This is a genomic window from Streptomyces sp. NPDC048664, assembly GCF_040650555.1.
In the GTDB taxonomy this organism is placed as follows: domain Bacteria; phylum Actinomycetota; class Actinomycetes; order Streptomycetales; family Streptomycetaceae; genus Streptomyces.
The window spans coordinates 1-57,671 of sequence record NZ_JBEZHK010000001.1 but is presented as its reverse complement, the minus strand read 5'-3'; the positions used below and the strand labels follow the sequence as shown (position 1 = coordinate 57,671).

Sequence of the window (57,671 nt, the reverse complement as noted above, 5' to 3'; positions counted from 1 at the left end):
GACCTGTCGACCGAGGGCCGTCGGGTCCTGCGGGCCGTGGTGTCCCGGCGGGCACGAGGGCGCGCGTAGGGCCGCCTCCGGCCCGCGCCGCGGAAGCGGCCCTCCCCGCAGGACCAGGTGGGGGAGCGGTGGGTGTGTCATGCCTCGGGCAGCGCTCGCTGATGGTGTGCCGGGTTAGTGTCGGCGCGGACGGCGGCGGTGTGCTTTCCGGTGGTTTGTCCTCTCCGGTGGTCGCTCGCTGGTGCCCTGTTCGAGGGGTGGGTGCCCGCGGTGTTGGAGGAGATCGCTGTGTCAGGAACGGCTGTCGACGGTTCGTCACAAGAGCGGTGTGCGGCACGACGCCGCAAGCGTGGTGGCTCGTGGTGGATCCCGGTGCGGGTGTGGATCACCGCGGTGGCGGTGATCCTGACCGGTCTGGTCCTCCCCCTCACGGCGGCGCCGCTCGCCGCCGCCGCGCCGGGAACCTTCACCTACGTCGTCAACAGCGGTCTGAACAGTGTGTCGGTCATCAACACGGCCACGAACACGGTCACCACCACCATCCCCGTCGGCACCGGCCCCGACAGCGTGGCGATCACGCCGGACAGCACCAAGGCGTACGTCACCAACGCCACGTCGAACAACGTGTCGGTGATCAACACCAGTACGAACACCGTCACCACCACGATCCCCGTGGGCTCCAGCCCCAGAGGCGTGGCGGTGAACCCGGCCGGGACCTTCGCCTATGTCACCAACAGCGCGTCGAACAGCGTGTCGGTGATCAACACCAGTACGAACGCCGTCACGACGACGATCTCGCTCAGCCCCAACACCGGCGCCAGCAGTGTGGCGGTGAACCAGGCCGGAACCGTCGCCTATGTCACCAACACGACCTCGAACAACGTGTCGGTGATCAACACCAGCACGAACACCGTCACCACCACCATCGCCGTCGGCCCCAGCCCCAAGGGCGTGGCGACGAGCCCCACTCCCGGCGCCACCTTCGCCTATGTCACCAACAGCGCTGCGGGCAGCGTGTCGGTGATCAACACCAGCACGAACACCGTCGCCACGACGATCTCCCTGAGCCCCAACACCGGCGCCAACGGTGTGGCGATGAACCCGGCCGGAACCGTCGCCTATGTCACCAACACCACGTCGAACAACGTGTCGGTGATCAACACCAGCACGAACACCGTCACCACCACCATCTCCCTGAGCCCCAACACCGGCGCCAAGGGCATCGCGGTCAGTCCGGCCGGGACCTTCGCCTACGTCGCCAACACGACCTCGAACAACGTGTCGGTGATCAACGTCGCCACGAACTCCGTCAGCACGACCGTCTCCCTCGCGGCCGGTTCCGCTCCCAGCGGCGTCGCCGGCACGGCCTTGCCGACGCCGTGGCCGTGCACCGGGGAGATCCTGCTCAGCGCGGGTAACGGGGGGCAGACACAGCTCTCCACGGGGGTCGCGGGAGCGGGCTCGATCACGTTCACCACGGTGGGCGGCCTCCAGCAGGTCTACAACGCCATGAGTGTGGACCCGAGCAGCGCGGCGAGCCACATCACGTACGCGGTCCAGTCCTCGGCGACGGTGGCGCCCAACCTGGTCGTGGTGAACCCCGACGGGGCGCTGACCAGCCTCGGCGTGATCTCGGGCATGCCCACCGGCACCCTCTACAGTGTGGGGGCGTACGACGGAAGCGGGAACTTCTGGGTCACCGTCACCAACGGCTTCCCCAGCGGCACCAGCAATCCCCCCGCCATGTACAAGGTCAACACGGCCACCTCGCCCGCCACGGCCACCGCGAAGACCCTCACCGGGATCACCTCGGGGCAGCTGAACATGGGGGACGCCACCTTCTCCAACGGATTCCTCTGGGGTGCCCAGTCCATCGGGGGCTCTCCCAACCAGTTCTACATGGTGCGGATCGATCCGGTCTCGGGGGCGGTGACCCGCTTCCCCAGCACGGTGCTGCCGGCCACGGTGGGCACCTCGACGGTCGCCTTCTACGGGGGCGCCTTCACCTACGGCAACGGTGACCTCGGCTTCAAGGAGAACACCACCGGCACCTTCTACCGCGTCCAGATGACCAACCCCTCCTCGGCCAGCCCCACGTTCACCCTGCTGTCCACGCAGTCGGGGACCGCGGCGAGCAGCAACGACATGACCTCGTGCTTCGGGGCCTCGAGCGTCGACCTCGGCATCACGAAGACCGGGCCGGCGGTGGTGACTCCGGGCGGGGCGATCACCTACACCCTGACCGTGAAGAACAACGGGCCGGACAACTCCTCCGGTTACACCGTCACCGACACCATCCCCACCGGTCTGAACGGCGCCGCGACGACCACCCCGGGGTGTGCGGTCACCAGCGGCATGCTGTCGTGCACCTCGGGCCCCCTGGCCAACGGCGCCAGCAACACGATCACTCTGACCGGCACCGCCGCGGCCAGCGGCGTCACGTCGATCACGAACACCGCCAAGGTCTTCGGGAACGACCCGGACCCCAACCCGGCGAACGACACGTCCACCACCTTCACGGCCGTGGCCCAGTCCGGGACGGCGGTCGCCACCTGCCCCGCGGGAACCGTGGTCACGGGCGGCGGTTTCGCCCTCCAGGGACCCGCACCCGACAACTTCAGCACGAAGCCGGTCGGGAATTCCTGGCAGACGAGCCTGACGAACACCTCGGTCGTGCCCATCTCGGCGAACTCCAACGCGGTTTGCGCGCCTTCTCCGTAGAAGTGGCACCGCGCCGCCGCTCGGATGATTTCCGTTGACACGCACCGATGGTGATCACGCGTGTGCTTTCTCTTGATGGAAGGTGATATCGAGGTCTTTCTCGCGTCACCATCACCCGAAGGAATCTCCGGTGAAACCACACTCAATGCGTAGGTCTCGTTTGAAGGCTGCCTCGATGGTGTCGGTCAGCACCATGGCGGTATTCCTCAACATCCTGCCCGCGGCTTCGGCCTTCGCCGGGGTGGTCGACGGGGTCGCCTCAACCGCCTCTTACAGCCGTGGGGGTGGAGACGACTGCCGCCACCACAAAGGCGGGAGGGACCATTGCAAGGGTCCCAAGGGGCCGCAGGGAGCGACCGGACCCACCGGCCCGACCGGCCCGACAGGACCGCAAGGTTCCACGGGGCCCCGAGGCTCCCAGGGAACCCAGGGCAATGACGGCGCGCAGGGAACCCAAGGCTCCCAGGGAACGCAGGGCATCACTGGAGCGCAGGGCACGCCGGGTCTGACGGGTGCGCAGGGGACACCGGGTCTTACGGGTGCACAGGGTTCCCAGGGCACTCCGGGGCTTACCGGTGCGCAGGGTTCCCAGGGGACTCAAGGGAATGACGGTTCACAGGGCGCCCAAGGTGTTCAGGGCGGCAACGGTGCTCAGGGCACGCAGGGGACGCAAGGCACCGCCGGCTCCCAGGGCGCTCAGGGCGATGCCGGTGCGCAGGGCTCTCAGGGTTTCCAGGGAATCGCTGGTTCCCAGGGAACCCAGGGCGATGCGGGCACGCAGGGCGCCCAGGGATTCCAGGGCGTCGCCGGTTCGCAGGGAACTCAGGGGAACGACGGCGCGCAAGGGACCCAAGGCACCCAGGGCTTCCAGGGAACCCAAGGCACCCAGGGCGCTGCCGGAGCGCAAGGGACTCAGGGGACTCAAGGCTCCCAGGGCACTGCCGGCGCGCAGGGGACCCAGGGTTCTCAGGGAACTCAGGGTGGCAACGGTGCGCAGGGGTCCCAGGGCGCGCAAGGTGGCAGCGGCGCTCAGGGCTCGCAGGGCTCGCAGGGCTCCCAGGGCGATGTTGGTGTGCAGGGAACCCAGGGCTCCCAGGGCACTGCCGGCGCGCAGGGGGCCCAGGGTTCTCAGGGAACTCAGGGTGGCAACGGCGCGCAGGGCTCCCAGGGGACCGCCGGCGAGCAGGGTTCCCAGGGCGCTCAGGGCGACGCGGGTGCGCAGGGCGCCCAAGGGTTCCAGGGCGTCGCCGGCGAGCAGGGCAACCAGGGGCCCCAGGGCACGGCCGGCACGCAGGGTACTCAGGGAACCCAGGGTTTCCAGGGCATTCAGGGCCCGGCCGGCACCCAGGGTTCCCAGGGAGCGCAGGGCGCTGGTGGCGCCCAGGGAACCCAAGGAACCCAGGGCACGGCCGGTACTCAGGGAACCCAAGGGTTCCAGGGCAACGTCGGCCAGCAAGGAGCGCAGGGCCCTCAGGGTGGCGTGGCCGGCACGGTCGTCGTGACAGGAACCACCGTGGTGGTGCCCGGCACGCCCAGTTCGACATGACGCCGCGGGCATGAAGGCAGGGCCTCCACTCGGAATTCAGGAGGCCCTGTTTCCGCTTTTCCGCCGACAAGAAGGGCACACTCGCCCCGGGATAGCCTAATTTCTCGTGTCCCGACCTGTGGCGCGGAAGAAGGGTGAATGGAATTGCTTAGTGTGAGAAGCGTTCTGTGACCCTCCGGTCTTCTGGGCCCCGCAGACATCGCGCTTCTGTCTCAGAGGGTCCTCAATGGTTCTGCGTGGGAAGAGGTCGTCATGCTGGGCATGGGTGCTGGTGGTGCGCAGAGAGGGTCGGGAGAATACGGGGAAAGGGGGCGCCAGGGTTCGCGTTGGGCGCGAGTTCGGGCGCTGTTCTCCACAGGCGTGGTGATGGCGGCGTCGGTGGCGATCCTCCCGCTCACGACAGCGCAACCCGTAGCGGCCGCCCCCTACCCGGCGGGCAACTACATCTTCTCCGCGAACTCCGGAAGCAACAGCCTGACCATCACCGACGCGGCGACGAAGACCTCCACGACCGTCTCCGTCGGAACGTCGCCCCAGGCCGTGGCGGTGAACTCCAGTGGGACCAAGGCATATGTCACCAACAGCACCACGGTGTCGGCCGTCGACCTGACGCAGAACCCACCCGTGGTCACCTCCATCGCCGGCTTCTCCAGCCCCGTCGGTCTCGCTTTCACGCCGGACGGCAGCGGCGTCTACGTGGCCAACAGCGGCGCGAACAACGTGGTGCTGATCAACACGTCGAACGACAGCACGACCACCGTCTCCGGCGCGTTCAACACCCCCGTCGGTGTGGCGATCGCGCCGGACGGAAGCAAGGTCTACGTCACCAACAGCGGTTCGACAGGCACGAACGCGAACTCGGTGGCGGTGATCCCCGTGACCGCCGGCGTACCCGGAACCCCCACGTTCCCGGCGGCCCTGGCCTCGACCCCGTCGGCCTACGCCGCGGTGATGAGCCCGTCCGGTGCCCGTCTGTACGTCACCAGCAACACCAGCCCGGGCGCGGTGACCGTGGTCAACACGACCACCGACACCAAGGTCGGTTCGGCGATCACCGTCGGCAACAACGCCCAGGGCGCGGCGATCAACCCCGCCGGCACCCGCCTCTACGCCACCAGCAACCTCCCCTCGGGGACCGTCTCGGTGATCGACACGAGCGTCGCCTCTCCCGTCCTCCTCACCACCATCAGCACCGGCATCGGCGCCAACCCCGTGGGAGTGGCGGTGAACCAGTCCGGTACGCGCGTCTACGTCGGCAACTCCGGGTCCAGCACCCTGTCGGTGATCGACCCGTCGAACAACACCGTCACCAGCACCATCACCACGGGCGGCACCGCGCCGCTCGGTGTCACCGTCGCATCCGTGCAGGTGGTGGCGTCCGTCTCCTGTCCGAACTCCGGGAGCAAGGTGCTGGGCGGCGGGTTCGACATCACCGGTCCCGCGCCCACCAACCTCGTCAGCAAGGCCGTCACCTCCAGCCCGAACTCCTGGCAGGTCAGTTTCAACAACAACTCCGGGCAGACCAACACGGTGACGCCGTACGTCGTGTGCACCGCCTAGAGCCGGTCCGGCAGGGCGGCGCCCGGCGGCCCCTCATGGGTAAACCCGGTCCGTGCAAGGATCCTGTGGCCGTCATGTGGCGCCGTGCGACGGTCCTGCGCCGGTGTGGGAAACCCCACCCGAACGCCGTGACACCCGGCGCCCGGCGAACGCTTTTCGGGGTGTGAACGCAACTGAGGTGATCAGGCCCCACGCCGCGACCAAGCCCGCGCGCTGGGCCGCCGACGTCGTCACGGCCATGCGCGAGGGCGCCCGGCTGCGGCTCGACTACTCGGCGCAGAGCCTGTGGCGGGTGGACCGGACGATCGAGGAGATACGGAGTCAGGGCGCGCCCTTCGCCGCCGTGGAGAGAGTGCTGCGCGGATTCGGGGCGTACGCGGGCGAGGTCGTGGTCAAGCTGACCGGCGGCGAGTGGTGGGCGACCGGCGGCGACCACTGGGTGCGCACGCCGGACGGCCGGCTGTGGGACCCCGTCGACGAGGCCCGCCGCTGCTACTGGGGCGACGGTTCGCTGCGGCTGCTGTGCCGGGACGCGACGCCCGCCGGGTCTCGCCGCGGGACATGACCCTCGCACGCATCCGCCGGTACGCGGTCCGTGTGCGGGTCAGTGACGTTTCCTCGCGCTCGGGCGCTGATGCCCCTGGGGGGCGTGCGCACGAACGCGGTGCCGTACGTCCGTGGACGCGGGACCGATCGCCACGAACGAGGACAGCGTTGGGCCAGGGAGGGGAGCCCCGCCGCGCGGGGGCGCACCACGACGAACTGGGCAGGGCCGTCGCACGCGCGCAGCAGGGCGACGAGGGCGCCTTCGCGGTGGTCTACCGGATCGTGCAGCCGGGGCTGCTCGGATATCTGCGCGGCCTCGTCGGCGACGAGGCGGAGGACGTGGCGTCCGACGCCTGGTTGGAGATAGCCCGCGACCTGCCCCGCTTCCGGGGCGACGGCGCCGGCTTCCGCGGCTGGACCGCGACCATCGCCCGGCACCGGGCGCTGGACCATCTGCGCCGCCGCCGGGTCCGCCCGCGAGCCGTCGCGCTCGACGCCGACGTCCTCGATCTGCCCGGCGGCCACGACACGCACGACCAGGCCCTGGAGTCCCTCTCCACCGCGTACGCCCTGTCGCTGGTCGCCCGGCTGCCCCGCGATCAGGCGGAGGCGGTGCTGCTGCGGGTGGTCGTCGGCCTGGACGCGCCCGCGGCGGCCCGGGTGCTCGGCAAGCGCCCCGGCGCGGTCCGCACCGCGGCCCACCGGGGACTGAAGCGGCTGGCACGCGAGTTCGGCGGCCCGACAGCCGGCGTCCGGGACGTGTCGGACGGCGGGGCCGGGACGCCGGGGGAGTCGCGATGAGCACGAGCGCCGTGGGACCGGGGACGGGCAGGGGCATGAGGGGACGGCAGGACGGTGGGGGGAGCGGAGGCGGCGCGGCCGTACGCACCCGCCCCGAGGCGGTGACGGCGCACGCGCTTGTCGCCGCCGTGCGGCCCCGGTTCCTCGACCCGGACGCGCAGGAGCGTGCCCTCGCAGCCTTCCGGCAGGCCCGTACGGCCTCTTCGGCGCGCGTGTTCCGTCCGACGCGCACGCACCGCGCGGAGCGCGACGACTGGAGTCCGCGCGCGGGGCGCGGGACGAGGCGTATGTCACCCTCCTCGCTCGCGGGGCTCCTGGGCGGCGCGGCCCTCGTGGCGTCCGCGCTGAGGGGCGCGGCGAGGCGGCGGCGGGGCGGACGTCGCCCGGTGCGGCACTGAGGAGACCGAGAAGAGAGGAAGAAAGCGACGGCCGGGGCCACCACCCCCCACAGGAGAGGCCCCGACCGTCGCGCGTCACGGGTCGCGCGGCGGCCCGTACTCTCTACAGCGCCGCGGATGCGTTTTCTGTCACACCTCGCCGTGTCACGAGTTGGTTGCGCGTTGTACGAACGTGGACGGAGACTGGTTTCACGCCGTAACGTGCCTTTCGCGCCGACCGGCGGACGATCAGTAAAACGGGTGATACAACCGCCGCAGACCATGAGTGGACTCAGACCGCACCAACGATGAGTAATCACGAGAGCGAGAGCCGGCGACGCGCGAGCGGCGCGGGTTCGGGCGCACAGAGGGGCAGTTCGGGGTGCTGGCGGACGACGCGGAGCTGACGGCCGCGGTGCTAGCGGCGCAGGACGGGGACGAGGCCGCGTTCCGGACCGTGTATCGAGCCGTGCATCCGAGGCTGCTGGGATATGTGCGGACCCTGGTCGGCGACCCCGACGCGGAGGACGTCGCCTCCGAGGCGTGGCTCCAGATCGCACGTGACCTCGACCGGTTCAGCGGCGACGCCGACCGCTTCCGCGGCTGGGCGGCCAGGATCGCCCGCAACCGCGCGCTCGACCTGATCCGGATGCGCGGACGGCGCCCGGTGATCGGCGGCGACGAGACGGAACTGACCGGTCGGGCGGCCGAGTCGGACACGGCGGGCGAGGCGATGGAGTCGCTGGCCACCGGACACACCCTCTCCCTCATCGCGCAGCTGCCGCAGGACCAGGCGGAGGCCGTCGTGCTGCGGGTGGTCATGGGCCTCGACGCCAAGTCCGCCGCCGAGACGCTCGGCAAGCGCCCCGGAGCCGTGCGCACCGCGGCGCACCGGGGCCTGCGGCGCCTCGCGGAGCTGCTCGGCTCGGGCCCCGAGGCGGATCCGGAATCGGTGGGCGCTCTCGGTGCCATGCCGCCCCAGAGGGACGCCCATCTCCGCACGGTGTCGTCCGCCGGTGTGACGCATATGCGTGCGCGGACGCAGAAGGACATGTGATGGCCGACGAGCAGCACAGATGGCTGGATGGTGACGCGGCGGAGCAGATGCTGCGTGGGGAGCCGCTGGACTTCGTCGACGACGGCACCCGCGCCCGCGCCGCCCGGCTCGCCGAGACGCTTGCCGCGCTCGCGGCCGAGCCCCCGCGGGCCGGCGCCGAACTCCCGGGCGAGGCCGCCGCGCTGGCCGCGTTCCGCGCGGCGCGCGACGCCCGCGCCGTCCGTGCCGTTCGCACCGGCGAGTCCCTGGCGGGTGCCGCGTCCGTGCGCACCGGCGCGCACGCGGTGGGTGCCGCGCACGCCGCCCGCGGCACTCGGACCGTCGACACGGTGGCCGTGATCGGCCCGGACGCCCCCGGTGGCGCCGCGGGCCCGACCGCGGACGCCGGGCTGGTCCGCCTCGGACGTCCCGCGCCCGGGCGGCGAGGCTCCCGCCTCGGCCGCCCCCTGCGCCTCGGCCTCGCCGCGGCGCTGGCCGCCGGGATGATCAGCGGGGTCGCCGTCGCGGCCGGAAGCGGAGTGCTCCCGGCGCCGTTCAGCGACGACCCGGAACCCGCGGCCTCCGTGTCGGCGGACGAGACCGCGCGGCAGCCGGTGAACTCCCCGCCCCCGGGCACGGCCGACGCCGACGAACCCCCGACGACGCCGCGGGCACCGGACGGCACGAGCGGCGCGCCCACCCGCGAGGACTCCTCCCACGACGAGGCGAGCGGCGGTTCCACCGCCCCCGACCGGCCCGGTGCGGACAGCACGCCCGACCCCACGGCCGGCACCCAGGAGTGGTGGACGGCCGTGCGGTCCGCCTGCCGTGACATGGCGGGGGGCAAGGACATGGGCTCGCGGCGGATGCGCGGACTCGAGGACGCGGCCGGCGGCAGCGGACGGGTGAAGACGTTCTGCAAGTTCGCCCTCGGCGACCACCGGGGCGGCGGGTCCGGCCCGGGCCGTGGCCAGGGCGGCGACGGCAGCGGCGGGGACCACCACGGCGGCGGCACGTCGGACCCCGGCGGCGGCGGTGGTGGTGACGACGACGGCCACATATGGCCCGGCAGCAAGGGCGTCGGCCTGATGCCCAGCACGTCCCACTCCCTGGGCCCGGCCTCGTCGGTCCTGCCCCTGTCCCCGGGCGGGACGAAGACCCCGGTCCTGTCGTTCGGCTCGCCGGCCCCGTCCGTCGCCGGCCTCTGAGGCAGACCCAGCCCACCCTGTCTGACCTGCGATTTTCTAGATTCTCAGAAAAATCTCGCGGAACGGGTGACACTTTCGCGGACCGCGGCGCAGTAATGAGTGAGCCGACTGGTCATCGGCTGTCGCACGGAGCCGGGGTTCCCCCCGTACCCACGGCTCGGTGCACCTGGCGCGGGCGGGACACGTTCCCCCGGTCCCGCCCGCGCCCCCCGAACCGCCCTCACCAGGAGACGACGACCTTGTCGCCGGTCCGCACCTCGGAGAAGAGCGCGGAGATCGCCGCCTCGTCCCGTACGTTCACGCATCCGTGCGAACCCCCGGCGTATCCGCGCGCCGCGAAGTCGTACGAGTAGTGCACCGCCTCGCCCCCGCTGAAGAACATCGCGTACGGCATGGGCGAGTGGTAGAGCGTGGACACGTGGTGGCGCGACTTGAAGGACACGTGGAAGACGCCCTCGCGGGTGGGCGTGTACTGGGAGCCGAAGCGGACCGCCATGGTCGACACCGTCCGTCCGTCGACCATCCAGCGCAGGGTGCGGCTCGTCTTGTCGATGCACAGCACCCGGCCCGTCATGCAGCGCGGGTCCGGGGCCGCCGCCGGCTGACCGCCCATCAGATACAGCTCCCAGGTGCCGGGCTCGCGCGTCATCCGCAGCAGCCGCTGCCAGGTGACCGGGTCCACCCGGCCCGTTGGCGGCAGGCCGCGCCTGCCCTGGAAACCCTTGACGGCGTTCTCGGTGAGATCGTCGTACGAGCCGGTCGGGCCGTCGAAGAGCCAGTCGGCCTGGCGCAGCCGGGCCTGGAGCTCGCGCACCCCCGGCCCCGCGTCGCCGCGCCGCCACAGGACGCCGGAGGAGGGCCGGGGCGCGGCGCTCGCCGTGCCGGTGGCGGGCGAGGAGCGCGGGATCTCGATGTGCACCGGTGAACGGTGCCCGCCGCCCTTCGCGTCCCCGGGCCCCGCCGTGCAGCCGCAGAGGGCGGCGAGCGCGCAGACCCCGGCGGCCACCACCGACGCCCCCGCCCTGCCTCTGCCGCGCATGCCCACCCCCGTCGTCTCACCCGGTGCGGTGTCCCGCCGTGTCACTGAGATGCTCCCCACGCGTGACCGCCCGCGAACCACGGGGCATGGTGATGGTGGTGAGTCAGGAGCCTAAGGGCTGTCCCGTGATCCCCGGTGGATCAGCGCGCGGCGTCGGATGCGGTGCATCGCAAGGCGGAGGGCCGTCCGCATACTGGGTGTATGCGGGTGATCCGACAACGCGGCGAGGTGCCGTAGCTGTCGTCGCGCGCCCGCCGGGGATCACGGGACAGCCCTGAGGACACCGGATGCCGGTGTCGAGGGAAGGCGGAGGCGTACGTCATGGCGCGTGAGTCGGAGTCCGGACTGCCCGTCGAGCCGGTGTACGGGCCGGACGCCCTGCGGGGCTGGGACCATGACGACAAGGTGGGCGAGCCGGGCGCGTACCCGTTCACGCGCGGCGTCCACCCGACGATGTACACCGGACGGCCCTGGACCATGCGCCAGTACGCCGGCTTCGGGACGGCACAGGAGTCGAACGCGCGCTACAAGCGGCTGATCGCCCACGGCACGACGGGGCTGTCGGTCGCGTTCGACCTTCCCACCCAGATGGGCCACGACTCGGACGCGCCGATCGCGCACGGCGAGGTCGGCAAGGTGGGCGTCGCGATCGACTCCGTCGAGGACATGCGGATCCTGTTCGACGGCATCCCGCTGGAGCAGGTGTCGACGTCGATGACGATCAACGCGCCCGCCGCCCTGCTGCTCCTGCTCTACCAGCTGGTGGCCGAGGAACAGGGCGTCGCGGCCGACCGGCTCACGGGCACGATCCAGAACGACGTGCTGAAGGAGTACATCGCGCGCGGGACGTACATCTTCCCCCCGAAGCCCTCGCTGCGCCTGATCGCGGACATCTTCCGGTACGGCGGGGCCGAGATCCCGAGGTGGAACACCATCTCGATCTCCGGCTACCACATGGCCGAGGCGGGGGCGTCTCCCGTGCAGGAGATCGCGTTCACGCTGGCGGACGGCATCGAGTACGTGCGCACGGCCGTCGCGGCGGGCATGGACGTGGACGACTTCGCGCCCCGCCTGTCCTTCTTCTTCGTGGCCCGGACGACGATCCTGGAGGAGGTCGCCAAGTTCCGCGCGGCCCGGCGGATCTGGGCGCGCGTGATGCGGGACGAGTTCGGGGCCCGGAACCCGAAGTCGCTGATGCTGCGCTTCCACACCCAGACGGCGGGCGTCCAGCTGACGGCGCAGCAGCCCGAGGTGAACCTGGTCAGGGTGGCCGTCCAGGGCCTGGCCGCGGTGCTCGGCGGCACCCAGTCGCTGCACACGAACTCCTTCGACGAGGCCATCGCGCTGCCCACGGACAAGAGCGCCCGCCTGGCGCTGCGCACCCAGCAGGTCCTCGCCCACGAGACGGACGTCACGGCGACCGTCGACCCCTTCGCGGGCTCGTACGCGATGGAGCGGATGACGGACGACGTGGAGGCGGCGGCACGGGACCTGATGCGGCGGATCGAGGATCTCGGCGGCGCGGTGGCGGCGATCGAGCAGGGCTTCCAGAAGAGCGAGATCGAGCGCAACGCCTACCGCATCGCGCAGGAGACCGACGCCGGCACGCGGGTCGTCGTGGGCGTCAACCGCTTCCGGCTGGACGAGGAGGAGCCGTACGAGCCGCTGCGCGTCGACCCCGCGATCGAGGCCCGGCAGGCGGAGCGCCTGGCGAGGCTGCGCGCCGGGCGCGACCGGGCCGCGGTGGACGGGGCCCTGGCGAGGCTGCGTGAGGCGGCCGAGGGCACGGACAACGTCCTGTACCCCATGAAGGAGGCGCTCAGGGCCCGCGCGACGGTGGGCGAGGTGTGCGGCGCGCTGAGGGAGGTCTGGGGGTCGTACGTGCCCTCGGACACCTTCTGACGGCGGGCGCGCCCGGGGGGCCCGGCCGTCCGACCCCCGGAACACCGAGCCGGGCTGTCGGACCCCCGTGCGACACTCCTGTGCATGTTCGGTGTCATCGACCTCCCCACCTACCTGGCAGGCCTCGTCCTGATCATCCTCCTGCCGGGACCCAACTCGCTGTACGTCCTGTCCGTGGCGGCCCGCCGCGGAGTGCGGACCGGATACTCCGCCGCGGCGGGCGTGTGGTGCGGGGACACCGTGCTGATGACGCTGTCCGCGGCCGGGGTCGCCTCGCTGCTGAAGGCGAACGCCGTGCTGTTCGGGATCGTCAAGTACGCGGGCGCCGGATACCTGACCTGGCTCGCGATAGGGATGCTCCGGGCCGCCTGGGCGATGTGGAAGGCGCGGCGGGAGCGGACCGAGGAGACGGTGACCGCGGACACCGCGGCGGCGGCCGCCGAGGAGCGGCCCTTCCGCCGCGCCCTGGTGGTCAGCCTGGTCAACCCCAAGGCGATCCTGTTCTTCGTCGCCTTCTTCGTGCAGTTCGTGGACCCCGGGTACGCCTACCCGGCCCTGTCCTTCGTCGTGCTGGGCGCCTTCGCGCAGCTGGCCAGCTTCCTGTATCTGAGCGCCCTGATATTCAGCGGCACGCGCCTCGCGGAGGCCTTCCGCCGCCGCAAGCGGCTCTCGGCGGGGGCGACCTCGGCGGCGGGCGCGCTCTTCCTGGGCTTCGCGGTGAAGCTGTCCCTGGCGACCGCCGCCTGAGCGACCCTCACGGGGCGGCCCCGAAGGCGGCGGTCACCGGGGCGCTCGGGCGTGCCGCGTCAGCGGGCCGGGGCGTGCCGGTGCGCGCGGGCGTTGCGCACCGCCCGGGTGACCAGGGGCGGCAGCAGGTCGACGGCGAGACGGCGGGCGCGGCTGCGGCGACGGCGCGGCGCGGCCGGGGCGGCCGCCTCGACGGGTGTGGCGGGTGTGGCGGGTGCGGCGGGTGCGGGAGCCTTCGGCTCGACGGTCTCGGGGGCCGCCGCGTGGCGGGAGAGTGGGAACTCGGGGGCCCGCATGCCCTTGGACTTGACGCGTATCAGGCGCTGCCCCGCCGCCTCCTGGACGCTCAGATGGCAGTCGTCGCGCCCCCGGACCATCGCCAGCAGCTTGTCCTGGACGTCGGTGGGATCGTCCCAGGTCGCGTAGAGCTTCTGGGTGCTGAGGCAGATCGGGCGCAGCCCCTTGTTGAGCACCGCTTCCCAGGCGGCGACGGAGACCCCCGGCGTGTGCTCCGAGCGGAAGTCGTCCAGGACGACGACACCGCCGGGCACCAGCACGTCACGGGCGGCCGTGATGTCGTCGCGTACATGCTCGTACAGATGGGAGCCGTCGATGTGGACGAACCGGCAGGAGTCCGTGGCGACCTCGTCCGGCACCAGGGAGCTGGGCCCTTGGAGCACCCGGGGAAGCGCGGCGTGGAAGGAGAGGTAGTTCGCCTCGAACGCCCGCCGGGTCAGTGAGCCGTAGGACTTGGCCGACTCCGCGTGGTTCGCCGTGTCCGGCGCGTCGCCCTCGAAGAGGTCGCACACGGTGAACCTCTCGCCGTCCCCGAGGTGGCGGCCGGTGAATATCGCGCTCTTGCCCATGTACACGCCGACCTCCAGAAGGTCGCCCCGCAGGCCCGCGGACTCCTGACGGCCGAGGAACCAGGAGAAGAGCGTCTGGTCGAGCACGGGGAACCAGCCGGGGACGTCGTCCAGCCGGCGGGGCGGTCGGGTCGTGTCTGCTGCTGTCGGCATGAGGACGGAGCACTCCCTTGTGCTGGTACGGACGAACCTGTACGAAACCTGTTCAGCGCCTGCCCTCAGGCGCTCGTCCAAACGTGCGGTGCTTGTGAACGGGGGACCGACCTCCCGATGAGGCGTGCTACGCCAGTGGCCTCGACAGGAGGGTGCGCAGTCGTGGGGTCAGCCGGTTCTCCACGTAGCGGTTCAGGAGCCAGGCCAGGAGCAGCATGAAGGCGATCGTCAGCAGGAAGGTGCCGTACGACGGGATGCCGAGGGTGCGGTGCAGGACCTTGATGACGACCCAGCCCAGATGCTCGTGGACGAGGTAGAAGGGGTACGTCAGCGCGCCCGCCACCGTCAGCCAGCGCCAGTTCGCCCAGTTCAGCCAGCCGAGCGCGATCGCCGCGACGGCCACGAAGCCGAGGGTGACGATGAGCATGATGCTCCAGGCGCTGCGGTAGGAGAACGCGTGCACGGTGGGCGAGTGCCACAGGCGCGCCACCGCGTAGTGCTGGCCGATCAGCCAGCTGACCGCGACGATGCCCCACGCGTACGCGTCACGCCGGTTGCGGTGCACCAGGTACAGGCCGACGCCGCCGATGAAGAACGGCGCGTACTCGGGCATCAGCACGATGTCCAGGAGCGGCATCCTGGCGCCCTGCGCCACCGCCAGCGCGAGCGTCCAGCCGGCGCAGAACATGATCACCCGGCGCCGGTTCGCGCCCGGCAGCACGATACACAGCGCGAACAGGGCGTAGAAGCGCACCTCGGCCCACAGGGTCCAGCACACCCCGAGCACGCGGTCGACGCCGAGCGGCATCTGGAGCATCGTCAGGTTCACCAGGGTGTCGCTCGGCGAGAGCGCCTTGTAGGCGACCATCGGCAGCGCGAAGACCGCGGTGATGATGAGGATCGCGGCCCAGTACGCGGGCAGCAGCCGGGAGGCGCGGGAGGCGAAGAAGGAGCGCAGCGGGCGCCCCCAGCCGCTCATGCAGATCACGAAGCCGCTGATCACGAAGAAGATCTGCACACCCAGGCAGCCGTACGCGAACAGCAGGTGCAAGGCGGGGAACTGGTGCCGGGGCGAGGTGCCCCAGGCCTGTGTGACCTCGCCGTCGCGACCGCCGTAGTGGTAGCACGCCACCATGAGCGCCGCGATCAGGCGCAGCCCGTCCAGGGCGCGCAGCCGGTTCTCCCGGCGTGCGGCGGGCTTAGCCGGGGCCCCGGGGCCGGCCGTGTGCGGCACGGCGGGGGAGGCGTCGGCGGCGGGCGGAAGGACGGCGCGGACTGCGGTGCCCGTTGCGTCCCCGCGGGGGCCGGCAGGCGTGTCGATCACAGGGTTCCCCTCGATGGGACTCGGCCAGACCCCAGCACGTTAGTCCGATTTTCGGGGCTCCCCGCCCCCGCGCGAAGGGTCTTCGCCTTGCCGTTGACAGGAGTTCACCTGGGTGCGACGCACCCGTCCGGGACGCCCCGCGCGCCCCCCGCGCACGGCGAACGGGGCCGGGTCGTCCTGACCCGGCCCCGCTCCCGTGCATCGGCGGCACACCCCTCAGCCGCGCACCGCCCGCTTGAACGAGCGGGCCCGGCGGGCCACCCGCCGCACCGTCGCGTTGCGCGGGATGAAGGCGAGCTGCGCCGGGATCGCGCCCGGCAGCGCCAGCGACGTCAGGCGCCTGCGCTTGAAGTAGCGCCAGGTGTGCGGCGTCAGGTGCGCCGACAGATACCGCTCGGCGTCCGGGCGCAGTTCCGGGTAGATCTTGGGCTGCATCGCGAACCCGACGGCGCGCACGAGCGCGTTCAGGTCCGCGACGTCCACCGCCGGCCGCTGCTCCTTCACCGCCGCGTGGTCGGACAGCTCGGGCAGCAGCGCGTCCACCACGGTCACCGGCACCCGGTTGCTGTTCTCGTACGGCGCCAGGCGATCCAGGAGCGCGCCGGTGCCGATGCGGGCGACCGGCAGGCCGTACAGCGCGGACGCGGTCAGCAGGGCGGTGGAGAAGCAGCCCACGACCAGCGCCGGGCGCATCCGCTGGTACAGCACCTCCGCGAGGACCGGGGTGTCGAGCACGGTCAGCTCTGCGCCCAGCTCCTCGGCCTCCTTCTCCAGGGCGCGCGACCAGCGGGCCGGCGCGGAGGGGTGCGGCTTGAACACGATCCGCGTGTGGCCGAGCGCGACGGCGCCCCTCAGCATCCGTACGTGCAGGCTCTCCTCCTCCTCGGCGGTGAGGATCTCCAGCGCGGACAGGTACTGCCCGAGCAGCAGCGCCGGGGCGTCCAGGGACGGCAGCGCGTCGCCGGTCGCCTCCAGCTCGGCCAGCACCTTGGAGAACGCCTCCGTGGGGACGATCTCCGGCGCGACGCCGAACTCGGTGAGCAGCAGCGGCGTCAGGCCCGGCACCAGGTCCAGGTGCAGCAGCCGGTCCACCCGGGTGCCGACCAGCGGGTCGATCTTGTTGCGGGTGGGGCCGTAGCTCATCAGGCCGTCGGCGTAGACGGTCACGGGCGCGCCGGTGAAGATCTGGCAGACACCTATCGCCGGATTGACCTGGATCGACTCGACGACCAGCTCGACGTCGTCGTCGCCGAGGTTCCACAGCAGCCGCAGATGCCGCTCCCACAGCGGGACGTCGTCCAGCCGGGGGGCCCAGCCGCCCGGATGGAACGGGGAGATGGTCTCGTTCCAGGAGATCACCTCGTCGAAGCGGCCGCGCAGCTGCTCGAAGCCCGGCATCCCGTCGGGGCCGGGCGTGGTCTCGGGCGTCGCCGCGTTGTTGGAGACGAGCAGGATGCGCCGGTCGGCGGGGGAGAAGCACTCGCTGTCGAGCGCCGCGGCCAGCGTCGCCGTGCCGTACAGCGTCGACGCCATGAAGATCTGGGTCCTCACGCGGCCACCCCCGCGGGGGCGGGGCGGCGACGCAGCCGGCGCAGACGCGAGGCCCGCTCGATGTCCATGGACTCCAGGGCGTCCTCCAGCACTCCCTGCGGCATACGCCGCAGCGCGACAGCACTCATCGACTTCAGTTTTCGTGCCACCGCCGGCTCGAACCTTTCGATGGAACCCAGATGATGGGAAATGATCGCGCAATAGGTGCGAACGGCCTTCGGGAGAAGTATGTCCGCGTTCTGGTCCTTCGCGGTTTCGGCCACCACCTGGTCGAACGCGCGAATGAAATCGAGTTGCCGCACATCGCCGATCTGGGTGAGCGAGGACGCGACGCCGCGCCGGTAGTAGACACCGAGCAGGCTCAATGTGGCGAAGGAATCCGCCTCACGGTGCAGCTTCCAGATCCACGGTCGGTCCTCGGCGGTGCGCAGCCCGTCGGTGAAGTGCAGCAGGCCCCGGTCCACCAGCCGGCGGTGGTAGGCGCCCGCCCACGCGTACGCGTAGTCGACGGAGGTGGAGCGGTCGGCGGGCAGGATCGCGTCGCGCGGGTTCATCACCACGCCGCGCCGCCCGTGCGGCACCCGGTGGACGGAGCGCGCCCGCCCGGTGCACTGGACATGGTCCGTGCGGACGAAGTCGCAGCCCAGTTCCTCCATGGCGGACACGAGCCGGGGGTAGTAGCCGGGGGCGAGCCAGTCGTCCCCGTCGAGGAACGTCAGGTACTCGCCGCGCGCCGCGTCGATGCCGGTGTTGCGCGCGGTCGCCAGTCCTCCGTTCTTCTCGTGCCGGACATACACCGCGCCTGGCAGCTCGCGCTCGGCGCGCGCGAGGATGTCCGGGGTCTCGTCGCGGGAGCAGTCGTCGACGAGAATGAATTCGAAATCGTCACGCGCGTTCGCGCGCAGACTCCTCAGGGTGTCGGGCGCGTATTGCTGCACGTTGTAGAACGGCACGATGACGGAGAGCTTGACCACGCCTGTGACGTTAGGCGGAGGCCCGGATTTCGTCTTGACCGCGGGCTTGATGTCAGGTGAACGACGCGTGGCGGAACAGTGAACCGAACTGCATTCCCCGCGTTTCCCGAGCCGATTCGCCATTCGGCGATGTGCTGTTAACCCTTTGTTGGATTTCGGTTGGGCTGGTCCTCTCCCTCGCTTCCTAGCGTCTTCGACGTGCCAGCAAGTACCTCGAAGTCCCTGCGGGTTGCCGTCCTCGCCGATTCCGACACCCGGTGGAAGTGGGGCGCGCTCACCGCGAACCGCCTCGCGCCGAAGGAGTCGGCGCAGTCCGAGAAGCCGGGCGTCCGGCTCGACGGCTTCCTCCTGCGGGGCCGGGCCACGCCCACCGCCCGTCAGCTGAGTGAGGTCGGCGTCCGCGCGGACTCGCTCAGCGAGGTCACCGCCGCCGAGTTCCTGCGGGCGATGGCGAAGGAGTCGTACGACGTCCTCGTCCTCGCCCTCGTCGGCGGCGGCGTCCAGGCGATGCTGCACGGCCTCGCCCACCTGTGGCGGGGGCGCGCGAAGCGGCCCGTGGTTGTCACCGGCTATGTCGGCGTCGTCTACGAGAAGCTCGCCGACGGCCTGCTGCTGCGGCACGGGGCCGACCTCGTCCTCGCCAACTCCCGCCAGGACGCGGAGCGCTTCCGCGCGGTGTACGAGGGGGTGGGCGCCGACGCCTCGTCGGTGACCGAGGTGGCCCTGCCCTTCCTCGGCGGCGCCGCCTACGAGAAGAAGGACCCCTACACGGTCGTCTTCGCCGCACAGCCCTCCGTACCGGAGAGCCGCAAGGACCGCGCCTACCTCCTGGACCGGCTCGTCCAGCACGCGCGCCGGCACCCCGACCGCGAGGTGCTGCTCAAGCTCCGCTCCAAGCCGGGCGAGCACACCACGCACATCGAGGAACTGCCGTACCAGAAGCTGGCCCAGCGCCACGACGTGCCGGCCAACTTCCACCTGGTCTACGGGAACATGGGAGAGGTCCTGGACCGGACCGACCTCATGGTCACCGTCAGTTCGACGGCCGCCCTGGAGTCCCTGCACCGCCGTATCCCCACCGTCGTCCTCACCGACCTCGGGGTGCGCGAGGCGCTCGGCAACCACCACTTCGTGGGCTCCGGCTGCCTCGCCTCCTGGGACCAGCTCGACGCCGGGCACGAGCCGGAGCCCGATCCCCGGTGGGTCGCCCGCCAGGGCGTCGCCGCCGAGGGCGACACGTACGCGAGCGCCTTCGACACGGCGCGCGGACGCATCGCCGCGCTGCTCGCTACCGAGGAGCTCCCGCCGCTCGCGCCCTACTACACGCCCGTCACCGCGCCCGGCTACCTGCCCGGCGTCCTCGCCCGCCACCACCTCGCCCCCGACGGCAGCCCGCTGCCCGGCGCCCCCGCGGCCGACAGGGCGCCGGGACCGGTGCGCCAGATCGTCCGCCGCGCGGCCCGCGGCGCCTACCGCCACGGAGTGCAGCGCGTGGCGCCCGTGATCCGGCGGATGGGGGAGCTGTGAGCGCGCGGATCCCACGCCAAGGACCCCAAGGAGTTCAGCCCATGTCCCACCCGGAAGCGGCAGCGACGGCCCAGGTGCGCCGCGTGCTCGCGGTGATCCCCGCGCGCGGCGGCTCCAAGGGCGTGCCCGCGAAGAACCTGGCCCCGGTCGGCGGAGTGCCGCTGGTGGCCCGCGCGGTGCGCGAGTGCCGCGCCGCCCGGCTCGTCACCGACGTGGTGGTCTCCACCGACGACCAGGCCATCGCCGCCGCGGCTCGCGAGGCCGGCGCCGAGATCGTGCTGCGCCCCGCCGCGATCGCCGGGGACACGGCCACCTCGGAGGCCGCCGTCCTGCACGCCATGGACGCCCACGAGGCACTGCACGGCTCCCCGGTCGACGTGGTGCTGCTGGTCCAGTGCACCAGCCCGTTCCTCGTCCGCGAGGACATCGACGGGGTCGCCGCGGCCGTGGCCGAGGACGGCGCGGACACGGCGCTGACCGTGGCCCCCTTCCACGGCTTCCTGTGGCGCGACGCGGACGCCGGGGCCGCGGAGAGCGCGGACCCGGACGGCGGCCACGGCGTCAACCACGACAAGTCCTTCCGCCCCCGCCGCCAGGACCGCCCCCAGGACCTGCTGGAGACCGGCGCGGCCTACGCCATGGACGCCGCCGGCCTGCGCGCGCACGGACACCGCTTCTTCGGCCGCACCGAACTCGTGCGCACCGACCCGGCCCGCGTGCTGGAGATCGACGACCCGCACGAGCTCGCCCGCGCCCGCGCCCTTGCCCCGCTCTTCGACGCGGAGCGCCCCGGCGCCCTTCCGACCAGCGACGACATCGACGCGGTCGTACTCGACTTCGACGGCACCCAGACGGACGACAGGGTGCTGATCGACTCCGACGGACGTGAGTTCGTCTCCGTGCACCGCGGAGACGGACTCGGCATCGCGGCGCTGCGCAGGAGCGGCCTGAAGATGCTCATCCTGTCCACGGAGCAGAACCCGGTCGTCGCCGCCAGGGCCCGGAAGCTTCGGATCCCGGTCCTGCACGGCATCGACCGGAAGGACCTCGCACTGAAGCAGTGGTGCGAGGAGCAGGGCATCGCGCCCGAGCGCGTGCTCTACGTCGGCAACGACGTCAACGACCTCCCGTGCTTCGCCCTCGTGGGCTGGCCCGTGGCGGTCGCGAGCGCCCACGACGTCGTACGCGGCGCCGCACGCGCGGTCACCACCACCCCCGGCGGTGACGGCGCCATCCGAGAGATCGCCAGCTGGATCCTCGGCCCCTCTCTCGACTCCCTCAACAGCTAAGGAATTTCTCCCCATGAGCACCAACTCCCGTATGCGCACGTTCGGTTCGCGCGAGGTCGGCCCCGGCCGCCCCGTCTACATCTGCGGCGAGATCGGCATCAACCACAACGGTGAGCTGGAGAACGCGTTCAAGCTGATCGACGTGGCCGCCGAAGCCGGCTGCGACGCGGTCAAGTTCCAGAAGCGCACCCCCGAGATCTGCACCCCGCGCGACCAGTGGGACATCGAGCGCGACACCCCCTGGGGCCGCATGACCTACATCGACTACCGCCACCGCGTGGAGTTCGGTGAGGACGAGTACCGCCAGATCGACGCGTACTGCAAGGAGAAGGGCATCGCCTGGTTCGCGTCCCCGTGGGACACCGAGGCCGTCGCCTTCCTGGAGAAGTTCGACCTGCCCGCCCACAAGGTGGCCTCCGCCTCCCTGACGGACGACGAGCTGCTGCGCGCCCTGCGCGCCACCGGCCGCACGGTCATCCTGTCCACCGGCATGTCGACCCCGAAGCAGATCCGCCATGCGGTCGAGGTCCTCGGCAGCGACAACATCCTCATGTGCCACGCCACCTCCACCTACCCGGCGAAGGCCGAGGAGCTGAACCTCCGCGTGATCAACACGCTGGAGATGGAGTTCCCGAACGTCCCGATCGGCTACTCCGGCCACGAGACCGGTCTGCAGACCACGCTGGCCGCGGTCGCCCTCGGCGCCACCTTCGTCGAGCGCCACATCACCCTCGACCGCGCGATGTGGGGCTCCGACCAGGCCGCCTCCGTGGAGCCGGGCGGCCTCACGCGCCTCGTCCGCGACATCCGCACCATCGAGGCGTCGCTGGGCGACGGTGTCAAGAAGGTCTACGACTCCGAGCTCGGCCCGATGAAGAAGCTGCGCCGTGTCGCGGGCGCCGTCGCCGAGGCGGAGATCGCCGCCGCCGCTGGTGAGCCGGTCCAGGTCTGAGCATCTCAGGGGACGGTCGTACGCCGATGAGCCCTCGCGCCGAATCCGCCGGCCACGCGACGCTCGCCTTCGTGGAGAGCCCGGTCCAGCTCCTGAACGTGCTGGAGTGGGCGCACGCCCACGCGCCCGGCGGGGCGGACACCGCCCCCGGCCGCGCGGCGGGCATCCCCACACAGGGCGGCAGGCGGTCCGGGGCGGGGCGCACGGCGGCGACCGGCGCGGGGAGTCCCACCCCGCTCCCGGCGGCCGAGGCCGCCCCGGCCGCCCCGGCGCTCCGGGGCCCCTCGGCGCCCTCGGGGCACGAGCGGCTCACGCTCGTGGTGCTGTCCCCGACCGACCCGATGACGCGTGGCCAGCTGCGCCGGATGGCGGAACTGGCCCGCGAGGAGGGGCACGACGTGCGCTGGGAGGAGGCGCGCGGCGGCACGAGCGCGCCCTTCCGCACGGTGGGCGGCCTCACCCCGCTGCTGCGCCGCGCGCGCAGGGTCGTGATGGGGGACCCCTTCTCCCGCTACGTACAACTGCTGCTGACCATCACCCGGGCCCGCGAGCTGGTGGTGGTGGACGACGGCACGGCGACGATGGAGTTCGTCGCCCAGCTCGCCCGCGGCGAGCGCCTGGTGCGCTGGCACCGCAAGGGCGGCCGGCCGGGCGCCCGCGACCTGCTCTTCGCGCCGGTGTCGGCGTCGGCCCGGCGCAGGCTGACACCGGGCTCCCGGCGCACGGTCCAGGTCTTCTCCTCCATGCCGATCGACCAGACGCCCGAGGGCGTCGCGGTCACGGCCAACGACTTCGGCTGGACCCGATCCCGGTTCGGGCCGCCGCGCCTGACCAAGGGCGCCGACCTCGTGGGCACGTCCCTGGTGGAGACGGGCGTGGTGGACGGCGATCGCTATCTGGAGGCGGTGCGGGCCCTGGCCCGCACGCACGGGGCGCGCCGCTACTTCGCCCATCGCCGCGAGAGCGCCGACAAGCTGCACCGGCTGGCGGTCGAGACGGGTCTGGAGGTGGTCCGCCCGGACCTGCCCCTGGAGCTGATCGCGCGCCGGGGCCCCATCGGCCGTACGATCCTCAGTTTTCCCTCCACGGTCGTCCACACCCTGCCGCTGGCCCTGGTCGGCACCGAGGTGCGGGTGGCCGTGTGCGACATCGACCCCGCCTGGTTGACGCAGAACGCCTCCCCACGCGCCCAGGGCTTCCTGTCGGGCGTCACCGGCACGGCCCGGGACGTGGACCGGCTGCCGACGGTGCCGGCCGAGCGGGACGTGCCGGCGGGGCAGGACATCGCGACCGGGTAGGCGCGGCGCCGGGCCCCGGGACGTGCCGGTGGGCGCGACGAAGCGGCCGGTCGGGAAGCGGTAAAGTCTACCCATCTCCCTTCGCCGTCATGCGTCAGTCGGCCACCTTTTCTTCGCCTGAGGGGCTGAAGTTTCGGGATCGAGGGGCGGTCCACGGCCTGACCGCCCTACCCTTCAAAGGGTGAACCAAGTGATGTCGAGAGAGTCCGAGGCCGACCACACCGCCGATCACTCCGGGGACACGGTGCTCCCCGGCGCGCTGCCCGAGGCGTTGCGCGCCGAGCTCGTGACCTTCCGCCGGGACATGCACATGCACCCCGAGCTGGGCAACCAGGAGTTCCGTACGACCGCCGCGATCAAGGCCCGCCTGGAACAGGAGGGGCTCGCGCCGCGCGTGCTCGACACCGGCACCGGCCTCATCTGCGACATCGGCGAGTGGGACGGCACGCGTCCCATGCTGGCCCTGCGCGCCGACATCGACGCGCTGCCCATCCCGGACACCAAGGCGGACTGCCCCTACCGCTCCACCGTCCCCGACCGCGCCCACGCCTGCGGGCACGACGTGCACACCGCGGTCGTCCTGGGGGCCGGCCTGGTCCTCGCCGGACTGCACCGCGCCGGCCGGCTGCCGCGGCCCGTACGGCTGATCTTCCAGCCGGCCGAGGAGGTCCTGCCCGGTGGCGCGGCCGACGCGATCGAGTCCGGCGTCCTCGACGGCGTGGGCCGGATCATCGGCGTCCACTGCGACCCCAAGGTGGACGCGGGACGTATCGGGCTGCGGCACGGGCCCATCACCTCGGCCTGCGACCGGCTCGAGGTGGCCCTCGACGGCGCGGGCGGCCACACCGCGCGCCCCCACCTCACCACGGACCTGGTGGTCGCCGCCGCGCGCGTCGCCACCGACGTGCCCACCCTGGTCGGACGCCGTGTCGACGCCCGCAGCGGTCTCTCGGTGACCTGGGGCCGTATCGAGTCCGGGCACGCCTGCAACGTCATCCCGCAGCACGCCGAGCTGTCCGGGACCGTGCGCTGCCTGGACCTCGCCACCTGGCGCCAGGCGCCCGACCTGGTGCACGCGGCGATCGACGAGATCGCGAACCTGTACCGGGCGAAGTCCGAGATCAACTACATCCGGGGCGTGCCCCCGGTCGTCAACGACATCGCCGTGACCGAGCTGCTGCGCGACGCGATGAGCCTGCGCCGCGGGGCCGAGTCCGTCGAGAGCACCGAGCAGAGCCTGGGCGGCGAGGACTTCTCCTGGTACCTGGAGCACGTGCCCGGCGCCATGGCCCGCCTCGGCGTCCGCCGGCCCGGCGAGCGCACGGTCCGTGATCTGCACCAGGGCGACTTCGACGTGGACGAGCACGCCATCACGGTGGGCGTGGAGCTGTTCACGGCGGCCGCTCTGATCGACGCTGGGGAAGCGTGAGGTGCCGGTTCTCCCACGCGAGACAGGTGCAGCGGGGCTGAACCGAAAATCAATTGAAAGAGTAAGGCTGTCCGGCGTCAGAGCCGGACAGCCTTACGGGCCAAAACCAGGAAGTCTCTCGAACCTTACACAGGCTCGTCCGTTTCAACCTTCATGGAATAGACGGCGACACTTGTGCGCGAAGGGTCAGAGCTGCACACGGCATGAGACGTCTCCCCCTTGCGGGTGTTGACCCAATTCCCTTCCATGTTGAACTTTTTTCCGTCGGGGCCAATGCATACGGCCCAGACACGGTGGATGCTGAAGCGTGTGATGCCCCCGGTGCACTTGCCGTACGCGGTGCCACCGTTGGAGGACTTCCAGGTGGTGCAGGTCGACGCGGCGGCTGCAGGCGTGGCAGTGAGGGCGACGAGTGCGGCGCTTGCGGTTATACCTGCGCCGACCGCGGCCGAGATGGTCCTGCTGAGCCTCACGATTACTCCCCGTTTTTTGAGCGGACGTTGATCGGGTTCTGGTCGAACGTCGAAGATCGACCTCGCCTCAACCTAGCCAGACCCAGAATGTTCCTGGAGCGATTTTTCGGTCAAAAGTTCGAGTCTTGTCTCGATCTTCTTGGTTCGGCGGCCCACTTCATGGCGGGCTTGGTGGGGGTCCGCTCTGAGAGGTCATGGAATGAACGGTCCTCAAGGGCGAGGTGTCGTCCTCAGGCTGGCGTTCGCCATGCGAGGGCCAGAGCCGCCGGTGGAGTGTGGCTCAAGAGTCCTCCTGTGAGGATGGGACGATCTTCGCGAGCCGTATCTTCGGCACCCGAGTAGCCCTCCGCATGACATCGATGCTCTCGATGCACCCCCTGGTGCGATTGCCAGTCCGTTGTGGACCGGATGACCTGGCCGGTGCCAAGGCTCTGGGGAAGCGTCGTCCTCGGTGTGCATGAGGGTGGCGTCGGCGGCCCACGCGATCATGGTCGTGGTGGGGATGCTCACAGCGGCGGCGCTGCCGAGAGTGGGCGACAGACGCGCGAGCTGGCGGAGAAGGGAGAGGCCGACGTCCCTGGGGGTGCTCCCTGCCAGCCGCAATGCACTCGTCAGCCATTCGTGTGCTGCGCGCGACGACAGCGCAAGAGCCCCAAGATCCCGAGTTCAGATGGTGTTTGCCTCGAATCGATAACACCTTCGGGAGGGGTGTTTTTCTGACATCTACGCGCGTTACGATTCCGCGAAGCCGACATCGAAGACGTGCCTCGGCTGGAGTACCGGCAACGCGGTGCTCACATCTAGCGCCGACACGGCGCTCAGGTCAGGTGAAGGAGCCTTCCCGTGCGCCGGGTAGCCAAGCTTTCCGCCGCGGTCGTCGCGACCGCCGCTCTCGCCGTGACTGCCACCGCGTGTGGCAGCACCTCCTCCGACAACGACAAGTCCTCCTCGTCCTCGGGCGGCAAGGGCGGCATCAAGATCGGTCTCGCCTACGACGTGGGCGGCCGTGGCGACCGGTCCTTCAACGACTCCGCCGCGCGCGGTGCCGACAAGGCCAAGGCCGAGTTCGACGGCTCCATCAAGGAGCTGACCGCCAAGACCTCGGACACCCCGGCGGACCGCGAACAGCGTCTCACGGACCTCGCCCAGGCGGGCTACAACCCGGTCATCGCCATCGGCTACACCTACGCGCCCGCCGTGCAGAAGGTCGCGAAGCAGTTCCCGAAGGTCCAGTTCGGCCTGGTCGACTCCGTGGTGGACGGCGGCAACGTGAACAGCATCACGTTCACCGAGGAGCAGGGCTCCTACCTGGCCGGTGTCGCCGCCGCGCTGAAGACCAAGAAGGACCACGTCGGCTTCATCGGCGGTGTCGACAACCCGCTGATCAAGAAGTTCGAGGCCGGTTACGTCCAGGGCGTGCACGACACCAACCCCAAGGTGAAGGTCGACGTCCAGTACCTGTCCCACGGCCAGGACACCTCCGGCTTCGCCAGCCCCGACAAGGGCCAGCAGGCGGCGCAGGGCATGCTGGACAACAGCGCGGACGTCATCTACACGGCGGCCGGCTCCTCCGGCAACGGCTCCATCGAGGCCGTCAACGGCGTCAAGGGTGCCTGGGCCATCGGCGTGGACTCGGACCAGTACCTCAGCCCCGGTCTGGCCAAGTACAAGAGCTCGATCCTGACCTCCATGGTCAAGAACGTCGACGTCGGCGTGTACGACTACATCAAGTCCGTCAAGAACGGCAAGCCGCTGACGGGCAACAACGTCTACTCGCTGGCCAAGGGCGGCGTCTCGCTGGCCACCAGCGGCGGCTTCATCGGCGACATCCAGTCCAAGCTGGACGCCGCGAAGCAGAAGATCGTGGACGGCAAGGTCAAGGTCAAGACCGCCCCGTGATCTGATGCGGCCCGGCCCCGTCCGGGTCGGGCCGCACACCGTGGCTCGGCGCAGGGGGAGTGCTCACACATCCCCTCGCCGAGCCATAACAATGTGTCAACTCTACGCGTGTAGCATGGAGTTGCCGCGCTAGCGTCGCCGACGCCTGCCCTCCCCTACGCAGCCCCTTTCCCCGAGGAGAGTGCGCCATCAACGCGTCCAGCCCTCCCGCTGCCGTCGAACTGCGCGGCATCACCAAGCGTTTCCCCGGCGTCGTCGCCAACCGTGACATCGACATCACGGTCCGCAAGGGCACCGTCCATGCCCTCTGCGGCGAGAACGGCGCCGGCAAGTCGACCCTGATGAAGATCCTCTACGGCATGCAGCAGCCGGACGAGGGCACGATCACGCTCGACGGCCAGCAGGTCGTCCTCGGCAACCCCGGCGACGCCATCGCACGCGGCATCGGCATGGTGCACCAGCACTTCATGCTCGCCGACAACCTCACCGTCCTGGAGAACGTCGTTCTCGGCGCGGAGAAGCTGCACGGCATCGGCGGCAAGGCCCGCACGAAGATCAAGGAGATCTCCGACGCGTACGGCCTGAACGTCCGGCCCGACGTGCTCGTGGAGCAGCTGGGTGTCGCGGACCGCCAGCGCGTGGAGATCCTCAAGGTCCTCTACCGCGGCGCCAAGACCCTCATCCTGGACGAGCCCACCGCCGTGCTGGTGCCGCAGGAGGTCGACGCGCTCTTCGGCAACCTGCGGGACCTCAAGGCCGAGGGCCTCACCGTCATCTTCATCTCCCACAAGCTGGGCGAGGTGCTCTCCGTCGCCGACGAGATCACCGTCATCCGGCGGGGCACCACGGTCGGCACCGCCGACCCGGCGAACACCACGACCAAGCAGCTCGCGGAGCTGATGGTCGGCAGCGAGCTGCCCACCCCGGAGACCTCCGAGTCCACCGTCACGGACGTCCCGATGCTCCAGCTCGACGGCCTGCGCCTGGCGCAGACGGACCTCGACGGCATCGAGCGGATCATCCTCGACGAGATCTCCTTCACCATCCACAAGGGCGAGGTCCTCGGCATCGCCGGCGTGGAGGGCAACGGCCAGTCCGAGCTGGTCGAGGCGATCATGGGCATGCGCCGCCCCGACACGGGCGTGATCACCCTCGACGGCACCGACATCTCGCACGCCCCCACCCGCCGCCGCCGCGAGACCGGCATCGGCTACATCCCCGAGGACCGCCACCGGCACGGCCTGCTGCTCGAAGCGCCGCTGTGGGAGAACCGGGTCCTCGGCCACGTCACCGAGGCGCCCAACTCGCGCGGTCCGCTGCTCGACATCAAGGGAGCCCGTACCGACACCGAGCGGATCGTGCAGGCGTACGACGTCCGCACCCCCGGTATCGACGTCACGGCCGCCTCGCTGTCCGGCGGCAACCAGCAGAAGCTGATCGTCGGCCGCGAGATGAGCCACGCCCCCAAGCTGCTCATCGCCGCCCACCCCACCCGTGGCGTGGACGTCGGCGCCCAGGCGGCCATCTGGGACCACATCCGGGACGCCCGCCGCGAGGGACTCGCCGTCCTGCTGATCTCGGCCGACCTGGACGAGCTGATCGGGCTCTCCGACACCCTGCGGGTGATGTACCGCGGCCGGCTGGTCGCCGACGCCGACCCCGCCACGATCACCCCCGAAGAGCTGGGCTCCGCCATGACCGGTGCGGCCACCGGCCACCTGGAAGCCCCCACGGAGGACGACGAGCGATGAAGAAGCTGACCTCACGGATCGACAAGGAGCGGCTGCTCCTCGGGATCGCGGCACCGGTGCTGGCGGTCGTCGCCGCGCTCGTCGTCACGGCCCTGGTGATCCTCGCGACCGGTAAGAACCCGGCCCCCGCCTTCAGCGACATGGTGACCTACGGCTTCGCCAGCGACAGCCAGGTCGCCATCCTCAACAAGGCGACGACGTACTACCTCGCCGGTATCTCGGTGGCCATCGGCTTCCGGATGAACCTGTTCAACATCGGTGTCGACGGCCAGTACCGGCTTGCCGCGTTCTTCGCCGCCGCTCTGGGCGCGACGCTGACCGTGCCCGGCTGGCTCGCCATCCCGATCATCCTGATCTGCGCCATGGCGACCGGCGCCGTGTGGGCGGCCATCGCCGGCGTCCTCAAGGTGACCCGCGGCGTCAGCGAGGTCATCTCGACGATCATGCTGAACGCGATCGCCACCGCGGTCATCGCCTACCTGCTCCAGCCCGGCAAGCTGGCGACGCTCCAGCAGGGCGGCACCGTCGTGGCCACGAAGCCGCTGCCGTCGGCCGCGCACTTCTTCAGCATCGACACCGGCGCGGCCGGTGTGCTGGACGGCTTCATCGTCGTCGCCGTCATCGTCGGCATCGCGTACTGGTTCGTGCTCGGCCGCACCCGCTTCGGCTACGACCTGCGCACCGTCGGCCAGTCCGAGTCCGCCGCCGCCGCGAGCGGTGTGTCGGTGAAGAAGATGGTCGCCACCAGCATGATCATCTCGGGTGCGGTGGCCGGCCTGATCGGCATGCCGACCCTGCTCAACGACAGCTACCAGTACAGCAGCGACTTCCCGACCGGCGTCGGCTTCACCGGCATCGCCATCGCGCTGCTCGGCCGCAACAACCCGGTCGGCATCGCGCTCGGCGCCCTGCTGTGGGGCTTCCTGGAGCGCACCACCGGCCACCTGGAGTTCCAGGGCTACGACAAGGAAATCCTCGGCGTCATCCAGGGCGTCATCGTGCTGTGCGTCGTCATCGCCTACGAGGTCGTGCGCCGTTACGGTCTCAAGCGCCAGCAGCAGCGCGTCGGCGCCGAACTCGCCGCCCAGGCCGCCGCCACGACGAAGAAGCAGGAGGTGGCGTGATGACTGCCACGATGACCGACGCGCCGCCGCCCGCGGCGCCCAAGGCGGCGGGCGCCCCCCAGCGCTCCGGCCGCTCGTTCGCCCAGATCCTCCTGCTCGTCGCGGGCGGCCTGCTGCTCCTCTCCGCGATCCGGATGATCACCGGCTCCCAGGACCTCGACTCCGCCGGTCAGGTCAGCGCCTCCCTCGGCCTCGCCGTCCCGATCGGTCTCGCCGGCCTGGCCGGTCTGTGGTCCGAGCGCTCCGGTGTGGTCAACATCGGCCTCGAGGGCATGATGATCCTCGGCACCTTCGGTGCCGGCTGGATCGGCTGGCAGTCCAACCCCTGGCTCGGCCTGCTGGCCGGCATCGCCTTCGGCGTCCTCGGCGGCCTCGTGCACGCCGTCGCCACCGTCACCTTCGGCGTGGACCACATCGTCTCCGGTGTGGCGATCAACCTGCTCGCGCTCGGCGCCACCCAGTACCTCGCCAAGCTGTTCTTCAACAACGGGTCGGCGCTCGACGCGGGCGGCAACCCGAAGCAGTCCCCGCCGGTGGACTCGCTCCCGGACGTGACCGTGCCCGGCCTGTCCGACGCCCTGCAGTCGGTGGAGCAGCACCACTGGTTCCTGGTCTCCGACATCGCCGGCATCCTCGGCGGCCTGGTCACGCACCTTTCCGTGGTCACGGTCCTGGCCGCGGTGCTGTTCGTGGGGAGCTGGTGGCTGCTGTGGCGCACCCCGTTCGGTCTGCGTCTGCGCTCCTGCGGTGAGAACCCGACCGCCGCGGAGTCGCTCGGCGTCAACGTCTACACGTACAAGTACGCGGCCGTCGCCGTCTCGGGCGGCCTGGCCGGACTCGGCGGCGCCTTCCTGGCCCTGGTCACCTCCCACACCTACCTGGAGGGCCAGACCGGAGGACGCGGCTACATCGGCCTCGCCGCGATGATCTTCGGCAACTGGCGTCCCGGCGGCCTCGCGATGGGTGCCGGACTGTTCGGCTACTCCGACGCCCTCCAGCTCCGCAACGGCGGCACCACCGTCCACGCGCTGCTGCTCCTGCTGGTGGTCCTGCTCGTGGCGCTCGGCGCCTGGAAGCTGTACCGCAAGGCGATGGTGCAGGGCGTGGTCAGCCTGGCCATGGCCGCGCTGGTCCTGGTCTGGTACCTGGTCACCGACACCGTCCCGAGCGACTTCGTCGGCGCCACCCCGTACGTCGTCACCCTGCTGGTGCTGTCGCTGTCCGCGCAGCGCCTGCGGATGCCCAAGGCGGACGGCATGCGCTACCGGAAGGGCCAGGGCAAGTGAGCACGGCCGCCGACTTCGACTGGGAGGCGCTGCGCGGTCAGGCCCGCGAGGCCATGTCCCACGCCTACGCCCCGTACTCCGGGTTCCCCGTCGGAGCGGCGGCTCTGGCCGACGACGGACGCACGGTCTCCGGCTGCAACGTCGAGAACGCCTCGTACGGCCTCGGGCTGTGCGCCGAGTGCGGGCTCGTCTCGGAGCTCCAGCGCACCGGCGGCGGCCGGCTCACCCACTTCACCTGTGTGGACGGCACGGGCTCCCTGCTCGTGCCGTGCGGCCGCTGCCGGCAGCTGCTCTACGAGTTCGGCGGCCCCGACCTGCTGCTGGACACCCCGGCGGGCGTCCTGCCCCTGTCCGAGATGCTCCCCCAGGCCTTCGGCCCGGACCATCTCACCAAGTAACTCCCGTGCGGCCCCTCCTGAGTTGCCCTGAGAGCCTCAGAGGGGCCGCACCCCTTTTGAACGTCGGAAGGAAACCATCGCCATGGACGCCATCTCCGTCATCCGCACCAAGCGGGACCGCGGCGAGCTGAGCGACGAGCAGATCGACTGGGTCATCGACGCGTACACGCGCGGCGAGGTCGCCGACGAGCAGATGTCGTCGCTCGCGATGGCCATCCTGCTCAACGGCATGAACCGCCGTGAGATCGCCCGCTGGACCGCGGCGATGATCGCCTCCGGCGAGCGCATGGACTTCTCCTCACTGTCCCTGCCCACCGCGGACAAGCACTCCACGGGCGGCGTCGGCGACAAGATCACGCTGCCGCTGGCCCCGCTCGTCGCCGCCTGCGGCGCGGCCGTCCCGCAGCTGTCCGGTCGAGGCCTCGGCCACACCGGTGGCACGCTGGACAAGCTGGAGTCGATCCCCGGCTGGCGCGCGCTGCTGTCCAACGAGGAGATGCTCCACGTCCTGGACACCACCGGCGCGGTGATCTGCGCGGCGGGCGACGGCCTGGCCCCCGCCGACAAGAAGCTCTACGCCCTGCGCGACGTCACCGGCACCGTGGAGGCGATCCCGCTGATCGCCTCCTCGATCATGTCCAAGAAGATCGCCGAGGGCACCGGGTCCCTGGTCCTGGACGTCAAGGTCGGCTCCGGCGCCTTCATGAAGACGATCGAGGACGCGCGTGAGCTGGCCTCCACCATGGTCGGCCTCGGCACGGACCACGGTGTGAAGACGGTCGCCCTGCTCACGGACATGTCCACGCCGCTGGGTCTGACGGCGGGCAACGCCCTGGAGGTCCGCGAGTCGGTCGAGGTCCTCGCGGGCGGCGGCCCGGCCGACGTGGTCGAGCTGACGATCGCGCTCGCCCGCGAGATGCTCGACGCGGCCGGTGTGAAGGACGCGGACCCGGCGAAGGCCCTGGCCGACGGCTCGGCCATGGACGTCTGGCGCCGCATGATCGCGGCCCAGGGCGGCGACCCGGACGCGGCGCTGCCCACGTCCAAGGAGCAGCATGTGATCAAGGCCCCGTCCTCGGGCGTCCTGACCCGGCTCGACGCCTACGGCGTCGGTGTCGGCGCCTGGCGCCTCGGCGCGGGCCGTGCCCGCAAGGAGGACCCGGTGCAGGCCGGCGCGGGCATCGAGATGCACGCGAAGCCGGGCGACACGGTGACCGAGGGCCAGCCCCTGCTGACCCTCCACACCGACACCCCGGAGCGCTTTGCCTACGCGCTCGAGGCGGTCGAGGGTTCGTACGACATCGCCGCGGCGGGCACGGACTTCTCGGCCACGCCGGTGGTCCGGGAGCGCATCGCCTGACCCGGGCTCTCCCCCCTTCGGACGAACGGGACCGGTGCCACCGCACCGGTCCCGTTCGGCATGCCGGGCCGGCGGGGGTCAGCCGAGGAGGGCCGCCGCCACCACCAGGGCGGGCACCGACAGGATCGTCGAGAGCAGGATGGACTCCCGGGCGAGTGTCTGTGCGACGCCGTAGCGGGAGGCGTAGGTGAAGAGGTTCTGCGCGGCGGGCAGCGCGGAGGTGACCACGACGTCCAGCAGCGGCGCGCCGCGCAGCCCGAAGACGCTGACGGCCAGGGCCCAGGCCACGGCGGGCTGGCCCACCGACTTCAGGGCGACCGAGAGCAGCACCGGGTTTCGCTCACGGCCGCGGGCGGGCGGCGTGCTGCCCCGCAGGGAGATCCCGTAGGCCAGCAGCACGGCGGGGACGGAGATGTTCCCGATGAGCGTCAGCGGTTCCAGCACCGGTCCCGGCACGCTCACACCGAGCGCCGACACCACCACCCCGGCCAGCGGGCCCACGGCGATCGGATTGCGCAGCGGGGTGAGCAGCCGCCGCCACAGCGGCTCCGCGCGGGCCCGGCCCGCGACGTCCAGCACCGTCAGCGCGACCGGCGACACCACGAGCACCTGGAACAGCAGGACCGGCGCGACGAGCGAGGCGTCGCCGAGGACGTACACGGCGATCGGGATGCCGAGGTTCCCGGAGTTGACGTAGCTGCTGCACAGGGCACCGATGGTGGTGCGCCCCACACCCCACCGGCGCACGGCGCCGACGGCGACGAACACCCCGGCGACCGCGGCGGTGCTCATCGCGGTGACCAGCAGCCGGGACGAGAAGACGACGGAGAGGTCCGCCTTCGCGAGGATCGTGAACAGCAGTGCGGGCGTGGCCACATGGAAGGCCAGCTTGGTGAGCACCTCCTGTCCGTTCTCCCCGAGAAGGCCGCGCAGACCGATCACGTACCCCACCCCGATGACGGCCGCGATGACCGCGAAGCCCGTCAACACCCCTTCCACGGCGCCTCCTCGGGCTGGAAGAGGCGGTGGGACATGACGGGTGGGTCGGATGCGTGCGCCACGCGGCCCACCCTCGGCCGCCGGTCGCGGCCCGGTCAATGTGATCTTCGGCGCGCCCGCGCGCGGGCCCTACGCCGGCCCGACCCCGTCGCCCGCCCCGTCGAGCCGCGCGGGCAGCCCGAACAGGGGGAACCAGCGGGTCGTGTCCAGGAAGCAGTGGAGTCCGACGATCCGGCCGCCCGACGTCTCCAGGGCCTGGACGGCCCAGGCCGTGAAGCGCCCCGTCCCCGGGTCCGGCTTGTACTGCGCGAAGCCCGGAAGGCCGTTGACCGCGACCGGCACCAGCCGTGAGCCGGCGCAGGCCGCGCCCAGGGTCGTCATGAACCCCGTGATGTCCGGCGCCCCGCGCAGCCACAGGTCGAACGGCGGCATCGTCATCACCGCGTCCTCGTGCAGCAGGGCCGTCAGCGCGGCCATGTCGTAGCCCTCGAACGCCGTGACATAGCGCTCCAGGAGTCTTCGCTGCTCCTCGTCCAGCGGATCGCGCACACCGGCGGCCTCGCCGTCCGTCTCCGCCAGGGTGGCGCGGGCCCGCTGGAGCGCGCTGTTGACCGAGGCGACCGAGGTGCCGAGCAGCTCCGCCACCTCGCTCGCCCTCCAGGCCAGCACCTCGCGCAGGATGAGCACCGCGCGCTGCTTGGGCGGCAGTGTCTGCAGGGCCGCCATGAACGCGAGCCGCACCGACTCCTTCGCGACGGCGGCCTGAGCCGGGTCGCTCACCTGCGGCAGGACCCGGGCGTCCGGCACCGGCTCCAGCCAGGTGCTGTCCGGCCGCGGCACGAGCGCGGCCCGGGCCAGCGGGCTGGAATCGGTCAGATCCATCGGACGGGCGCGTCTGCCGCCCGCGCTCAGCATGTCCAGGCAGACGTTCGTCGCGATCCGGTACAGCCAGGAGCGCAGCGAGGACCGCCCCTCGAACTTCTCGAAGTTCCGCCAGGCCCGGACCATGGTGTCCTGCACCGCGTCCTCGGCCTCGAACGCGGAACCGAGCATGCGGTAGCAGTACCCCGTCAGCTCCACCCGGTGCCGCTCCAGCCGGACGTCGAGGTCCTGCGTCGTCGCCGCGCCCTTGCCCATGGTCCACCCCTGTGGCAGCTCCTGTCGCGCTCCATCGCGCCCCAGCACCTCGGAAGCTACAACAGGCCACTGACAACGGCCCCCGGACCGCGAGAACCCCGCCCTGGACGGACGGGGTCACGCGGCGGCTCGCCCCGACGAGGGCGCCGGAGCCGGGTTCAGGCCGTGGCCAGGCGGCGTTCGACGCGCGCGGCGCGCGACCCGAACACCGTGATCGTCAGGACGCCGAGCACCGCCAGGACGCCCAGGCCCACCGTCCCGGACCAGCCGCCCGAGTGGAAGGCCATCGCGCCCAGCGCGCTGCCGGCGCTGGAACCGATGTAGTACGCGGACTGGTAGAGGGCCGAGGCCTGGGCGCGGCCCTGCTTCGCGGTGTGGCTGACCGCGGAGGACGCCACCGCGTGGCCCGCGAAGAAGCCCGCGGTGATCAGGACGAGGCCCAGCAGGACCAGGGGGAGGGAGGAGGCCAGGGACAGCAGCAGGCCCGCCGTCGTCGTACCGGCCGCCAGGTACAGCGCCCCGCGGCGGCCGAGCCGGCCCACCAGCCGGCCCGCCGTGGACGCCGAGACCGTGCCCACCAGGTAGACCAGGAAGATCGAGCCGATGATGCCCTGCGGCAGACCGAACGGCTCCGCCGTCAGGCGGTACCCGATCACCGTGTACACGCCGCCGAACACCGTCATGAACAGGGCGCCGATGGCGTAGAGCCGGCGCAGCAGCGGGTTGGCCAGGTGGTCGCGGACCGTACGGGCCAGGACGCGCGGGCGCAGCGAACCGGGCCGGAAGTTCCTCGGCGCCGGGAGCAGCAGCCGGAAGGCCACCGCGCAGACGAGGGCGATCACGCCGACCGTGCCGACGGAGACCCGCCAGCCCCACTCCTGGGCCACCCAGCCGGTGATCACCCGGCCGCTCATGCCGCCGACGCTGTTACCGGCCACGAACAGGCCGATCGCGGTGATCAGCGCCTTGGGGCTGACCTCCTCGGCCAGATACGCGGTCGCCGACGCGGGCAGCCCGGCCAGCGCCGCACCCTGCACGGCCCGCAGGACGATCAGCGCGCCGAGCGAGGGGGCGAAGGGGACCAGCAGCCCGACCGCCACCGCGATCGCCAGGGACGCGGTCATCACCGTGCGCCGTCCGAACCGCTCGGACAGCGCGCTCATGGGCAGCACGAACAGGGCGAGACCACCGGTGGCCGCGGACACCGTCCAGCTCGCCGCGCTCGCCGTCACGCCGAAGCCCGCGGAGACCAGGGGCAGCAGAGCCTGCGTGGAGTAGAGGAGGGCGAAGGTCGCGACCCCGGCGAGGAAGAGGGCGAGGCTCATCCGGCGGTAGCCGGGCCCGCCCGGCGTCATACGGGAGTCGGAGGAAGGGACTGCAATGGCATCGGCGTCCACGATGGTGGACGCCCCGGTATCGGCGGCAGGCATGCTTCGAAAGTACGGAGCCCACCGGTCATGCGTCCAATGCACAGAAACCCCATAATCGTTCCCATGGTGCATCAGCAGAGGTCAGGCGAGGGGCTGTCACCGTTCGGTGACACAAGTGACGCGGAAGACATCATCATGACACTCGCTCCTCGCCTGGCGTACTTCGCCGGCGTGGCCCGTACCGAGCACGTCACGCGGGCCGCGCGGGAGATGCGGGTCCCGCAGTCGACCCTGTCCCGCGCGCTGGTCCGGCTCGAACAGGACCTGGGCGTGGACCTGTTCGCCCGCCGCGGCCGCACGGTCTCGCTCACCCCGGCGGGCCGCACCTTCCTCACCTCCGTCGAACGGGCCCTGACGGAGATCGGTCGGGCCGCCGAGGAGGTGCGCGCGGACGCGGACCCGGCCGGCGGCAAGGTCGCCTTCGGATTCCTGCACACGCTGGGCGCCGAGACCGTGCCCGGACTGATCCACGCCTTCCGCGCCGACCATCCGCGTATCCGGTTCAGCCTCGTGCAGAACTACGGGGAGGCGATGCTCGAACGGCTGCGCGCGGGGGAGCTGGACCTGTGCCTCACCTCTCCGGTGCCCGACGCCCCCGACCTGGTCGCCCGCCGTCTGGACGAGCAGAAACTGCGCCTCGTCGTACCGGCCGACCACCGGCTCGCGGGCCGCAGGCGCATCCGCCTCGCCGAGGCCGCCGAGGAGGCGTTCGTGACCCTCGAACCCGGCTACGGGATGCGCCGCATCACCGACGCCCTGTGCCAGGAGGCCGGGTTCCGGCCGCGGATCGCCTTCGAGGGCGAGGAGGCCGAGACCCTGCGCGGCCTGGTCGCGGCCGGGCTCGGCGTGGCCCTGCTGCCCCCGCCGGCGGTGCCGCGCCCGGGTGTCGTGGAGTTGACGGTCACCGCGCCGCGTGCGGTCCGCGAGATCGGTGTCGCCTGGCGGGAGGGGCAGGTCGACACACCCCCGGTGACGGCCTTCAAGAAGTTCCTGCTGTCCAGGAGAGGCAGGCTCCTACCGGACTGAGCACGACGCCGTGCGGCGGATGGGGGCGTGGCCCCGTCCCCGGCGCCGGGCTGCTTCCGGGTGTGGCCCGGGGCTCAGCGGCGTAGTGAGCGGCCGAAGCCCGCCGCCAGGGGCATCCTCAGGCCGAGGGGCGGTGGGGCCGCCAGGGCGTCCTGGACCGGGCGGGAGAACCCCCGGCCGAACAGGCTTCCCAGCACGAAGTCCTCGGCCAGCGCGTGCACTTCGGACCGGTACTGATGCAGCCCGTGCCCGTCGGCGTGCACTTCGAAGCGGCAGACCTGCCGGTTGGCCTTCTTCGCCCGGGCCGCCAGCCGGAACGACAGCTCCGGGTCGGTGCGTTCGTCGTTCGTGCCGTGCACGATCAGCACCTGCCGCCCGGCCAGCTGCTTCACCGGTTCGGGTGACGCCGCCATGTCCTCCTCCGGCAGCCAGGGGGCCATCGCGAACGCCGAGTCGACGGCCGTGTGCCCCGCCGCGCGCAACGCCGCCCGTCCGCCCATGCCGACGCCGGCCAGGCACACGGGCACGTCGCCGTACCGGCGCACGACCTCGTCGGCGGCCCAGGAGGCGTCGCCCGCCAGATGGGCCTCACCCCCGTTCCAGCCCCGGTAGCGGTAGTGCACCACGTGGGCGACCAGGCCTTCCTCCCGTCCGGCCCGTGCCAGCCGACGGCCCAGGGCGCGCACGGAGGCGGCGGCCGTCAGCGGGGACGGTCTGCGGGCGGAGACCTCCTCGCCCCCCGGCAGGAGCAGGACCGCACCGCTCACCGTCCTCGGCTCCGGGCCGAGCGCCCTCCCCAGCCGGGCCCTGCGAACCGGCGTCACTTGGTGTGCCATGACAGAACAGTGTCAGAAGCGACGGTGTACGAGACCTGGCGGGAGGATCACCTTTGGATATCGACGTGTTGCCGTACGTCGAACTCTACGCGCGTAGGGTCTATGGTGCGGAAATGACGAGCCAGCACCGGAACACCCCGAGCTCGGAACAGATCCGCCGCGCTCCCAAGGTCCTGCTGCACGACCACCTCGACGGGGGCCTGCGCCCCGGCACGATCGTGGAACTCGCCCGCGAGAGCGGCTACGCACACCTTCCCGAGACGGACCCGGAGAAGCTCGGTGTCTGGTTCCGCGAGGCCGCCGACTCCGGCTCCCTGGAGCGGTATCTGGAGACCTTCTCCCACACCGTCGGCGTGATGCAGACCCGCGAGGCGCTGGTACGGGTGGCCGCCGAGTGCGCCGAGGACCTCGCCCGCGACGGGGTGGTCTACGCCGAGGTGCGCTACGCGCCCGAACAGCATCTGGAGGGCGGGCTCTCCCTCGAAGAGGTGGTCGAGGCCGTCAACGAGGGCTTCCGGCAGGGCGAGCGGCGGGCCGGGGAGGACGGCCACCGCATCCGGGTCGGCGCCCTGCTGACCGCCATGCGGCACGCGGCCCGTGCGCTGGAGATCGCCGAACTGGCCAACCGGTACCGGGACCTGGGTGTCGTCGGCTTCGACATCGCGGGCGCGGAGGCCGGTTACCCGCCCACCCGGCACCTGGACGCCTTCGAGTACCTCAAGCGCGAGAACAACCACTTCACCATCCACGCCGGTGAGGCCTTCGGGCTGCCCTCCATCTGGCAGGCCCTGCAGTGGTGCGGCGCCGACCGCCTCGGGCACGGGGTGCGCATCATCGACGACATCCAGGTCATGGAGGACGGCTCGGTCAGGCTCGGGCGTCTGGCCTCGTACGTGCGGGACAAGCGCGTCCCGCTGGAGCTGTGCCCGAGCTCCAACCTCCAGACGGGCGCCGCCGACTCCTACGCCGAGCATCCGATCGGTCTGCTGCGGCGGCTGCACTTCCGCGCCACCGTCAACACGGACAACCGTCTGATGTCGGGGACGAGCATGAGCCGCGAGTTCGACCACCTGGCCGACGCGTTCGGCTACACGCTCGACGATCTCCAGTGGTTCACGGTCAATGCCATGAAGTCGGCGTTCATTCCTTTCGATGAACGACTGGCGATGATCAACGACGTCATCAAGCCGGGATACGCCGAACTGAAGTCCGCGTGGCTGTTCCGGGACACCGCCTCCACCAGGGACTCTTCCGCGTCCGGCCGCTGACCGGGGCGAGACGACAACGGCCGGGACGCGATGTCCCGGCCGTTCTCGCGTGTTTGCGGAGTCCTGTCGCGCGTGCCTACGGTTCTGGACCGCTCACCCACCCGTCAACGCAACGTCGACGGCAACGGAACCAAGGACGCGTTCATCATGAAGCAGTCTGCCGCAAGGACCCTCGGTGTCGCCGCTCTCGGTGCCGCCTTCGCCGCCGCGGGCGCGGGTGTCGCGAGCGCCGCGCCGGCCCTCCCCCAGGCGCCGGGGCTGGACACCGCCACCCAGGCGCTGCCGACGGCCGCCGCCCTGCCGCTCGTCCACCAGGCCGTGGCCGGGGGACCCGCCAAGCCGGTCACCGGGCTGCTCGGCGGACTGCCGGTCCGGAGCCTGCCCACGCACGGCCTGCCCACGCACGGCCTCCCTACGCAGGGCCTCCCCACGCACGGTCTGCCGGTCGACGGGATCCCGCTCGGCTGAGCCGGCCCGCCCCGTACGAACGAAGGGCGCCCCGGCTCGGGGCGCCCTTCGGCGTCACGCGTGCGGTGCCCCTCACCAGGCCGTGTGCGCGTCGTCCCGGTCCTGCGACGGGACCAGGATCCACAGCGCCAGGTAGAGGAGGAACTGCGGGCCCGGCAGCAGGCAGGACACCAGGAAGATCACTCGCATCGTGGTCGCGGAGGTGCCGAACCGCCGTGCCAGCGCGGCGCACACACCACCGATCATGCGTCCGTGGGTGGGGCGGGCGAGGGCGGTCATGAGTGGCTCCTTCGGTTTCGTGCGGCACGCTGTCCACGTGTCCTACGTGATGCACGCTACGGGTGGCGAAGGGTGCCGGGCGTCGCCCTACGGGGCCATACCGACCCTGGGAATCGTCGGGGTCCTCCCCTGAGAGGGCTCCTCCCGGGGGAGGGCGGCCAGGCGCCGGTACTCGACCCGGCGACGGAGCCGGCGGCGCGCCACCGGAACGACCAGGAGGTGGGCGAGGGCCACGCCGACCGTGCTGAGCAGGACCGAGTCGATGTCCACGACCTGACCCGGAACCCCGGTCTGCAGCAGCTCGATCCCCAGCGAGATCAGGGTGCCCGCGGCGACGGTGCGGACGAGCGAGGCGAACGGCGACACGTCGACCCGGCCCCCCGCCATCGGCAGCAGCACCCCGAGCGGTCCGAGCAGCGCGAGGCCCCTGCCTATCCGGTCGGCGGCCTCGGGCCAGCCCAGCGAGAGATCGGCTCTGATGGTGGCCAGCGGACGCAGGTTGGCGGGCATCACCCAGGGGACGTCCAGCGGCCGCAGCGTGAACCAGGCGACGAGCGCGAGATGAGCGGCGAGGAGGACACCCCCTGCCACACGGACGCGGATCGCGGCGCTGCCGCCGTCTGAACCTTGACGCTGCACGCCCTCCAAGACGCGGCGGTCGGTGCTTCCGGTTCCGCCACCCGGCGCGGGCCGCGCGACGCGCGCCCCCCGGCGCGGTCGGCACGCCCCACCGTGCGGCCGCGGCGGCCGAGGCCGCGCGCGCTCAGCCCCCGGCGATCTGGGCGTACGGGGGATGCTTGTCGCCCGGGTGCGTCCGTACGTCCGTGCTGCACTCGTAGCGGTGCAAGACCGTTTCGTCGCGGCCGGCGAGGACCACACTGCCGTCGTCCGCCGCGGTCGCCTCCGAGTTGGCGAAGGTGCAGACGATCTGCGCGAGGGCGTAGGGGGTGAGGTTCTGCGGCGGGACGCTCAGCCGGAAGGTGTCGGCCGGGTCCTTGCCACGCGGTCCACCGACCTTGATGCCGCTGGTCACGCTCGACGTGTAGCCGGCCTGCGTCTCGGCGGGGGACGGCGTCGCCGCGAGCTGGTCGATCAGCCCCTGGGCCACCAGCACCCGACGGGCCGCCTCGGCCGTGCCGTCCGGGATGCGCACGGCGCGGTCCACCGTGACCAGCTGCGAGGAGCACAGCAGGAAGACCTGGACCGGGATGCCGCGGTGACCCGACTCCGCGGTCACGTCCGTGCCGGAGAGGGCGCACGGCACGCGGGAGGGCGCGGGCCCGAAGTCCGTCGGCACCTGGGTGGGGCGGATGCCGCAACCGGCCAGCGCCGCGGCCAGCAGCGGAACGGCGAGCCAGCGCCGCACACCGCCCCCCGTCGTGGGACGTGCCCTGTGTCCTGTCATCGGGCGTGCCCTTCCGCGCCGTCGCCGTCGTCCCCGCCGCCGCCCTGGTCCCCGTCGCGCTTCTCCAACTCGACCAGCGCCGACGCGTCGCGCGGCAGTCGCAGCGTGAAGACGGCCCCGCCGTCGGGGGAGTTGGCGGCGGTGATCTCACCGCCGTGGATGTGCGCGTTCTCCAGCGCGATGGACAGCCCCAGGCCGCTGCCCTCGGAGCGGGGGCGTGAGGCGCTCGCCTTGTAGAAGCGGTCGAAGACGTGCGGCAGGACGTCCTCGGGGATACCGGGACCGTGGTCCCGCACCCGGATGAGGAGGTCCTCGTCCTCCTCGCGCACGATGACGCGCACCGGGGAGCCGCCGTGCTTGAGCGCGTTGCCGATCAGGTTGGCCAGGATCACGTCCAGCCTGCGCGGGTCGAGGCGGGCCATGAGGCCGCGCTCGGCGTCCAGTTCGACGGCGTCCAGCCAGGCGCGGGCATCGATGCACGCGGTGATCTGGTCCGCGATGTCCACGTCGTCCAGGACCAGCCGTGCCGTGCCCGCGTCGAAGCGGGTGACCTCCATGAGGTTCTCCACGAGGTCGCCGAGGCGCCGGGTCTCGCTGACCACCAGCCGTACGGCCGGCTCGATCATCGGGTCGATGCCGCCGGTCTCCGCGTCCAGCTCCTCCTCCAGGACCTCGGTGACGGCCGTGATCGCGGTGAGCGGGGTACGCAGTTCGTGGGACATGTCCGCCACGAAGCGGCGGGAGGCCTCGTCGCGGGCGCTCATGTCCGCGACCTTCTTCTCCAGGGCCGCCGCGGTGCGGTTGAACGTCCTCGACAGCTCGGCCAGTTCGTCGGTGCCGGACACCCTCAGCCGGGTGTCCAGCTGGCCCTCGCCAAGACGCCGGGCGGCGATGCCGAGGCGGTGCACCGGCTTCAGCACGGTGGTCGCCGCGGCCTGGGCGAGGAGCGCCGAGCCGATCAGCGCGAGCCCGGTGGCGATGCCGAGCGACCAGGCCAGCGAGTTGAGGTCCTTGGCCTCCGGCTCCAGCGACTTGAGCATGTAGCCGGTCGGGCCGCCGCCGATCACCTTCGCGCCGCCCACCAGGTAGGGCTTGCCGTTCTGGTCGATGCGCTGCCAGTACAGGTGGTAGACGTGGCTGCCGTCCGACGACGCCGGCTGCTGCCTGCCCACCGCCTTCTGGAGCGACTTCGGCACGTTCTCCAGGGTGAAGGTGTCCAGGTCGGAGTTGCCCACCACGGTTCTGCCGTGCTCGTCCGTCGCGACCAGCAGCACACTGAACCGCTGGCTGCTGTTCGCCATCTGCCCGGCCGCGTGCTGGAGTTCGTCCTGCGTCGGGTGCATCGGCAGGGAACTCGCCCGGTTCTGCATCTCCTGCTGGAAGTCGCGCAGCACCGCGTCCTGGGTGCGGGTGAGCACCGCCTCGCGGTTGAGCCAGTAGGCGATCGCGGACGCCGAGACGGCGGCGGTCAGTGCCACGAGGCCGAAGACCACGACCAGGCGCAGCCGCAGGCTGGTGAAGCGCAGCCGGGACAGCGCGGTCGTGCGTCCCGCGGTCCAGCCGCGGTGTTCTGCCGGCGACTCGGTCACTGAGGCGAGTCCAGCCGGTATCCGACGCCGCGGACCGTGCGGATCAGCGTGGGCGACGACGGGACGTCCTCGACCTTGGCGCGCAGCCGCTGGACGCAGGCGTCGACCAGCCGGGAGTCGCCCAGGTAGTCGTGCTCCCACACCAGGCGCAGCAGCTGCTGGCGGGACAGGGCCTGTCCGGGCCGTCTGCTCAGCTCCAGGAGCAGCCGCAGTTCCGTCGGGGTGAGCTGGAGGTCCTCACCGTTCTTGGTGACGGTCATCGCCGAGCGGTCGATGACGACGCTGCCGAAGGTCGCCGCGTCGTTGGCCTCCCGCTCGCCGCGCCGCAGCACCGCCCGGATCCGGGCGTCGAGCACCCGGCCCTGCACGGGCTTGACGACATAGTCGTCCGCGCCGGACTCCAGCCCGACCACCACGTCGATGTCGTCGCTGCGCGCGGTCAGCAGGATGATCGGCAGCTGGTCGGTGCGCCGGATGCGCCGGCACACCTCGAAACCGTCGATGCCGGGCAGCATCACATCCAGCACGATCAGGTCCGGCCGTTGTTCGCGCAGCAGCTTCAGACCGTCCTCGCCGGTGGCAGCGGTGGCCACACGGTGTCCCTGGCGCGTCAGTGACAGCTCCAGGGCCGTACGGATGGCGTCGTCGTCCTCGATCAGCAACAGGGAAGGCACAGACGCCATTCTGGCCCATGCCGGGGTGGTCCATCGACCTCCCCCGACGTTTGTTCGGGTCGGCGCCCCGGTACGGCCTCTCCCTGTGGTGCCGCTGGGACACGGCCGAGGACCACCCCTGTGACAGCCCTGTGACAGTCGGCGGACACGTCCATGAAGTGGCCTCGGCAAGCTTTTGGGCACAGGCAGAACCGTACGAACACCGGGGACTCCACGACGGGGGGCGCAGGATGAACACGCTGCACGGCACCAGCACGGGCGCGGTTGTCACGCGGCTGCACGACGTGGTCCGGGACGGGGAGAAGTCCGGTGTCGTGAGCAGGCGGGGGTGTGTTCGCGGCACCGGGCGTCAGCACACCGCGTACATGACGGTGGTTGACGTTTTCACGGGGGGCGGCAGGGCGGTCGAGGCTCACGGGGGAGCCGTGTACGGGGAGGCGACGAGGGAGCGCCGCTCGGCGTCGGAGGCGGAGTTCACCGCCTACGTCGAGGAGCGGCGCGCCTCCCTGTACGCCACCGCCTACCACCTGACCGGCGACCGCTTCGAGGCCGAGGACCTGCTGCAGAGCGCGCTGTTCTCGACCTACCGGGCGTGGGACCGGATCAGCGACAAGGCCGCCGTGGGGGGATACCTGCGGCGCACGATGACGAACCTGCACATCAGCGCGTGGCGCCGCCGCAAGCTGAACGAGTACCCGACCGAGGAACTGCCGGAGACCGCCGGTGACACGGACGCGATGCGCGGCACCGAGCTGCGCGCCGTGCTGTGGCAGGCGCTCGCCCGGCTGCCCGAACTCCAGCGCACCATGCTGGTCCTGCGCTACTACGAGGGCCGCACGGACCCGGAGATCGCGGAGATCCTCGACATCAGCGTCGGCACGGTGAAGTCCAGCATCTGGCGGTCACTCCGCCGGCTGCGCGACGACGAGGCCCTGAGCTTCGGCCGTGACGAGGAGGAGTCCTTCGGCGAACTCGTCGCCTGAGGGACTGGGGGGAAACGGGGGAGCGGTAACCGGCGGGAGCACGGGGGCCCGTCCGGGGGGACACGGGGGAGCACGGGAGGCGGGACTGGAGGACCGGGGGGTCCGCCCAGTCCCGCTTTTCACCATGCAGGGACCCGGAACGCGCACGTCAGGGGCGCGGGGAACTGCGCAGAACCGCACCCCCGCGCAGCGCGCAGGCGACCCGTCAGGCCCGCAGGGCCACCCGCCCCGCCGCGGCCGCCCCCAAACGTCCCAGCGCCTCGTCCCGCCCGCACCCGTGCGCCCCGAGCGCAACCTGTCGGGCCACGATCGACCGCTCGGCCCGCATCAGCCGCCACCCCCGCCGCAGGAGGAACGGCACCGACTTGCGCCCCTCCCGCAGATCCCGCACGAACCGGCGCCGGAACGTGGTCATCGGCCCCCGGGTCAGGCACAGCGCGTCGGCCAGCACCCCGAGTGCCCGGCACTGCTCCACGATCTCCGCGGCGAAGACGCCCTCGGCGATGAACACGGGCGTACGGTCGATGGACAGCGCCTCCGCCCCCGTACGCGCGCTCTTGGCGAGGTCGTACACCGGGATCGTCGTACGCCCGGTGGCGCACAGTTCGGTGATGGCCTTGACGGCGACATCCGCGTCCCAGGACCCGGGATGGTCCCAGTCGATGTCCGAACTCCCCTCCACCAGCGGCAGCGTCGGGTCGTCGCCCTCCTTGTAGAAGTCGTCGAGCCGCAGCACGGGCAGGCCGGAGAGGGCGGCGACGAGGGACTTGCCGGAGCCGGAGGGGCCGCACAGCAGGACGACGCGGGCGGGGGCCGGGGGATGGAGACTCACGAGACACCAGTTTGACGCATCACGTGCACTGTGCCGACACCAAAGTGCGACGTTGGTGCGCACATCACATCTCAACTACCCTTCGTGTCGACACGATTACTTTCGGCACTGAGAAGGTGGCACGATCGATGGCACGACACGCCTCCCCCAAGAACCACAGCGCGCGGCGGACGCTCGCCGTACTGGCGACCGCGGGTGCCGCGCTGGGGGCCGGCGCGGCCACGGCGTCCGCGGCCGACGCACCGTCGCTGGACGCGACGCACCTGCGGCCCGCACCGCTCGGCGGCATCGGCCGGCAGTCGGGCCTGTCGCCGCTGACGGGCCCGCTCGGCTACGCCGTCGGCCCCGTCGCCGGACTCAAGCCCAACCCGCTGGCGGGCACGGGGGTCGACCCGCTCGACAACGGGGTCGGCACCCAGCTCGCCGACTTCAAGCCGCTGTCGTCCCGCTCCGTGACCCACCCGGTCGCCGAGGCCCCGTCGTTCGGCAGCCTGCCGGTGCTCGGGAGCGTGCTCGGGGCGGTGCACTGAGCACGCCCCCGAACGCCCGGCCCTGCGACGGAGAGCCGCGCTGCCCCCGGACGGCAGGGCAGCGCGGCTCTCCTGGCCTCGGGCCCCCGACATGGCCGTCGGGGACGCCGATGCGTCAGTACGACGAACCGGAGGCGCCCAGTGAACCCGTCGGGTGCCAGACGGTCTTGGTCTCCAGGAACGCCGTCATACGGCCGGTTCCCGGCGTCGCCGTCCAGTCGTCCACACCCTGTGGACGCAGGACGCGCTTGAGGTTGTCCGCCGCCGCGGTCTCCAGCTCCTTCGCCAGGTCCTCGTCGGCGCCCGCGAGGTCGATCGCGTTGACGTCCTGGTGCGCGGCCAGCGGCGCGGCGATCTCGGCCGTGCGGCCGGAGAGCACGTTGACGACGCCGCCGGGCAGGTCCGAGGTGGCCAGCACCTCGCCGAGGGACAGCGCGGGCAGGGGCGCCTTCTCGCTCGCGATCACCACCGCCGTGTTGCCGGTCGCGATGACCGGGGCGATCACCGAGACCAGGCCGAGGAACGACGACTCCTGCGGGGCGAGGACCGCCACCACGCCGGTCGGCTCGGGGGAGGAGAGGTTGAAGAAGGGGCCCGCCACCGGGTTCCCGCCGCCGACCACCTGGGCGATCTTGTCGGTCCAGCCCGCGTACCAGACCCAGCGGTCGACGGCCGCGTCCACGACCGCCGCCGCCTTGGACTTCGACAGGCCCTCGGCCTCGGCGACCTCGCGGACGAACTGGTCCTTGCGACCCTCCAGCATCTCGGCGACGCGGTAGAGGATCTGGCCGCGGTTGTACGCCGTCGCGCCCGACCAGCCACCGAACGCCTTGCGCGCGGCGACGACCGCGTCACGGGCGTCCTTGCGGGAGGACTGGGGGGCGTTGGCCAGCCAGTTGTCCTTGGGGTCCGTCACCTCGTACACCCGGCCGCTCTCGGAACGCGGGAACTTCCCGCCGACGTACAGCTTGTAGGTCTTGAAGACGCTGAGCCGCTCAGTCTTTTCGGTCTTCTCAGACATCGAGGTAAGCCTCCAGGCCGTGGCGACCGCCCTCGCGGCCGAAGCCCGACTCCTTGTAGCCGCCGAAGGGCGAGGTCGGGTCGAACTTGTTGAACGTGTTGGACCAGACGACACCCGCGCGCAGCTTGTTCGCGACGGCCAGGATCCGGGATCCCTTCTCCGTCCAGATGCCGGCGGACAGGCCGTACTGCGTGTTGTTGGCCTTGGCCACCGCCTCGTCGGGCGTGCGGAAGGTGAGGACCGACAGCACGGGGCCGAAGATCTCGTCACGGGCGATGGTGTGCGCCTGGGTGACGTTGGTGAACAGCGTCGGGGCGAACCAGTAGCCCGCGGAGGGCAGCTCGCAGTCCGGGGACCAGCGCTCGGCGCCCTCCGCCTCACCCTGCTCGGTGAGCGCGGTGATCCGGGCCAGCTGCTCGGCGGAGTTGATCGCGCCGATGTCGGTGTTCTTGTCGAGCGGGTCGCCCAGGCGCAGCGTGGACAGGCGGCGCTTGAGGGCGTCCAGCAGCTCGTCCTGGATCGACTCCTGCACCAGCAGGCGCGAGCCCGCGCAGCAGACCTGGCCCTGGTTGAAGAAGATGCCGGTGACGATGCCCTCGACGGCCTGGTCGATGGGCGCGTCGTCGAAGACGATGTTGGCGCCCTTGCCGCCGAGTTCGAGCGTGAGCTTCTTGCGGGTGCCCGCGACGGTGCGGGCGATCTCCTTGCCGACGGCCGTGGAGCCGGTGAAGGCGACCTTGTTGACGTCGGGGTGCGCGACGAGCGCGGCACCCGCGTCGCCGTGGCCCGTCAGGATGTTGACGACACCCTTGGGCAGGCCGGCCTGACGGCAGATGTCCGCGAAGAAGAGAGCCGACAGCGGGGTGGTCTCGGCGGGCTTGAGGACGACCGTGTTGCCCGTCGCGAGCGCGGGGGCGATCTTCCACGCCAGCATCAGGAGCGGGAAGTTCCAGGGGATGACCTGGCCCGCGACGCCGAGCGGACGCGGGTTCGAGCCGAAGCCCGCGTGGTCCAGCTTGTCGGCCCAGCCCGCGTAGTAGAAGAAGTGCGCGGCGACCAGCGGGAGGTCCGCGTCGCGGGTCTCCTTGATCGGCTTGCCGTTGTCCAGCGTCTCCAGGACGGCCAGCTCGCGGCTGCGCTCCTGGATGATCCGGGCGATGCGGAAGAGGTACTTGGCGCGCTCCGAGCCGGGCAGCGCCGACCACTTCTCGAACGCCTTGCGGGCGGCCCGCACCGCGCGGTCGACGTCCGCCGCGCCCGCCTGGGCGACCTCGGAGAGGACCTCCTCGGTGGACGGGCTGACCGTCTTGAACACCTTGCCGTCGGCGGCGTCGGTGAACTCGCCGTCGATGAACAGGCCGTAGGAGGGCGCGATGTCGACGACCGAGCGGGACTCGGGCGCGGGGGCGTATTCGAATGCCGATGCCATGGTGATCAGTCCACCGTCACGTAGTCGGGGCCGGAGTAGCGGCCGGTGGCCAGCTTCTGACGCTGCATCAGCAGGTCGTTCAGGAGCGAGGAGGCGCCGAAGCGGAACCAGTGGTTGTCCAGCCAGTCCGCGCCCGCGGTCTCGTTGACCAGGACCAGGAACTTGACGGCGTCCTTGGTGGTCCGGATGCCTCCGGCGGGCTTCACACCGATCTGGACGCCGGTCTGCGCGCGGAAGTCGCGGACGGCCTCCAGCATGAGCAGGGTGTTCGCGGGCGTCGCGTTGACGGCGACCTTGCCGGTCGAGGTCTTGATGAAGTCGGCCCCGGCCAGCATGCCGAGCCAGCTGGCCCGGCGGATGTTGTCGTACGTCGACAGCTCGCCGGTCTCGAAGATGACCTTGAGGCGGGCCGAGGTACCGCAGGCCTCCTTCACGGCCACGATCTCGTCGTACACCTTCAGGTACCTGCCCGCGAGGAACGCCCCGCGGTCGATGACCATGTCGATCTCGTCCGCTCCGGCGGCCACGGCGTCGCGCACGTCGGCCAGCTTCACGTCGAGCGCGGCACGGCCCGCCGGGAAGGCGGTCGCGACCGAGGCGACCTTCACGCCGGAGCCGGCGACGGCCTCCTTGGCGACGGCCACCATGTCGGGGTAGACGCAGACGGCCGCGGTCGTGGGCGTCGTGCGGTCCGTCGGGTCGGGATGGGCCGCCTTGGCGCCGAGCGCCCGGACCTTGCCCGGGGTGTCCGCGCCTTCCAGCGTCGTCAGGTCGACCATCGAGATGGCGAGGTCGATGGCGTACGCCTTCGAGGTGGTCTTGATGGATCGGGTGCCGAGGGAGGCGGCGCGCGCCTCCAGGCCGACCGCGTCGACGCCGGGCAGCCCGTGCAGGAAGCGGCGCAGCGTGCCGTCGGACGCGGTGACATCCGTAAGAGCGGTGGGGGAGGTGGGCATGGTCACCAGCCGAGCATATCTACGCGCGTAGCGGCTGTACAGTCCCCGTCACTGACCGATGCCGGACGGAAACCGGACGGCAGCCGGAGGGTAATCGGAGGGGAATATTCCGGCCCGGGGCGGGCACCGGGTGCGCCACAGCCCGGGACCGCGCACGGCCCCCGCGCCCAGGTCGTGCAGAATCGGCACCATGACGACCTCTGATCACCAGCCGCCCTCGCCGGGCCCCGCGGAACCCGGGTACGCGGACCGGATCCACCGGTCGCACCTCGGTATCGCCTCCGGCGTGCTGCTGCTGGCCATCGTGCTCTGGCTCGGCATCGACGCCATCGTCGCGGGGCACGGCCGCACGCCCTGGCTGGCGCTCGCCACGCTGATCCTGGTGATCCCCCTGGTCACGGCCTTCACCCTGCGCCCGGCCGTCTACGCGAACGAGGAGCGGCTGCGGGTGCGCAACCCGTTCCGGGTGATCGTGCTGCCCTGGGGCTCGGTCGCCACGCTCCGCTCCGGCTACTCCAACGAGGTCGTCACCTCCTCGGGCAGCAGGTACCAGCTGTGGGCCATCCCCGTCTCCCTGCGCGGCCGCAAGAGGGCCAACCGCCAGGCAGCGCGGCGGGACAACCCGGACCTCGGCCGGGGCGGCGGCCTCGGCGGCCTCGGCGGGCTGACGGGCAGCCTGCGCGGCGGTCCCATGCCCCAGGGCACGGGACCGATCCGGGCCGAGGGCGACCAGAACATGGACAGTCTGCGCGAGCTGGCCGAGGCCCACGCGACCTCCGTGCACGCCCAGGGCGAGCCGACCGTCCGCTGGGCGTACGAGGTGATCGCCCCCGCCGTCGCGGGAGCGGTGCTCCTGGCGATCCTGCTGGCCATCGGCTGACGGGCCCGCGGGCATGTCGAAGGGGGCGCCTCCCGTGGGAAGCGCCCCCTTCGACATGCGGACCCGGACGACCGGGACGAGCGGGACGGTCAGATGCCGGCCGCCGCCGCGAGGTCCCGCTTGACCGCCGCGAGGAGCTGCGCCGCCTTGGCGCGGGCCTCGGGAAGCCCGGCGTGCGCGGCGACGGGCACCACGACCTCCAGGTAGCACTTCAGCTTCGGCTCCGTGCCGCTGGGACGGACGATCACGCGCGCGCCGTCGAGCGTGTAGCGCAGCCCGTCGGTGGGCGGGAGCAGGTCCGTGCCCCGGGCGAGGTCCTCGGTGCGGGTGACGGCCAGCCCCGCCAGCGCGGTCGGCGGCTGCTCGCGCAGGCGCCGCATCGCGTCGGCGATCACGGACAGGTCCTCGACCCGGACCGAGAGCTGGTCCGTCGCGTGCAGCCCGTGCTCGACGGCGAGGTCGTCCAGCAGGTCGAGCAGGGTCCGGTCCTCCTCCTTCAGCTCCGAGGCGAGTTCGGTGATGAGCAGGGCGGCCGTGATGCCGTCCTTGTCGCGCACGCCCTCGGGGTCGACGCAGTAGCCGAGCGCCTCCTCGTAGCCGTAGCGCAGGCCGTCCACCCGGGCGATCCACTTGAAGCCGGTCAGGGTCTCCTCGTAGGGCAGGCCCGCCTTCTCGGCGATACGGCCGAGGAGCGAGGAGGAGACGATCGACTCGGCCAGCGTGCCGGTGACCCCGCGCCGGACCAGGTGCGTGGCCAGCAGCGCGCCCACCTCGTCGCCGCGCAGCATGCGCCAGTCGCCGCCGTCCTTCACGGCCACGGCGCAGCGGTCGGCGTCGGGGTCGTTGGCGATCACGAGGTCCGGGTCCGTACGGCGGGCCTGCCCGAAGGCGAGGTCCATCGCGCCGGGCTCCTCCGGGTTGGGGAACGCGACGGTCGGGAAGTCCGGGTCGGGCTCGGCCTGCTCGGCGACGAGGATCGGGGCCGGGAAGCCGGCCCGGGCGAACGCGGCGAGCAGGACGTCCTTGCCCACGCCGTGCATCGCCGTGTAGACGGCGCGCGCCGTGCGCGGTGAGCCCTCGGCGAGCACGGCGTCCGTGCGGGCGAGGTAGGCGTCCAGGACGCTGTCGTCCAGCGTGTCCCAGCCGCCGTCCGGGCGGGGCACCGAGTCGAGACCGGCGATGGCGTCGATCTCCGCCGCGATCAGGGCGTCGGCCGGGGGCACGATCTGGGAGCCGTCGCCCAGGTAGACCTTGTAGCCGTTGTCGCGCGGCGGGTTGTGGCTGGCGGTGACCTCCACACCCGCGACCGCGCCGAGGTGCCGGATGGCGAACGCGAGGACCGGCGTGGGCAGCGGGCGCGGGAGCACCGCGGCGCGCAGGCCCGCGCCCGTCATGACGGCCGCGGTGTCCCGGGCGAAGTCGGCGGACTTGTGGCGGGCGTCGTAGCCGACGACGACCAGTCCGTCGCCCTGGCCCTGGGCCTTGAGGTACGCGGCGAGTCCGGCCGCGGCGCGGATGACCACGGCGCGGTTCATCCGCATGGGCCCGGCGCCGAGTTCACCGCGCAGCCCCGCGGTACCGAACTGGAGGGTGCCGCTGAAGCGCGCGGCGAGCTCGGCGTGGTCCTCGGCGTCGATGAGCCGGGCGAGTTCCTCACGGGTTTCCGCGTCGGGGTCCTCGGCCAGCCACGCCTGGGCCCGTGCGATGAGTTCGTCGTGCACGTCGGGTCAACCTCTCGTTGTGTGTCGGTACGGTGCCGTGCGCGGCACGGCGAGGCGCTCGGCGCACGCCGGCCGTGGACGGTGCGCGCTCACCGGCCGGGCCGCGCCGTACGGGCCGCCCGCGCCGGTCGAGCCGGCTACAGGCGCTGCAGAACCTGGGCGAGCAGGCCGCCCATGCGGGTGGCGCTGTCGCGGCCCGCCTGCAGGACTTCCTCGTGGTTCAGCGGCTCGCCCGTCATACCGGCGGCCAGGTTCGTCACCAGGGAGATGCCCAGGACCTCGGCTCCCGCCTCACGCGCGGCGATCGCCTCCAGCACCGTGGACATGCCGACCAGGTCCGCGCCGATGGTGCGGGCCATGTGGATCTCCGCCGGGGTCTCGTAGTGCGGCCCGGTGAACTGCGCGTACACGCCCTCCTCCAGGGAGGGGTCGATCTCCTTGCAGAGGGTGCGCAGGCGCGGGGAGTAGAGGTCCGTCAGGTCGACGAAGTTGGCGCCGACGATCGGGGAGGTCGCGGTCAGGTTGATGTGGTCGCTGATCAGGACCGGCTGCCCGGGACGCATCGTCTCCCGCAGGCCACCGCAGCCGTTGGTGAGCACGATGGTCTTGGCGCCGGCGGCGACGGCCGTACGCACGCCGTGCGCGACGGCGGCGACCCCGCGGCCCTCGTAGTAGTGGGTGCGGCCCAGGAAGACCAGGGCGCGCTTTTCCCCGACCTTGTACGAGCGGATCTTGCCGCCGTGGCCCGCGACGGCCGGCGGCGGGAAGCCGGGCAGCTCGGTGACCTGGAACTCGGCCTCGGCCTCGCCGAGCGCGTCGACGGCCGGCCCCCAGCCGGAGCCCATCACGAGGGCGACGTCGTGGGTCTCGGCGCCCGTCAGTTCGCGCAGGCGCGCGGCGGCGGCGTCGGCGGCGGCGTAGGGGTCGCCCTGGATGTCGTCCGGAAGAAGAGATGCGTTCACGCGGACGAGGGTAGCCGGTCTGGGCCTACGCGCGTAGATGATGGAGGTCACGGCAATGCGATCGTTGTCTTGTCGTTTCTGACGAAGAGCTGCCGCGGGGGCGATGTCCTGGTCGAACCCGTCGCGCCGCCGGTCACCTCCGGTGCCGCGCCAGGACCGGCCGCTGTCGGCAGGCCGGCGGGGCAAGCAGGGTCAGCAGGGTCTCTTGCGCAGTTCCATCACGTAGTCGTGCGGGGCCCCGGCCGACTCCGCCGCGTCCGCGATCTCGCCGAGGTAGCGGGCCGACGGGAGGCCGCCCTCGTAGCCGTTCAGCACATACGTCCAGGCGTTGTCCTCGCCGTCCAGCGTGTGGACGCGGACCCGGGTGCGGCGGTAGACCTCCAGGCTCACGCTCTCCCAGCGGTCCATGGACTCCTCGTCCATGGGCGCGATGTCGTACAGCGCGACGAACACCTGCGAGAACGGGTCCTCCACGAGGGTCGCGAGGGCGCCCTCCCAGCCCATGTGCTCACCGCCGAAGGTCAGCCGCCAGCCGTTGAGCCAGCCGGTGGCGCGCAGCGGCGAGTGGGGTGCGCGGCGCGTCATCAGCCGCGCGTCGAGATTGCCGGCGTACGCGGCGTAGAGCGACATGGGGTCGAGAGTACGGCAGCCCCAGGGCCCTGTCGGCGGCAACCGGAATCCTTCCTCCCGCCCCCGCAGGAGAAGCGTCCGGGGCGTGCGGGACAATGGAGTACGTGACTCGGATCGTGATCATCGGTGGCGGACCCGGCGGCTATGAAGCGGCGCTGGTGGCCGCGCAGCTCGGCGCGGAGGTGACCGTCGTGGACTGCGACGGTCTGGGCGGGGCGTCGGTGCTCACCGACTGCGTCCCGTCGAAGACGCTCATCGCGACGGCCGAGGTGATGACCACCTTCGACTCGTCGTACGAGGAGCTCGGCATCATCGTGGCGGACGACACCCCGCCGCTGGAGCGGGCCGCCCGGGTCGTCGGGGTCGATCTGGGGAAGGTCAACCGACGGGTGAAGCGGCTCGCGCTCGCCCAGTCCCACGACATCACCGCCTCGGTCACCCGCGCCGGTGCCCGGGTCATGCGCGGGCGCGGCCGGCTGGAGGGCATGCAGGCCCTGGACGGTTCGCGCAAGGTCGTCGTGCGCGCCGCGGACGGAAGCGAGGAGACCCTCACCGCCGACGCCGTCCTCATCGCCACCGGCGGTCACCCGCGCGAGCTGCCCGACGCCCAGCCCGACGGCGAGCGCATCCTCAACTGGACCCAGGTCTACGACCTCGACGAGTTGCCCGAGGAACTGATCGTGGTCGGCTCCGGTGTCACCGGCGCCGAGTTCGCGGGCGCCTACCAGGCCCTGGGTTCCAAGGTGACGCTGGTCTCCTCCCGCGACCGGGTGCTGCCCGGTGAGGACCCGGACGCCGCCGCCGTCCTGGAGGACGTCTTCCGGCGTCGCGGCATGAACGTCATGGCCCGCTCCCGCGCCCAGTCCGCCAAGCGCGTCGGGGACCGGGTCGAGGTCACCCTCGCCGACGGCCGGGTGATCACCGGGTCGCACTGCCTCATGGCCGTCGGCGCCATCCCCAACTCCAGCGGGATGGGCCTGGAGGAGGCCGGGGTCAGGCTCCGGGACTCCGGGCACATCTGGACCGACAAGGTCTCGCGGACCACGGCTCCGGGGGTGTACGCGGCCGGAGACGTGACCGGTGTCTTCGCGCTCGCGTCCGTCGCCGCCATGCAGGGCCGTATCGCGATCTACCACTTCCTCGGTGACGCGGTGACCCCGCTCAACCTGAAGACCGTCTCCTCCAACGTCTTCACCGACCCCGAGATCGCCACCGTCGGTTACACCCAGGCCGACGTCGACGCCGGCAAGATCGACGCCCGGGTCGTCAAGCTGCCGCTGCTGCGTAATCCCCGCGCGAAGATGCAGGGCATCCGGGACGGTTTCGTCAAGATCTTCTGCCGTCCGGGCACCGGGATCGTCGTCGGCGGAGTGGTCGTCGCGCCGCGCGCTTCCGAACTGATCCATCCCATCTCGATCGCGGTCGACAACAATCTGACGGTCGAGCAGATCGCCAACGCCTTCACCGTGTACCCGTCGCTGTCCGGCTCGATCGCCGAGGTGGCGCGGCAGTTGCACACCCGCAAGGCCGGTACCGAGGCCTGAGCCGCCGTCGGCGGGACCCGGCCGGTGACCAGCCACGCGGCCGGTCACCGGGCCCGCCCGCCGGCTTTCGACCGCCCCTTCACGGGCGGTCGTGGACGATGCGGACGGCATAGTCCTCCGGAGTAGGCGCGTATACCACTGTCGACCCCACTGTGCGAACAACTTCTGCTATTCGGCGCAAACTGCTGAAAGCAGACGGTCGTTGGGGTTACTGTCAGTTTCGTGTTCGCTGCAGAACGTCGTCAATTGATCCTCGAAATGGTGCGAGCGAACGGAGCCGTGTCGCTCCGTGAGCTCGCCCGCGTCGTCCAGACCTCCGAAGTGACCGTACGGCGGGACGTGCGCGCACTGGAGGCAGAAGGACTCCTCGACCGCCGGCATGGCGGTGCGGTACTGCCGGGCGGGTTCACGCGAGAGTCCGGCTTTCCGCAGAAGTCTCATCTCGCGACCGCCGAGAAGACGGCCATCGCCGATCTCGCCGCCGGGCTCGTCGAAGAGGGCGAGGCCATCGTGGTCGGGGCGGGGACCACCACCCAGGAGCTGGCCCGCCGGCTCGCCCGGGTGCCCGGACTGACCGTCGTCACCAACTCCCTCCTGGTGGCCCAGGCGTTGGCCCACGCCAACCGCGTGGAGGTCGTGATGACCGGGGGCACCCTGCGGGGTTCCAACTACGCCCTTGTCGGCAGCGGGGCCGAGCAGTCGCTCCAGGGGCTCAGAGTCTCCAAGGCGTTCCTGTCCGGGAGCGGGCTCACCGCCGAGCGCGGGCTGTCCACCTCCAACATGCTGTCGGCGTCCGTCGACCGCGCGCTGGTGCAGGCGGCCGCGGAGGTCGTCGTCCTCGCCGATCACACCAAGCTCGGCACGGACACCATGTTCCAGACCGTGCCGACGGACGTGATCACCCGGCTGGTGACCGACGAGCCGCCGCCGCACGACGACCGCGCGGCCACCGAGCTGCAGGCACTGGCCGACCAGGGCGTGCAGGTCGCGGTCGCCGGAGCCTCGGCCGGGGGTGCGACGGGGGGTGAGGGGGGCCCGGCGGGGCGGCAGCCGCGCAGGGACGTTCCCCTGCCCGGCCCGCGCCGCGGCCAGGTTCCCGGCGGCGGCCCCCAACTGCGCACGGCGACCGTCCTGGGCGACCAGCCCACCGGCGACCGGGCCCGCGTGGCGGACCTGCGCCGCCGCTGACGCCTCCGGCGGCGGGTTGACCGGCGCCGGGAGGCTGACCGACGGCGCAAGCGCCCGCGGCACCTTGTGGGCTGGACGGGTCGCGTGGCTCGGGTGCCCGGACGTCCGGGTTCTCGGGCGGTGCCACGTACCTTGGCCGGTGGCCCGTGGCGCGTCGGGTGGCCGAGCGGCGTCTCGTGGACCGGGGGCGGGCCGTGTGGGTGCGCGCGGTGCTGCGGTTGGGTGCTGGGGCCGTGCCACGTGCCTCGGCTGGTGGCCCATGGCGCGGTGTCGGGGGTGTGCCTCGGTCGGGATCTGCTTGGGGCGCGATGCTCGGGCCGTGCCTCGGGCTTGGGTGGCCGGGGGCGCCGGGGCGTGCTGTGCGCCCTCGGGCGGTTGCGGGGCCTTGTGGCTCCGGCCGTCACGTGGAGGGCGGGGTCCCGCTGCCAAGTGGCCGGAGGCGATAACTACGGGGGCAGTCTGCGACCCGGCGGTGCCCTGTCGCGCCGTGCCGGGCTTGGAGGGCGGTCGGCCACCCGCCGCAGCTCCGGTCGTGCGCCGAACGCGCAGGGTGCCCGCGGATATGGGGCCCCGGCTGCGCGTCCGTATCACGGCAAAACGCCCCGCCTCACCGTGGACGGTGGTGCGGGGCGCCTGCTCAGGTGCTCAGTCCGTGATGTCGCAGATGGCCGCGCCCGAGGTGATGGAGGAGCCGACCTCGGCGGTGAGGCCCTTGATGGTGCCTGCTTTGTGGGCGTTGAGGGGTTG

Annotated in this window: 51 protein-coding genes (1 of these 51 running past the window's edge); 29 read left to right on the top strand and 22 right to left on the bottom strand. The window is 71.7% G+C overall.

Going from position 1 to position 57,671, the window contains the following annotated elements; translation table 11 throughout:
• Together AB0C59_RS00255 and AB0C59_RS00250 are read left to right on the top strand one after the other, a co-directional pair.
• Window positions 1–69, top strand: partial view of a hypothetical protein gene (locus AB0C59_RS00255; RefSeq protein WP_362999881.1) — the 3' portion only. The gene continues 501 nt to the left of window position 1, outside the view; the window shows 69 of its 570 coding nt (coding positions 502–570); its start codon lies beyond the left edge, outside the window; its stop codon occupies window positions 67–69.
• A gap of 219 nt (window positions 70–288) precedes the next feature.
• The gene (locus AB0C59_RS00250; protein ID WP_362999880.1) at window positions 289–2,721 is read left to right on the top strand and encodes a beta-propeller fold lactonase family protein; all 2,433 of its coding nucleotides are present in this window, start codon (window positions 289–291) and stop codon (window positions 2,719–2,721) included.
• Between the two features lie 613 nt (window positions 2,722–3,334).
• On the opposite strand, the gene AB0C59_RS00245 is transcribed toward AB0C59_RS00250, so the two are convergent.
• Window positions 3,335–4,114, bottom strand: coding sequence for a hypothetical protein (locus AB0C59_RS00245; RefSeq protein WP_362999879.1), 780 nt, complete (start codon window positions 4,112–4,114; stop codon window positions 3,335–3,337).
• Window positions 4,115–4,633: 519 nt separating this feature from the next.
• Between AB0C59_RS00245 and AB0C59_RS00240 the strand changes: the two genes are divergently transcribed.
• From AB0C59_RS00240 to AB0C59_RS00215, 6 genes are all read left to right on the top strand, one after another.
• Window positions 4,634–5,827 (top strand): YncE family protein, encoded by a 1,194-nt coding sequence (locus AB0C59_RS00240; protein ID WP_362999878.1) that lies wholly within the window; start codon window positions 4,634–4,636, stop codon window positions 5,825–5,827.
• Between the two features lie 163 nt (window positions 5,828–5,990).
• A complete protein-coding gene (locus AB0C59_RS00235) occupies window positions 5,991–6,392 on the top strand; it encodes a hypothetical protein (protein ID WP_362999877.1) in 402 nt (133 codons plus the stop codon).
• 149 nt (window positions 6,393–6,541) lie between these two features.
• Window positions 6,542–7,174: an RNA polymerase sigma factor gene (locus tag AB0C59_RS00230; RefSeq protein WP_362999876.1), complete on the top strand. Its 633-nt coding sequence runs from the start codon at window positions 6,542–6,544 to the stop codon at window positions 7,172–7,174.
• Window positions 7,171–7,572 carry a hypothetical protein gene (locus AB0C59_RS00225; RefSeq protein ID WP_362999875.1) on the top strand — a complete coding sequence of 134 codons (402 nt, stop codon included), beginning with the start codon at window positions 7,171–7,173 and terminating at the stop codon, window positions 7,570–7,572. The genes AB0C59_RS00230 and AB0C59_RS00225 overlap by 4 nt, the downstream gene beginning before the upstream one ends.
• A gap of 361 nt (window positions 7,573–7,933) precedes the next feature.
• Complete coding sequence (locus tag AB0C59_RS00220) at window positions 7,934–8,608, top strand: RNA polymerase sigma factor (RefSeq protein WP_362999874.1); 675 nt, start codon at window positions 7,934–7,936, stop codon at window positions 8,606–8,608.
• Window positions 8,608–9,795, top strand: coding sequence for a hypothetical protein (locus AB0C59_RS00215; RefSeq protein ID WP_362999873.1), 1,188 nt, complete (start codon window positions 8,608–8,610; stop codon window positions 9,793–9,795). Before AB0C59_RS00220 ends, AB0C59_RS00215 begins: the two co-directional genes overlap by 1 nt.
• 220 nt (window positions 9,796–10,015) lie before the next feature.
• Here AB0C59_RS00215 and AB0C59_RS00210 read toward each other — a convergent pair whose 3' ends face one another.
• Window positions 10,016–10,834, bottom strand: coding sequence for a L,D-transpeptidase family protein (locus AB0C59_RS00210; protein WP_362999872.1), 819 nt, complete (start codon window positions 10,832–10,834; stop codon window positions 10,016–10,018).
• A 321-nt stretch (window positions 10,835–11,155) separates the two neighbouring features.
• Here AB0C59_RS00210 and AB0C59_RS00205 point away from each other — a divergent pair, with 321 nt between their 5' ends.
• Both AB0C59_RS00205 and leuE read left to right on the top strand, forming a co-directional pair.
• The gene (locus AB0C59_RS00205; protein WP_362999871.1) at window positions 11,156–12,736 is read left to right on the top strand and encodes a methylmalonyl-CoA mutase family protein; all 1,581 of its coding nucleotides are present in this window, start codon (window positions 11,156–11,158) and stop codon (window positions 12,734–12,736) included.
• Between the two features lie 84 nt (window positions 12,737–12,820).
• Entirely contained in the window at window positions 12,821–13,483 is a 663-nt protein-coding gene (gene leuE / locus AB0C59_RS00200) for a leucine efflux protein LeuE (RefSeq protein ID WP_362999870.1), read from the top strand.
• 59 nt (window positions 13,484–13,542) lie between these two features.
• Here the strand turns inward: leuE and AB0C59_RS00195 are convergent, their stop codons facing one another.
• The 4 genes from AB0C59_RS00195 to AB0C59_RS00180 all read right to left on the bottom strand — a co-directional run bounded on the left by AB0C59_RS00195 (window position 13,543) and on the right by AB0C59_RS00180 (window position 18,351).
• A complete protein-coding gene (locus AB0C59_RS00195) occupies window positions 13,543–14,502 on the bottom strand; it encodes a class I SAM-dependent methyltransferase (RefSeq protein WP_362999869.1) in 960 nt (319 codons plus the stop codon).
• 127 nt (window positions 14,503–14,629) lie between these two features.
• Entirely contained in the window at window positions 14,630–15,736 is a 1,107-nt protein-coding gene (locus AB0C59_RS00190) for an acyltransferase (protein ID WP_363000134.1), read from the bottom strand.
• A 306-nt stretch (window positions 15,737–16,042) separates the two neighbouring features.
• Window positions 16,043–17,377 (bottom strand): alpha-2,8-polysialyltransferase family protein, encoded by a 1,335-nt coding sequence (locus AB0C59_RS00185; protein ID WP_362999868.1) that lies wholly within the window; start codon window positions 17,375–17,377, stop codon window positions 16,043–16,045.
• Entirely contained in the window at window positions 17,374–18,351 is a 978-nt protein-coding gene (locus AB0C59_RS00180) for a glycosyltransferase family 2 protein (protein ID WP_362999867.1), read from the bottom strand. Before AB0C59_RS00180 ends, AB0C59_RS00185 begins: the two co-directional genes overlap by 4 nt.
• A gap of 198 nt (window positions 18,352–18,549) precedes the next feature.
• Between AB0C59_RS00180 and AB0C59_RS00175 the strand changes: the two genes are divergently transcribed.
• From AB0C59_RS00175 to AB0C59_RS00125, 11 genes are all read left to right on the top strand, one after another.
• Complete coding sequence (locus tag AB0C59_RS00175) at window positions 18,550–19,878, top strand: DUF6716 putative glycosyltransferase (RefSeq protein ID WP_362999866.1); 1,329 nt, start codon at window positions 18,550–18,552, stop codon at window positions 19,876–19,878.
• Between the two features lie 41 nt (window positions 19,879–19,919).
• Complete coding sequence (locus AB0C59_RS00170) at window positions 19,920–21,167, top strand: N-acylneuraminate cytidylyltransferase (RefSeq protein WP_362999865.1); 1,248 nt, start codon at window positions 19,920–19,922, stop codon at window positions 21,165–21,167.
• A gap of 13 nt (window positions 21,168–21,180) precedes the next feature.
• Entirely contained in the window at window positions 21,181–22,119 is a 939-nt protein-coding gene (locus AB0C59_RS00165) for an N-acetylneuraminate synthase family protein (protein WP_362999864.1), read from the top strand.
• Window positions 22,120–22,145: 26 nt separating this feature from the next.
• Entirely contained in the window at window positions 22,146–23,417 is a 1,272-nt protein-coding gene (locus tag AB0C59_RS00160; protein ID WP_362999863.1) for a hypothetical protein, read from the top strand.
• Between the two features lie 193 nt (window positions 23,418–23,610).
• Complete coding sequence (locus tag AB0C59_RS00155; RefSeq protein ID WP_362999862.1) at window positions 23,611–24,846, top strand: amidohydrolase; 1,236 nt, start codon at window positions 23,611–23,613, stop codon at window positions 24,844–24,846.
• 1,316 nt (window positions 24,847–26,162) lie between these two features.
• Complete coding sequence (locus AB0C59_RS00150; RefSeq protein WP_362999861.1) at window positions 26,163–27,218, top strand: BMP family ABC transporter substrate-binding protein; 1,056 nt, start codon at window positions 26,163–26,165, stop codon at window positions 27,216–27,218.
• Window positions 27,219–27,406: 188 nt separating this feature from the next.
• Window positions 27,407–28,969 (top strand): ABC transporter ATP-binding protein, encoded by a 1,563-nt coding sequence (locus tag AB0C59_RS00145; protein WP_363000133.1) that lies wholly within the window; start codon window positions 27,407–27,409, stop codon window positions 28,967–28,969.
• Window positions 28,966–30,093 (top strand): ABC transporter permease, encoded by a 1,128-nt coding sequence (locus AB0C59_RS00140; RefSeq protein WP_362999860.1) that lies wholly within the window; start codon window positions 28,966–28,968, stop codon window positions 30,091–30,093. The genes AB0C59_RS00145 and AB0C59_RS00140 overlap by 4 nt, the downstream gene beginning before the upstream one ends.
• A complete protein-coding gene (locus AB0C59_RS00135; RefSeq protein ID WP_362999859.1) occupies window positions 30,093–31,379 on the top strand; it encodes an ABC transporter permease in 1,287 nt (428 codons plus the stop codon). Before AB0C59_RS00140 ends, AB0C59_RS00135 begins: the two co-directional genes overlap by 1 nt.
• Window positions 31,376–31,777, top strand: a complete 402-nt coding sequence (locus AB0C59_RS00130; protein WP_362999858.1) for a cytidine deaminase — start codon at window positions 31,376–31,378, stop codon at window positions 31,775–31,777. Before AB0C59_RS00135 ends, AB0C59_RS00130 begins: the two co-directional genes overlap by 4 nt.
• 82 nt (window positions 31,778–31,859) lie before the next feature.
• Window positions 31,860–33,137, top strand: coding sequence for a thymidine phosphorylase (locus AB0C59_RS00125; protein ID WP_362999857.1), 1,278 nt, complete (start codon window positions 31,860–31,862; stop codon window positions 33,135–33,137).
• Between the two features lie 78 nt (window positions 33,138–33,215).
• On the opposite strand, the gene AB0C59_RS00120 is transcribed toward AB0C59_RS00125, so the two are convergent.
• The 3 genes from AB0C59_RS00120 to AB0C59_RS00110 form a co-directional block, all read right to left on the bottom strand.
• Window positions 33,216–34,136: an AEC family transporter gene (locus tag AB0C59_RS00120; RefSeq protein WP_362999856.1), complete on the bottom strand. Its 921-nt coding sequence runs from the start codon at window positions 34,134–34,136 to the stop codon at window positions 33,216–33,218.
• Window positions 34,137–34,265: 129 nt separating this feature from the next.
• Window positions 34,266–35,273, bottom strand: a complete 1,008-nt coding sequence (locus AB0C59_RS00115) for a sigma-70 family RNA polymerase sigma factor (protein WP_362999855.1) — start codon at window positions 35,271–35,273, stop codon at window positions 34,266–34,268.
• Window positions 35,274–35,431: 158 nt separating this feature from the next.
• Window positions 35,432–36,703, bottom strand: coding sequence for an MFS transporter (locus AB0C59_RS00110; protein WP_362999854.1), 1,272 nt, complete (start codon window positions 36,701–36,703; stop codon window positions 35,432–35,434).
• 63 nt (window positions 36,704–36,766) lie between these two features.
• On the opposite strand from AB0C59_RS00110, the gene AB0C59_RS00105 reads away from it, so the two are divergent.
• Window positions 36,767–37,729, top strand: a complete 963-nt coding sequence (locus tag AB0C59_RS00105; RefSeq protein ID WP_362999853.1) for a LysR family transcriptional regulator — start codon at window positions 36,767–36,769, stop codon at window positions 37,727–37,729.
• Window positions 37,730–37,803: 74 nt separating this feature from the next.
• Here the strand turns inward: AB0C59_RS00105 and AB0C59_RS00100 are convergent, their stop codons facing one another.
• The gene (locus tag AB0C59_RS00100) at window positions 37,804–38,565 is read right to left on the bottom strand and encodes an alpha/beta hydrolase (RefSeq protein ID WP_362999852.1); all 762 of its coding nucleotides are present in this window, start codon (window positions 38,563–38,565) and stop codon (window positions 37,804–37,806) included.
• 113 nt (window positions 38,566–38,678) lie between these two features.
• On the opposite strand from AB0C59_RS00100, the gene AB0C59_RS00095 reads away from it, so the two are divergent.
• Window positions 38,679–39,833 (top strand): adenosine deaminase, encoded by a 1,155-nt coding sequence (locus AB0C59_RS00095; RefSeq protein WP_362999851.1) that lies wholly within the window; start codon window positions 38,679–38,681, stop codon window positions 39,831–39,833.
• Window positions 39,834–39,980: 147 nt separating this feature from the next.
• Window positions 39,981–40,301 (top strand): ATP-binding protein, encoded by a 321-nt coding sequence (locus AB0C59_RS00090; protein ID WP_363000132.1) that lies wholly within the window; start codon window positions 39,981–39,983, stop codon window positions 40,299–40,301.
• A 72-nt stretch (window positions 40,302–40,373) separates the two neighbouring features.
• Here the strand turns inward: AB0C59_RS00090 and AB0C59_RS00085 are convergent, their stop codons facing one another.
• The 5 genes from AB0C59_RS00085 to afsQ1 all read right to left on the bottom strand — a co-directional run bounded on the left by AB0C59_RS00085 (window position 40,374) and on the right by afsQ1 (window position 44,248).
• Window positions 40,374–40,580, bottom strand: coding sequence for a PspC domain-containing protein (locus AB0C59_RS00085; RefSeq protein WP_362999850.1), 207 nt, complete (start codon window positions 40,578–40,580; stop codon window positions 40,374–40,376).
• Window positions 40,581–40,667: 87 nt separating this feature from the next.
• On the bottom strand, window positions 40,668–41,219 hold the full coding sequence (locus tag AB0C59_RS00080; RefSeq protein WP_362999849.1) for a VanZ family protein: 552 nt from the start codon (window positions 41,217–41,219) through the stop codon (window positions 40,668–40,670).
• Window positions 41,220–41,343: 124 nt separating this feature from the next.
• Window positions 41,344–41,985: a hypothetical protein gene (locus AB0C59_RS00075; RefSeq protein WP_362999848.1), complete on the bottom strand. Its 642-nt coding sequence runs from the start codon at window positions 41,983–41,985 to the stop codon at window positions 41,344–41,346.
• Window positions 41,982–43,574, bottom strand: coding sequence for a HAMP domain-containing sensor histidine kinase (locus tag AB0C59_RS00070; RefSeq protein WP_362999847.1), 1,593 nt, complete (start codon window positions 43,572–43,574; stop codon window positions 41,982–41,984). Before AB0C59_RS00070 ends, AB0C59_RS00075 begins: the two co-directional genes overlap by 4 nt.
• Complete coding sequence (afsQ1, locus tag AB0C59_RS00065; protein ID WP_362999846.1) at window positions 43,571–44,248, bottom strand: two-component system response regulator AfsQ1; 678 nt, start codon at window positions 44,246–44,248, stop codon at window positions 43,571–43,573. Before afsQ1 ends, AB0C59_RS00070 begins: the two co-directional genes overlap by 4 nt.
• A 230-nt stretch (window positions 44,249–44,478) precedes the next feature.
• Here afsQ1 and AB0C59_RS00060 point away from each other — a divergent pair, with 230 nt between their 5' ends.
• Window positions 44,479–45,231, top strand: coding sequence for a SigE family RNA polymerase sigma factor (locus AB0C59_RS00060; protein ID WP_362999845.1), 753 nt, complete (start codon window positions 44,479–44,481; stop codon window positions 45,229–45,231).
• Between the two features lie 205 nt (window positions 45,232–45,436).
• Here the strand turns inward: AB0C59_RS00060 and AB0C59_RS00055 are convergent, their stop codons facing one another.
• Window positions 45,437–46,063: a uridine kinase gene (locus AB0C59_RS00055; protein ID WP_362999844.1), complete on the bottom strand. Its 627-nt coding sequence runs from the start codon at window positions 46,061–46,063 to the stop codon at window positions 45,437–45,439.
• Between the two features lie 128 nt (window positions 46,064–46,191).
• Between AB0C59_RS00055 and AB0C59_RS00050 the strand changes: the two genes are divergently transcribed.
• A complete protein-coding gene (locus AB0C59_RS00050) occupies window positions 46,192–46,593 on the top strand; it encodes a hypothetical protein (protein WP_362999843.1) in 402 nt (133 codons plus the stop codon).
• A 115-nt stretch (window positions 46,594–46,708) separates the two neighbouring features.
• Here the strand turns inward: AB0C59_RS00050 and AB0C59_RS00045 are convergent, their stop codons facing one another.
• The 3 genes from AB0C59_RS00045 to deoC are packed head-to-tail and all read right to left on the bottom strand — an operon-like array spanning window position 46,709 to window position 49,999.
• Entirely contained in the window at window positions 46,709–47,614 is a 906-nt protein-coding gene (locus AB0C59_RS00045) for an aldehyde dehydrogenase family protein (RefSeq protein ID WP_362999842.1), read from the bottom strand.
• Window positions 47,607–49,043: an aldehyde dehydrogenase family protein gene (locus AB0C59_RS00040; protein WP_362999841.1), complete on the bottom strand. Its 1,437-nt coding sequence runs from the start codon at window positions 49,041–49,043 to the stop codon at window positions 47,607–47,609. The genes AB0C59_RS00045 and AB0C59_RS00040 overlap by 8 nt, the downstream gene beginning before the upstream one ends.
• A gap of 5 nt (window positions 49,044–49,048) precedes the next feature.
• Complete coding sequence (gene deoC, locus AB0C59_RS00035; RefSeq protein ID WP_363000131.1) at window positions 49,049–49,999, bottom strand: deoxyribose-phosphate aldolase; 951 nt, start codon at window positions 49,997–49,999, stop codon at window positions 49,049–49,051.
• Window positions 50,000–50,189: 190 nt separating this feature from the next.
• Here deoC and AB0C59_RS00030 point away from each other — a divergent pair, with 190 nt between their 5' ends.
• Window positions 50,190–50,879 (top strand): PH domain-containing protein, encoded by a 690-nt coding sequence (locus AB0C59_RS00030; protein WP_362999840.1) that lies wholly within the window; start codon window positions 50,190–50,192, stop codon window positions 50,877–50,879.
• Between the two features lie 89 nt (window positions 50,880–50,968).
• On the opposite strand, the gene AB0C59_RS00025 is transcribed toward AB0C59_RS00030, so the two are convergent.
• The 3 genes from AB0C59_RS00025 to AB0C59_RS00015 form a co-directional block, all read right to left on the bottom strand.
• Window positions 50,969–52,600, bottom strand: a complete 1,632-nt coding sequence (locus tag AB0C59_RS00025) for a phospho-sugar mutase (RefSeq protein WP_362999839.1) — start codon at window positions 52,598–52,600, stop codon at window positions 50,969–50,971.
• Between the two features lie 137 nt (window positions 52,601–52,737).
• Complete coding sequence (locus tag AB0C59_RS00020; RefSeq protein WP_362999838.1) at window positions 52,738–53,562, bottom strand: purine-nucleoside phosphorylase; 825 nt, start codon at window positions 53,560–53,562, stop codon at window positions 52,738–52,740.
• Window positions 53,563–53,754: 192 nt separating this feature from the next.
• Window positions 53,755–54,192 (bottom strand): gamma-glutamylcyclotransferase, encoded by a 438-nt coding sequence (locus tag AB0C59_RS00015; RefSeq protein WP_362999837.1) that lies wholly within the window; start codon window positions 54,190–54,192, stop codon window positions 53,755–53,757.
• A 95-nt stretch (window positions 54,193–54,287) separates the two neighbouring features.
• Between AB0C59_RS00015 and AB0C59_RS00010 the strand changes: the two genes are divergently transcribed.
• Complete coding sequence (locus AB0C59_RS00010; RefSeq protein ID WP_362999836.1) at window positions 54,288–55,736, top strand: NAD(P)H-quinone dehydrogenase; 1,449 nt, start codon at window positions 54,288–54,290, stop codon at window positions 55,734–55,736.
• A 222-nt stretch (window positions 55,737–55,958) separates the two neighbouring features.
• Window positions 55,959–56,924, top strand: coding sequence for a DeoR/GlpR family DNA-binding transcription regulator (locus tag AB0C59_RS00005; protein ID WP_362999835.1), 966 nt, complete (start codon window positions 55,959–55,961; stop codon window positions 56,922–56,924).
• Window positions 56,925–57,671 lie beyond the last annotated feature (747 nt).

Bases quoted from the DNA above. Each gene is read 5' to 3' on its own strand.
- AB0C59_RS00240 (WP_362999878.1), top strand. From the start codon at position 4,634: ATGGCGGCGTCGGTGGCGATCCTCCCGCTCACGACAGCGCAACCCGTA.
- AB0C59_RS00225 (WP_362999875.1), top strand. From the start codon at position 7,171: ATGAGCACGAGCGCCGTGGGACCGGGGACGGGCAGGGGCATGAGGGGA.
- AB0C59_RS00215 (WP_362999873.1), top strand. From the start codon at position 8,608: ATGGCCGACGAGCAGCACAGATGGCTGGATGGTGACGCGGCGGAGCAG.
- AB0C59_RS00210 (WP_362999872.1), bottom strand. From the start codon at position 10,834: ATGCGCGGCAGAGGCAGGGCGGGGGCGTCGGTGGTGGCCGCCGGGGTC.
- AB0C59_RS00205 (WP_362999871.1), top strand. From the start codon at position 11,156: ATGGCGCGTGAGTCGGAGTCCGGACTGCCCGTCGAGCCGGTGTACGGG.
- leuE (WP_362999870.1), top strand. From the start codon at position 12,821: ATGTTCGGTGTCATCGACCTCCCCACCTACCTGGCAGGCCTCGTCCTG.
- AB0C59_RS00195 (WP_362999869.1), bottom strand. From the start codon at position 14,502: ATGCCGACAGCAGCAGACACGACCCGACCGCCCCGCCGGCTGGACGAC.
- AB0C59_RS00170 (WP_362999865.1), top strand. From the start codon at position 19,920: ATGTCCCACCCGGAAGCGGCAGCGACGGCCCAGGTGCGCCGCGTGCTC.
- AB0C59_RS00165 (WP_362999864.1), top strand. From the start codon at position 21,181: ATGAGCACCAACTCCCGTATGCGCACGTTCGGTTCGCGCGAGGTCGGC.
- AB0C59_RS00160 (WP_362999863.1), top strand. From the start codon at position 22,146: ATGAGCCCTCGCGCCGAATCCGCCGGCCACGCGACGCTCGCCTTCGTG.
- AB0C59_RS00155 (WP_362999862.1), top strand. From the start codon at position 23,611: ATGTCGAGAGAGTCCGAGGCCGACCACACCGCCGATCACTCCGGGGAC.
- AB0C59_RS00140 (WP_362999860.1), top strand. From the start codon at position 28,966: ATGAAGAAGCTGACCTCACGGATCGACAAGGAGCGGCTGCTCCTCGGG.
- AB0C59_RS00135 (WP_362999859.1), top strand. From the start codon at position 30,093: ATGACTGCCACGATGACCGACGCGCCGCCGCCCGCGGCGCCCAAGGCG.
- AB0C59_RS00125 (WP_362999857.1), top strand. From the start codon at position 31,860: ATGGACGCCATCTCCGTCATCCGCACCAAGCGGGACCGCGGCGAGCTG.
- AB0C59_RS00115 (WP_362999855.1), bottom strand. From the start codon at position 35,273: ATGGGCAAGGGCGCGGCGACGACGCAGGACCTCGACGTCCGGCTGGAG.
- AB0C59_RS00110 (WP_362999854.1), bottom strand. From the start codon at position 36,703: ATGCCTGCCGCCGATACCGGGGCGTCCACCATCGTGGACGCCGATGCC.
- AB0C59_RS00105 (WP_362999853.1), top strand. From the start codon at position 36,767: ATGGTGCATCAGCAGAGGTCAGGCGAGGGGCTGTCACCGTTCGGTGAC.
- AB0C59_RS00100 (WP_362999852.1), bottom strand. From the start codon at position 38,565: ATGGCACACCAAGTGACGCCGGTTCGCAGGGCCCGGCTGGGGAGGGCG.
- AB0C59_RS00095 (WP_362999851.1), top strand. From the start codon at position 38,679: ATGACGAGCCAGCACCGGAACACCCCGAGCTCGGAACAGATCCGCCGC.
- AB0C59_RS00090 (WP_363000132.1), top strand. From the start codon at position 39,981: ATGAAGCAGTCTGCCGCAAGGACCCTCGGTGTCGCCGCTCTCGGTGCC.
- AB0C59_RS00085 (WP_362999850.1), bottom strand. From the start codon at position 40,580: ATGACCGCCCTCGCCCGCCCCACCCACGGACGCATGATCGGTGGTGTG.
- AB0C59_RS00075 (WP_362999848.1), bottom strand. From the start codon at position 41,985: ATGACAGGACACAGGGCACGTCCCACGACGGGGGGCGGTGTGCGGCGC.
- AB0C59_RS00060 (WP_362999845.1), top strand. From the start codon at position 44,479: ATGAACACGCTGCACGGCACCAGCACGGGCGCGGTTGTCACGCGGCTG.
- AB0C59_RS00050 (WP_362999843.1), top strand. From the start codon at position 46,192: ATGGCACGACACGCCTCCCCCAAGAACCACAGCGCGCGGCGGACGCTC.
- AB0C59_RS00045 (WP_362999842.1), bottom strand. From the start codon at position 47,614: ATGTCTGAGAAGACCGAAAAGACTGAGCGGCTCAGCGTCTTCAAGACC.
- AB0C59_RS00040 (WP_362999841.1), bottom strand. From the start codon at position 49,043: ATGGCATCGGCATTCGAATACGCCCCCGCGCCCGAGTCCCGCTCGGTC.
- deoC (WP_363000131.1), bottom strand. From the start codon at position 49,999: ATGCCCACCTCCCCCACCGCTCTTACGGATGTCACCGCGTCCGACGGC.
- AB0C59_RS00030 (WP_362999840.1), top strand. From the start codon at position 50,190: ATGACGACCTCTGATCACCAGCCGCCCTCGCCGGGCCCCGCGGAACCC.
- AB0C59_RS00015 (WP_362999837.1), bottom strand. From the start codon at position 54,192: ATGTCGCTCTACGCCGCGTACGCCGGCAATCTCGACGCGCGGCTGATG.
- AB0C59_RS00010 (WP_362999836.1), top strand. From the start codon at position 54,288: ATGGAGTACGTGACTCGGATCGTGATCATCGGTGGCGGACCCGGCGGC.